The sequence below is a fragment of the Saccharicrinis aurantiacus genome (assembly GCF_947489045.1).
GTDB classification, from domain to species: domain Bacteria; phylum Bacteroidota; class Bacteroidia; order Bacteroidales; family Marinilabiliaceae; genus Saccharicrinis; species Saccharicrinis aurantiacus.
In genome coordinates this window covers 1-57671 of the sequence record NZ_CANLCN010000005.1, presented here as the reverse complement: position 1 = coordinate 57671, position 57671 = coordinate 1, and the positions used below count along the sequence as shown (strand labels likewise).

The 57671-nt window shown below is 36.2% G+C and carries 42 protein-coding genes and 1 tRNA gene (1 of these 43 running past the window's edge); 12 read left to right on the top strand and 31 right to left on the bottom strand.

Annotated features, from left to right (window positions below):
- Window positions 1-1602, top strand: partial view of a VPS10 domain-containing protein gene (locus tag QMO11_RS07470; protein ID WP_282036721.1) — the end only. Its footprint begins 2295 nt before the window's first position; 1602 of the gene's 3897 nt are visible here — the last part of the coding sequence; the start codon falls outside the window, past its left edge; it ends in the stop codon at window positions 1600-1602.
- 98 nt (window positions 1603-1700) lie between these two features.
- Here the strand turns inward: QMO11_RS07470 and QMO11_RS07465 are convergent, their stop codons facing one another.
- From QMO11_RS07465 to QMO11_RS07375, 19 genes are all read right to left on the bottom strand, one after another.
- Entirely contained in the window at window positions 1701-1955 is a 255-nt protein-coding gene (locus tag QMO11_RS07465; RefSeq protein ID WP_282036720.1) for a hypothetical protein, read from the bottom strand.
- 18 nt (window positions 1956-1973) lie between these two features.
- Window positions 1974-4004, bottom strand: a complete 2031-nt coding sequence (locus QMO11_RS07460; protein ID WP_282036719.1) for a tetratricopeptide repeat protein — start codon at window positions 4002-4004, stop codon at window positions 1974-1976.
- Window positions 4005-4937 carry a glycosyltransferase family 2 protein gene (locus tag QMO11_RS07455; protein WP_282036718.1) on the bottom strand — a complete coding sequence of 311 codons (933 nt, stop codon included), beginning with the start codon at window positions 4935-4937 and terminating at the stop codon, window positions 4005-4007. It lies immediately after the preceding gene.
- A 404-nt stretch (window positions 4938-5341) separates the two neighbouring features.
- A complete protein-coding gene (locus QMO11_RS07450) occupies window positions 5342-6475 on the bottom strand; it encodes a Gfo/Idh/MocA family protein (protein WP_282036717.1) in 1134 nt (377 codons plus the stop codon).
- Window positions 6476-6727: 252 nt separating this feature from the next.
- Window positions 6728-8050 (bottom strand): MFS transporter, encoded by a 1323-nt coding sequence (locus QMO11_RS07445; protein ID WP_282036716.1) that lies wholly within the window; start codon window positions 8048-8050, stop codon window positions 6728-6730.
- Between the two features lie 26 nt (window positions 8051-8076).
- Window positions 8077-9078 carry a sugar phosphate isomerase/epimerase family protein gene (locus QMO11_RS07440; RefSeq protein WP_282036715.1) on the bottom strand — a complete coding sequence of 334 codons (1002 nt, stop codon included), beginning with the start codon at window positions 9076-9078 and terminating at the stop codon, window positions 8077-8079.
- A gap of 92 nt (window positions 9079-9170) precedes the next feature.
- Entirely contained in the window at window positions 9171-10574 is a 1404-nt protein-coding gene (locus tag QMO11_RS07435) for a Gfo/Idh/MocA family protein (protein ID WP_282036714.1), read from the bottom strand.
- A gap of 44 nt (window positions 10575-10618) precedes the next feature.
- Window positions 10619-11299 carry a 3-keto-disaccharide hydrolase gene (locus QMO11_RS07430; protein ID WP_282036713.1) on the bottom strand — a complete coding sequence of 227 codons (681 nt, stop codon included), beginning with the start codon at window positions 11297-11299 and terminating at the stop codon, window positions 10619-10621.
- 77 nt (window positions 11300-11376) lie between these two features.
- Window positions 11377-12186 (bottom strand): sugar phosphate isomerase/epimerase family protein, encoded by an 810-nt coding sequence (locus QMO11_RS07425; protein WP_282036712.1) that lies wholly within the window; start codon window positions 12184-12186, stop codon window positions 11377-11379.
- Between the two features lie 2 nt (window positions 12187-12188).
- The gene (locus tag QMO11_RS07420; RefSeq protein WP_282036711.1) at window positions 12189-13406 is read right to left on the bottom strand and encodes a ThuA domain-containing protein; all 1218 of its coding nucleotides are present in this window, start codon (window positions 13404-13406) and stop codon (window positions 12189-12191) included.
- Between the two features lie 46 nt (window positions 13407-13452).
- On the bottom strand, window positions 13453-14799 hold the full coding sequence (locus QMO11_RS07415) for a Gfo/Idh/MocA family protein (protein WP_282036710.1): 1347 nt from the start codon (window positions 14797-14799) through the stop codon (window positions 13453-13455).
- Window positions 14800-14838: 39 nt separating this feature from the next.
- A complete protein-coding gene (locus tag QMO11_RS07410; RefSeq protein WP_075603486.1) occupies window positions 14839-16182 on the bottom strand; it encodes a Gfo/Idh/MocA family protein in 1344 nt (447 codons plus the stop codon).
- A gap of 36 nt (window positions 16183-16218) precedes the next feature.
- Entirely contained in the window at window positions 16219-17754 is a 1536-nt protein-coding gene (locus tag QMO11_RS07405; RefSeq protein ID WP_282036709.1) for an SUMF1/EgtB/PvdO family nonheme iron enzyme, read from the bottom strand.
- A gap of 341 nt (window positions 17755-18095) precedes the next feature.
- Window positions 18096-20624 carry a LamG domain-containing protein gene (locus tag QMO11_RS07400; protein WP_282036708.1) on the bottom strand — a complete coding sequence of 843 codons (2529 nt, stop codon included), beginning with the start codon at window positions 20622-20624 and terminating at the stop codon, window positions 18096-18098.
- A 175-nt stretch (window positions 20625-20799) separates the two neighbouring features.
- On the bottom strand, window positions 20800-21240 hold the full coding sequence (locus QMO11_RS07395) for a DUF4625 domain-containing protein (protein ID WP_282036707.1): 441 nt from the start codon (window positions 21238-21240) through the stop codon (window positions 20800-20802).
- Between the two features lie 5 nt (window positions 21241-21245).
- Window positions 21246-22184: a hypothetical protein gene (locus tag QMO11_RS07390; RefSeq protein ID WP_282036706.1), complete on the bottom strand. Its 939-nt coding sequence runs from the start codon at window positions 22182-22184 to the stop codon at window positions 21246-21248.
- Window positions 22185-22304: 120 nt separating this feature from the next.
- Window positions 22305-23870, bottom strand: a complete 1566-nt coding sequence (locus QMO11_RS07385; protein ID WP_282036705.1) for a RagB/SusD family nutrient uptake outer membrane protein — start codon at window positions 23868-23870, stop codon at window positions 22305-22307.
- Between the two features lie 4 nt (window positions 23871-23874).
- Window positions 23875-26982: a SusC/RagA family TonB-linked outer membrane protein gene (locus QMO11_RS07380; RefSeq protein WP_282036704.1), complete on the bottom strand. Its 3108-nt coding sequence runs from the start codon at window positions 26980-26982 to the stop codon at window positions 23875-23877.
- Window positions 26983-27081: 99 nt separating this feature from the next.
- A complete protein-coding gene (locus QMO11_RS07375) occupies window positions 27082-34839 on the bottom strand; it encodes a S8 family peptidase (RefSeq protein ID WP_282036703.1) in 7758 nt (2585 codons plus the stop codon).
- Between the two features lie 486 nt (window positions 34840-35325).
- Between QMO11_RS07375 and QMO11_RS07370 the strand changes: the two genes are divergently transcribed.
- Window positions 35326-36954: a tetratricopeptide repeat protein gene (locus QMO11_RS07370; RefSeq protein ID WP_282036702.1), complete on the top strand. Its 1629-nt coding sequence runs from the start codon at window positions 35326-35328 to the stop codon at window positions 36952-36954.
- Between the two features lie 57 nt (window positions 36955-37011).
- Here QMO11_RS07370 and QMO11_RS07365 read toward each other — a convergent pair whose 3' ends face one another.
- A complete protein-coding gene (locus QMO11_RS07365) occupies window positions 37012-37602 on the bottom strand; it encodes a T9SS type A sorting domain-containing protein (protein ID WP_282036701.1) in 591 nt (196 codons plus the stop codon).
- Window positions 37603-38458: 856 nt separating this feature from the next.
- Window positions 38459-39442, bottom strand: coding sequence for a type I phosphomannose isomerase catalytic subunit (locus QMO11_RS07360; RefSeq protein WP_282036700.1), 984 nt, complete (start codon window positions 39440-39442; stop codon window positions 38459-38461).
- A 98-nt stretch (window positions 39443-39540) separates the two neighbouring features.
- Here QMO11_RS07360 and yihA point away from each other — a divergent pair, with 98 nt between their 5' ends.
- The 6 genes from yihA to QMO11_RS07330 all read left to right on the top strand — a co-directional run bounded on the left by yihA (window position 39541) and on the right by QMO11_RS07330 (window position 43750).
- On the top strand, window positions 39541-40143 hold the full coding sequence (gene yihA, locus QMO11_RS07355; RefSeq protein ID WP_075603497.1) for a ribosome biogenesis GTP-binding protein YihA/YsxC: 603 nt from the start codon (window positions 39541-39543) through the stop codon (window positions 40141-40143).
- Window positions 40144-40337: 194 nt separating this feature from the next.
- Entirely contained in the window at window positions 40338-41276 is a 939-nt protein-coding gene (locus QMO11_RS07350) for a ribose-phosphate pyrophosphokinase (protein ID WP_075603498.1), read from the top strand.
- A gap of 172 nt (window positions 41277-41448) precedes the next feature.
- Window positions 41449-42033 carry a 50S ribosomal protein L25/general stress protein Ctc gene (locus QMO11_RS07345; RefSeq protein WP_282036699.1) on the top strand — a complete coding sequence of 195 codons (585 nt, stop codon included), beginning with the start codon at window positions 41449-41451 and terminating at the stop codon, window positions 42031-42033.
- Between the two features lie 129 nt (window positions 42034-42162).
- Complete coding sequence (gene pth / locus QMO11_RS07340) at window positions 42163-42726, top strand: aminoacyl-tRNA hydrolase (RefSeq protein ID WP_282036698.1); 564 nt, start codon at window positions 42163-42165, stop codon at window positions 42724-42726.
- Between the two features lie 13 nt (window positions 42727-42739).
- A complete protein-coding gene (locus tag QMO11_RS07335; RefSeq protein WP_075603501.1) occupies window positions 42740-43132 on the top strand; it encodes an RNA-binding S4 domain-containing protein in 393 nt (130 codons plus the stop codon).
- A gap of 60 nt (window positions 43133-43192) precedes the next feature.
- The gene (locus QMO11_RS07330) at window positions 43193-43750 is read left to right on the top strand and encodes a DUF4924 family protein (RefSeq protein WP_282036697.1); all 558 of its coding nucleotides are present in this window, start codon (window positions 43193-43195) and stop codon (window positions 43748-43750) included.
- Window positions 43751-43832: 82 nt separating this feature from the next.
- Here the strand turns inward: QMO11_RS07330 and QMO11_RS07325 are convergent, their stop codons facing one another.
- The 8 genes from QMO11_RS07325 to mbhE form a co-directional block, all read right to left on the bottom strand.
- On the bottom strand, window positions 43833-44027 hold the full coding sequence (locus QMO11_RS07325) for a YwbE family protein (protein ID WP_075603503.1): 195 nt from the start codon (window positions 44025-44027) through the stop codon (window positions 43833-43835).
- 321 nt (window positions 44028-44348) lie between these two features.
- The gene (gene mnhG, locus QMO11_RS07320) at window positions 44349-44639 is read right to left on the bottom strand and encodes a monovalent cation/H(+) antiporter subunit G (protein WP_282036694.1); all 291 of its coding nucleotides are present in this window, start codon (window positions 44637-44639) and stop codon (window positions 44349-44351) included.
- Complete coding sequence (locus tag QMO11_RS07315) at window positions 44632-44919, bottom strand: monovalent cation/H+ antiporter complex subunit F (protein ID WP_083634490.1); 288 nt, start codon at window positions 44917-44919, stop codon at window positions 44632-44634. The genes mnhG and QMO11_RS07315 overlap by 8 nt, the downstream gene beginning before the upstream one ends.
- A gap of 1 nt (window position 44920) precedes the next feature.
- The gene (locus QMO11_RS07310) at window positions 44921-45253 is read right to left on the bottom strand and encodes a Na+/H+ antiporter subunit E (protein WP_282036693.1); all 333 of its coding nucleotides are present in this window, start codon (window positions 45251-45253) and stop codon (window positions 44921-44923) included.
- Window positions 45254-45258: 5 nt separating this feature from the next.
- Entirely contained in the window at window positions 45259-46749 is a 1491-nt protein-coding gene (locus QMO11_RS07305; protein WP_282036692.1) for a proton-conducting transporter transmembrane domain-containing protein, read from the bottom strand.
- A gap of 3 nt (window positions 46750-46752) precedes the next feature.
- Window positions 46753-47097, bottom strand: a complete 345-nt coding sequence (locus QMO11_RS07300) for an NADH-quinone oxidoreductase subunit K (RefSeq protein WP_075603507.1) — start codon at window positions 47095-47097, stop codon at window positions 46753-46755.
- Window positions 47097-47513, bottom strand: coding sequence for an MnhB domain-containing protein (locus QMO11_RS07295; RefSeq protein ID WP_282036691.1), 417 nt, complete (start codon window positions 47511-47513; stop codon window positions 47097-47099). The genes QMO11_RS07300 and QMO11_RS07295 overlap by 1 nt, the downstream gene beginning before the upstream one ends.
- Window positions 47510-49813, bottom strand: a complete 2304-nt coding sequence (gene mbhE, locus QMO11_RS07290; protein WP_282036690.1) for a hydrogen gas-evolving membrane-bound hydrogenase subunit E — start codon at window positions 49811-49813, stop codon at window positions 47510-47512. Before mbhE ends, QMO11_RS07295 begins: the two co-directional genes overlap by 4 nt.
- Window positions 49814-50068: 255 nt before the next feature.
- Here mbhE and QMO11_RS07285 point away from each other — a divergent pair, with 255 nt between their 5' ends.
- Window positions 50069-50467, top strand: coding sequence for an NUDIX hydrolase (locus QMO11_RS07285; RefSeq protein WP_282036689.1), 399 nt, complete (start codon window positions 50069-50071; stop codon window positions 50465-50467).
- 426 nt (window positions 50468-50893) lie between these two features.
- Here QMO11_RS07285 and QMO11_RS07280 read toward each other — a convergent pair.
- A tRNA-Cys gene (locus QMO11_RS07280) sits at window positions 50894-50965 on the bottom strand.
- Window positions 50966-51099: 134 nt separating this feature from the next.
- Window positions 51100-51456, bottom strand: coding sequence for a dihydroneopterin aldolase (gene folB / locus QMO11_RS07275; protein WP_282036688.1), 357 nt, complete (start codon window positions 51454-51456; stop codon window positions 51100-51102).
- Between the two features lie 415 nt (window positions 51457-51871).
- On the opposite strand from folB, the gene QMO11_RS07270 reads away from it, so the two are divergent.
- The 3 genes from QMO11_RS07270 to udk all read left to right on the top strand — a co-directional run bounded on the left by QMO11_RS07270 (window position 51872) and on the right by udk (window position 57329).
- Window positions 51872-53581 (top strand): glutamine--tRNA ligase/YqeY domain fusion protein, encoded by a 1710-nt coding sequence (locus QMO11_RS07270; RefSeq protein ID WP_282036687.1) that lies wholly within the window; start codon window positions 51872-51874, stop codon window positions 53579-53581.
- Between the two features lie 399 nt (window positions 53582-53980).
- Complete coding sequence (locus QMO11_RS07265) at window positions 53981-56551, top strand: phosphoenolpyruvate carboxylase (RefSeq protein ID WP_075603513.1); 2571 nt, start codon at window positions 53981-53983, stop codon at window positions 56549-56551.
- A gap of 160 nt (window positions 56552-56711) precedes the next feature.
- A complete protein-coding gene (gene udk, locus QMO11_RS07260; protein ID WP_282036686.1) occupies window positions 56712-57329 on the top strand; it encodes a uridine kinase in 618 nt (205 codons plus the stop codon).
- The last annotated feature ends 342 nt before the right edge of the window (window positions 57330-57671 follow it).

The window sequence follows — 57671 nt, the reverse complement described above, 5'->3', positions numbered from 1 at the left end:
AAACAGGTTGATGAAACTTATACTGCATCAGGTAACATTATGGGCAATGGAAATAGTAACCTTCCGGGACAATGTTTATGGCAAGATAAACGCTTGGGCGAAGGCGTTGCTTATTTCGGATCGGGTGAGCATCACTTATGGAAATCGACCAATGATGGTGTTGATGGAAAACAAGCTGCTCAGTTTTTACCTAGTTCACACGAGAGTGTATTTTCAGTAGTAACTCACCCTTGGGATGAAAATACAGTGTATACAACTTCAATGCGTCAGCATGATTTGGATAGAATTTATAAGAGTACCGATGCCGGAGAATCGTTTGAAGATTGGGGACGTGCAACACTTGCTAGTGAATGGATGCGTACCAACATGATTCGTATCGACCCTATCAATCCTGATAACATGTATTTTGGTGTTACCGAAGTTGCAGGTTCTGGTGGCGGAAGTGGTACCGATGGCCCTGATAAAGACAAAGAAGGTGGTTTCCATAAATCAACTGATGGTGGAAAAACTTTTGACCCTAGCAATAGTGGTATGCCTGATAAAGTGTGGGTACACGATATTGAGTTTGACCCTCGCGACGATACAAGAGCTTCGCTTTTTGCAGCTGCTCCTTGGAATAAGGAAAGAAAAGAAAATGGAGGTTTATACCACTCTACAGATAGAGGTGAAACCTGGACAGAGATCGAGGTAGCTAGTAATCTTGAAGGTATCAATAGTGTAACTTTTGATTATTCTGGAAGAATGTATGTAAGTGCTGGACGCCGAGAAGCCAATGTAAATAACGGTGGATTATTCTATAGTGATGATTATGGTACAACATGGATCCAAATATTTGATGCCCCGTATGTTGAATTCTTTGATGTATCTCCATTCAACAGAAATGTACTTACATTCTCGATGGGAGAATTAACCAAAAACCCTGGTATTTTCATGAGTTTTGACCGAGGTAAAACATGGAGTAAAAACAACCATGTAATGGGTCAACCAGATAATATCATGCAAGTTGAATTCGATTTACACGATCCTAGTTTAATGTGGGTAGCTGTTATGGGTAGTGGCTTTTACCGAGGAACAGTTACAGATGGTGATGATTTAAGAAAGATTACAGCAAGTCCAGGTACAGGAACATTGAATACAGAAGAGACACTCCAAATTGATGTTACAACAACCGAAAACTTAGGAACATTACAATACATCTCTGACAACCCTTCTGTTGCTGTTGTTGATGAAGATGGATTAGTAACAGGAATTAAAAAGGGGGCTGTTAAAATATGGGTTAGCTCTGAAGACGGTATATACTCAGACTTCGTTTATTTAGTTATTGATGGCGATGAAACCTCAGTTAAGGATAAGGAGCAGAACAATGCTATTTCAATATTCCCTAACCCGGCTAAAATAGGTCGTTCTGTGCATATTGTTTCTGAGAAAGCACCAATCGACAATGTTAAAATTTACACTTTAGCAGGTCAAGTAATACTAATGCAAAATGCATATAACAAAACAACCGATATCAATACAAATCAGCTACCAACAGGAACTTATATAATTAGAGTTCAGGCTGAAAAATATATTACTTCAAAAAAGCTTATTATCACCAACTAAAGTTGTTGACCAATAAATAATAAAACACAAAGCCTCACTTACATCTTGCGTAAGTGAGGCTTTTATTTTAAGAACTATTACCGTTATTCTAATGTAGCTTATTTCTTTTTCTTTTTGGCAACAACCGCAATACCTCCAATAGCAACCACAGCAATTACAATACCTATTACTACACCGTTTGAACTTCCCTCCTCCTCATCATCATACGCACTCTCATCATATAATACTGGAGCCATATCATCAATAGAAAGCGAATCGGTAACTGCATCATGATCTTGTGCAAAAGCGCTTCCTCCGGCTAACATAAGTACACTAAAAGTGGCTAACATTAATTTTGATACTAACTTTTTCATAATCTATAATTTAATTTATTAGTTATTTATTTTTTCAATTATTTCCTTTCGTAATTCAAGTGCAGGCCTATAATTAGTATTATGAACTAAACATTCATCAAGCAGACTTAATGCCTCAATATTTTTACCTTGATGCGCATTTAATTGTGCCCACGATAAGTAGGTTTGATAGCTCTTTGGGTTATTCTTTAATATCTTTTTATAATACTTAATGGCCTTTTTTTCATTTCCTTCAACACACTCAATTTGCGCCAAATAATAATAACTCGGCTCATAATTGGGTAACACATTTAAGCACTGCCTAAAGGCATGTTTTGCCTCTGATAAACTATCTAATTTTAAATACGATTTACCTAGGTTAATCCACGCTATTTCGTTTGCCGGATTCAAATGCGTTGCATTCTGCAGAAATGCTATAGCGGCGGCATACCTTTCCGCTTCGTAATTCTGTTTGCCATAAAAATCATCCTTACTTTGGCGTTTTACGATCACACAAACAGGCACTCCTTCTGTTTTTATAGATTTTATAGTCCCCATTGGGGGCCATATTTTCAGGTTGGTTTGGGATGGATCAATGGTGGTACGGTAAAAAACACCATAATCCCAATCTTTATTGCCCCTTTTATAATAGGGTGTATATATAAAGGATTCTACCTGCTTACAATTATCAAAATAATTATGAATATCGTAGTTTGAAGCAATCTTAACCTTACCATCCTCGTTATTCTCCAAATGCAATCTCAACCAACTAGAAGCCTCTCCCACACTGTGGTAGTAATAATCAATTTCGTATTGGTTGGTTAAAGATTTATAGGGCCCTGCCAAGCTATTAAAGTAGGTATACTCCAAAGGATGGTTCCGAATCATAAACAGCACTGAAGGCAATAAACACACTACAAATACTAGAGCAATTACTCCTTTAAAAGCAGTCTTTTTTATTCTCTCTACGACATAGACTAAACCCAAAGAAGCCATTACTGCCAATAATGGATAAATAAACAAAAAGTGTCGCCATCCTCCGTAAACATTGGCATTGGTTGCAAATAAATACAACAACGGAAATACTACCGAGAACAACAACACCAGTTTAGGAAATAGTGTATCGAAGCTCTTTTGGCCTTTAATTAAGGATACAAAAAATAGCAGCAGCAATGGAAAAATGACCAATGGAATGGTAATGGCCATAAACTTTGGAATATAGTACCACGGTAATTGATCGCTCCAGAATAGCTTACCTTCAAATAACTGACGGAGAATTACCGGGTAATGCGACATCATTTTCATGGATTTTAGCACATTTGCCAATGGATTTTCGAGGGCAAAAGGCCAAAATAACAAGGCTATAAAATAGGCTGCAGCTGCAATTACAAAAACATACATCCCATAAGTGAGTAATTCTTTTGAAGTAAGGGCTCTCTTTTTATACTGATATAATAAAAGGATGCCACTAAAAAGAAAAAAGTAACAAAACACCAATAAGCCACCTGCTCTAATACTTAATATAAAAGCCATGCTTAGCACTAATCCTATAATATGCTTACGCGATGGGGAATGGATAGATCGTTTCAACTTGAACATGTAATAAATAGAAGCTATATAACCTAAGGCGAAAGGAATATCTTTTAAATTATTGTAAGAATGCCCGATAAAACGAGCCGAGGCCGCCATTAAAATTACAGCAAAAATAGCTGCATTATACCCACCCATTTCAAGAGCTAGTAAGGCCACAAATAATATGCACAAAAAACCAAGCATAGCATTGCAAATATGACGGAATACATAAATATCTTCAACGCCAAATAATTGAGCCAACAGAGTAGTGAGGTTATCAAATGACTGTCCGTAATATTTTAAGTTAGTCACAGGGGTTTGCAGTGCAGTTCTATCCTCACCAAAACTTGTGTAATAATCAATTACCGTTTCGGCTTGTTTTAAATGCACTTGCTCATCACCCGAAATACCCGCATTGGTGCTAAGTATGGGCAAAGCAATAAATAGCAACGCCAACAGGGCAAACAGTATATATTTTTTATAAGTATAGCTGCTCATTTACTTATCAACTTTGGCTTTACTATGAAACTCACGAACCAAATAAATAGGCCTATTTTGCGTTTCGCGATAAATACGGAAAACATACTCTCCCAAAACCCCGAGGAAGAGCAATTGAATGGAACCAAAAAAGAAAATACTAGTTAAGGTTGATGACCATCCCAAAGGAGATAAACCCAAGAACTTAGAAGCTAAAATATAAATACCTGCCAAAAAGGAAACTACAATACCAAGCATTCCCATTATTAAACAAAACCGAACGGGCAGTTTCGAAAAGGAGAAAATAGCATCAAAAGCCAAACTAATCAGATTCCATGTACTCATTTTAGAATCGCCCACCTCGCGCTGATCGCGCTGATAAGATATGGTTGTGGTTCTAAAGCCAATAAAATGACGTAAGCCTGGTAAATAGCGCGTTTTCTCTTTTAATGATTTTAGTGCATCGGCAGCAGCCTTATTCATCATTGAAAAATTGCCAATGTGCTCCACATCCTCAAGTTCACTCACCTTACTAAACAAACGGTGAAACAACCAGGTAGCCACGTTTCGCGATTTATTAGATGCATTCGCTTTTCTGTAGCCGCTTACCACATCAAATTCTCCCGACTGTAGCATTTGATACATCTCGGGTATTAATCGTGGCGGATCTTGCAAATCGCCATCCATCAATACCAAATAATCGCCCTGCATATAATCGATACCTGCCGTATAAGCTGCCTGATGACCAAAATTGCGTGATAAATTTATCACCTTAATTCGGTGATCTGATTTCTGATGATTCAAGAGCATACCCATACTATTGTCCTTTGAGCCATCGTTTACAAACAGCAACTCAAAATCGGAGCCTGTGGCTTCTAAAGCAGAAACCGTTTGGCTTACCAACTCACCAATTAACGACTCCTCGTTATATATGGGTATTACTACTGAGATCATATTTTTTATAGTTTGTTAGTTTCTAGTCTTAATCGACTATTAGCCTAATATCACTTTTAAATGACACTATGACTGTTCGGATGCACGGAATGATATTTTTTCATGACGGAATGACTGTTTATATGTACGTTTTTTTACTTTTTCATGACAACATGCGTGTCTAGGTATATGTTATATCACTTTTTCATGACATTATGACCTTCTCACACCTTAATAGGATGCTCTAGGCGATCACAATGCCTATAAATGAACCTATTCAGTATAATTTTCACTATACATGGTAAACTTAATAATCAAATATAAACTGCTTCATTGGCAGGTACGAAGCAATCTTAAGACATTTTTACATTTTGCATCTCGCCTTGAGATGGCCATCTACCTGGCCATGACGAGGCGCTTAGGTATTAAAGCTCCTTCCACACATTACCCTCTTTATCGGAAGCAACAACATTACTAATAAACTTCATTCCCCTTACTCCATCCAATACAGTTGGAAATTCTCCAATTACATATTCATCGCCACGAATTGATTTAGCAGCCCCCTCGTATATATTTGCAAGCGCCTCATAAATTCCCTCTGGGTGCCCCGATGGCATAACATGACTGGCCTCGGCAAAAGCACTATTATAGGCATGCGCAGGTTTATACACCTTAGTGGGTTCTGAATCACTCAACATGTAAAGAAAATTCGGGTCTTCTTGGCTCCATTTTAAGCTGGCCTCTGAACCGTAAATACCTATGCTAAGGTTATTCTCTTCGCCGGCTGCCACTTGGCTCGAGCGCAATACACCCTTTATATTATCACCCAAGTTTAATAGCACAGTGCCATCCAAATCGAGCTGCACGTGCTCTTTTACATTGTTTAAATCGGCCAATACTTTTTTCACCTCTAGGCCTGTGGTATATTCTATCATATTAAAAGCATGCACACCAATATCGCCCATGCAAGAGCTCATACCAGCATGCTCAGGCTCTAGTCGCCATACCCCTGTAATGCCCGAATCGGTACCCTGAATAATAGAATTTACCCATCCCTGATAATACTGCGCATCTACCCTATGAATGGTTCCCAAGGCGCCCGACTTTACTATTTCCTTCATCTGGCGCACCATAGGATAACCTGTATAAGTGTGTGCCAAAGCAAAGGTTAAATTGGTTTCCTCTACAATTTTCTCCAATACCACAGCCTCATCAACAGTAAAAGTCATGGGTTTTTCGCAAATCAGATGAAATCCGTTCTCAAGTAATTTTTTAGCAGCCTCAAAATGTAAAGCATTCGGAGTTACTATGGCAACAGCTTGTATTCTATCTTCCTTATTCTGGGCTAATTCTCCAGCAATAAAATCATCCACCGAAGTGTAAACTCTATTGATATCTAGGTTTTCTTCCGCCGCAAATTGTTTCGACTTTTCATAATCGGAACTAAAAGCACCTCCTATTAATTGATAAGAATTGCTAATGCGCGATGCTCGGCGATGTGCATCGCCAATAAAAGCTCCCGGACCACCGCCAATCATTCCTAGTTTTATCTTTTTCATTGTTTTCTTTTTTTTCGGTTCTTTTTGGGGCCTCTTTACAAAAAGTTTTTGTTTTAATTAAAGCTTTAGTAAGACCGAGAAGTTGAGAGCTTCGCTCGAAAATCACTCGGCCGCACTTAAGCTTTAATTAAATAAGAAAACCTTTTGTAAAGCAGCCTTGATTTTCTTTGCTTACTTTCTTTCATCAAGGAAAGAAAAGTAAGTCGGGTTTGGGGTGAAACCCCAATACGTAACTAAAATCATCAACATAACTTAGTGCTTCTTCTTATAAGTAGAATACAAAATAACAAAGCCGACTATTAAAATAATTGGTAACACACCAATACTTTGCAAAGCTACTTTCTCATTATTCTCTTGCATAATTCTACCCATTACCGGCAAAAACATAGCTACTGAAACCATACCTGCTCCGCCCATTAAGGACATGCCAAGGGCACCACTTTTGGGGATATACTCAGCCACAAAACCAATCATGGTAGGCCAAAAGTAGGTTACCCCGATGGCAAATAATACAGAGGCTACAATTATTAAAATTGGTGTGTTCACCACACTCAAAGCATAAATTCCGATTGCTGAAAAAACAGCCGATAGCAATAGTACACCCACCGGATTCAGCCGATGTACCAATCCTCCTGCAAAGAAACGTCCCACAGCCATAATGCCTGTAATCAAGGCCAACATTAACATTTGACTTACACCTGCTCCGGCTAAAAGGGCATTTACCCATTGCGTAGTCACCAATTCAGTTGACGAAGTGAGCAACATAAGTGTAAACATTATTGGAAAAATCATACTGGTTTTACGCACCACCAAGGCCTCAATTGCTGATATTACAACAATACCGCCTATCAGAGCCAAATACATCCAGCCCTCGGGCAGATGAATAATATCAATGGCCAATAATATCATTAATGTGATAGATGCAATAATGGTAGCTGGCGCTCCGGTTGCCAATAGCATTTCTTTATAGGATACGCCACTTGAAACACGTTCAGTTTCGGGAATAAGTTGCTTAAAAAACAAGAAGCCATAAATAGCCAAAGGAATAAATAGAACTCCAACATATATTTGCCATCCAATGTGCATGGTATCCATCATGAAGTAGGCTAACAAACTACCCACTACAATACCTCCAGGAAACCAAACATGAAAGCGGTTTAACATGGTGGTTTTGTTGTTGGGAAATAATGTTGTGATCAGCGGATTAAAAGCAGCCTCAACACATCCATTACCCAAACCAATAAATACATTTGCGATAAAAAGAGTTTCCTTATCGTGTGCCATAATAAAAGCAATGGCTCCTATGAGGTGCAAAAAAAACGCAGCCCATACTACGGCCTTTGTTTTAACCACATCAATTAAAAAGCCCCCTACTACCATGGCTACCGTAAATCCCCAAAAGGCAGGACCAAAAGCCCAACCAATGGATTCTTTACTTAATCCGAATATACCACCTTCGGAAACGGGGCCAAATACTTCTTCTATTTTGGCCCGCATGGCAAAGGTGAGCGAAGTAACTAGCAGTGCTAAGCAACTTCCGATAAACAAGCGTGATTTATTTATAGATTTTTCCATACTGTTGTAGATGATTTTATGGTGTATTACTGATTTTCTTTATCAAAGGCTGCATCAAATGCCAAATTGGACGGCGTAAAATCAACTTGTTTTACAAATGCACACGATTCTGTTGCACCTTGTTCGCGATCCATTGCACCATCTTCCCATTCCACGGAAAGCGGCCCTGCATAGGCCATTCTGTTTAACTCACGTATAATTTCTTCAAAATTGATTTTTCCGCGCCCCATACTTCTAAAATCCCAGTAGCGGCCTGCTTCTCCAAAATTTGTATGTCCGCCAAATACGCCAGCATCAGTTGGAGTATTGCTCCAAGTAACATCTTTCATATGCACATGCACAATTTGCGCAGAAAACTTACTAATGAACTTCACATAGTCTACACCTTGGTAACCCAAATGACTCGGATCGTAATTAAAACCAAACGCAGGGTGATTACCAATGGCTTTTAAGGCTCTTTCGGCCGATGCAATATCAAAAGCAATTTCTGTGGGATGAACCTCTAAACCAAATTTAATTCCCAAGTCATGAAAAGCATTCATTATGGGAGTCCAGCGTTCTGAGAAATCCTTAAAACCCGCATCTATCATCTCCTGTGAAGCAGGAGGAAAAGAATATAAAAGATGCCAAATAGAGCTTCCGGTAAAACCATTTACAATTTTTACCCCAAGTCGTTTAGCCGCTTCTGCCGTTTTTATTACCTCGGCAGCCGCTCTTTGTCTAACTCCTTCGGCATCGCCATCGCCCAAAACATAATCGGGCAAAATTGCCTGATGGCGTTCGTCTATTCTATCACAAACTGCTTGACCAACGAGATGTGTTGATATAGCATATACTTCTAAATTATATTTTTTGAGAATAGCTAGTTTCTCATCACAATAAGCTTGGTCGGCTTTATCCACTTCAAAGTGATTGCCCCAGCAAGCCAGCTCTAAACCGTCGTAACCAAAGGCCTGCGCTTTCTGACAGACAATTTCGAAATCTAAATCGGCCCACTGGCCCGTAAATAATGTGACTTTTCTGCTCATTCTATAAAAAGTTTAAATGCAGGAGGCCACTATTATAAGTAGCAACTCCTGCCTTATTAAAAACTAATACAAATATTTAATTCAATTATTCTCTACCACAATTCTTCGCCATAAGACCATCCTTTTCTTACGGGCTCTTTGATGTATTTATTTAATTCAGGATGATTTGTTACTTTCATATTGGCAGCATCAAACTCAATTCTTTTATTTGATCGTTGTGCCAATACACCCACTAAAGCCATCTCTGTTAAGCCTGCGCCATACTCAAATGTAGAACCGGGTTTTGGACCAACACCTCGTATGGCATTGATAAATTCTTTATACTGATTTTCTTCAGGGATACGGGAGATCGTTTGATTCCAACCCTTTTTCTGGAAGGCTTTCCAATCTTCATTAGGCATAATTATTCGGGCATTATTCGGCCTTCCTCCAGTCATAACCGACATTTTTTCGCCTACCATAATCATCCCATTATTGCCTAACTTATGTGTTAACCACTCTGGTCTATTTTCTGGCTTTTTACCACCCTCGTACCATGTTAATTTGGCAGGAGCTTTATTTCCTCTTTTTCCGAATTGAAATTCTAAAACCGATGAATCTGTAACAATATCGTTTGGCATGCCTTCGTTACGAACAGCATGTAATGGCTGTACCACCTTTGGTGAGCCCAATTCTAGTGCCCAATACGGAGCATCTAAAGTATGACAAGCCCAATCGCCTAATTCAGCATTACCCAAGTCGTACCAACTTCTCCAACGGCGCGGCACATAGCACTCATTAAATGGTCTCATTGTTTGAGGACCCATCCATAAATCCCAATCTAAACCTGCAGGTACCTGCTGTGCTTCTGGCGGATAAGTAGCAGGCTTACCAAACCAATTCCCTTGAAAGTCTGGACCATTAAACCAAGCATGTACTTCTTTTACCTCGCCAAGTAAACCTTGATCGTACCACTCTTTTATATTACGGATACCATTTGAAGCATGCCCTTGATTCCCTAGCTGATTAATTACACCATACTTTTTTGCAGCCTTTACCAATGTGCGTAATTGCCAAATATTATGTGCCAAAGGTTTTTCAACATACACATGTTTTCCCATTTCCATGGCAGCCATGGTTACGGCAAAATGCGTATGGTCTGGAGTAGATACAATAACCGCATCAATATCTTTATGCATCTCATCCAACATTACTCTAAAATCCTTGAAGGTTGGCACGTTAGGCATCAACTTACTGGTTTTTGAAAGCATCTCTTCGCTCACATCACATAGGGCAACAATACGAACCTTTGGATTTAAAACTCGTTCTTTGGTTTCTTTATTATAAGATTCGCTGATTAGTCCGTTCCAATTACCTTGTCCTCTGCCGCCGACACCTACAATAGCGATGTTAACAATATCGGTTTTTGAACAACTCACCAAACTTGGAATAATCATTGCCCCGGCAGCCATGGTACCTGATGTGCGTAAAAAGTTTCTTCTAGATATGTTTTTCATTGGTTTAATAATTATGATGTTAATATTGATGCCTACTTTTTAAATTAAAGTTCCCTTATCCAGATATTGCGATAACTCACTTCGTTTGAGTGATCTTGCAAAAACAAAGGAACTTTTGCATCGTGATATTTATAACTTGGATGCCCTATGTATTCCGTGGGTCCCTTAAGCTCTGCGTGATTTTGGACCAATACGCCATTTAAGAAAACCGTAAGGTATGCTGGGCTCTTTAAAGATTTATCAGCATTGAATTTTGGTGCCGTAAAAATGATATCATAAGCTTGCCATTTCCCTGGTGCAATAGTTGGGTTTACCAAGGGAATATGTTGTTTATAAACACTACCGGCCATTCCATTATAGTAAGTTTCGTTTTCAAATGAGTTCAACACTTGCACCTCATATCTTCCCATTAAAAAAATACCGCTGTTGCCACAACCTTGTCCTTTTTTACCGGCTTTCACATCCTTAGTAGGGCTATTCCATTCTATGTGTAGTTGGCAATCGCCAAAACTTTGCTTCGTTTCTATGGCGCCACTTTTTGGAACCACGGTAAAGCTCTTTCCTTTTACTTTCCAAGCAGCCGGAGTGTCTTTTCCCTTCTTCTGCCACTTATCAAGATTTTTACCATCAAATAGAACAATGGCATCAGAAGGTGCTTTTGATTTTTTGCCCGGAATAACAGCCTCTGGTTTTCTGCTCCAATCTTCAGTTTCTTGAGGCTTCATTTTATGTTTTTTCTGAGCCACAGCACTCAGCGTGAAAACGCACAATAAAACGGGTATTAATATTTTATGAGTCATAGCTATTTGATGGATGTATTAAAAAATGAAACATTCTTTTTTAGGTCGGGCATTGGATTTTCCCAATTGTGCTCGTGCTCTATAACCCATTTTCCACTAAACTTCTGACGATGCAATTCTGTTGTTACAGCCTTCCAATCGATAATGCCTTCGCCCCAAACTACGGCATGCCCTTTTTTATCGGTGCGGTTCACATCTTTCATATGAATTTCAAAAACTTTGCCCTCTAATTTCTTTAAACATACTGCCGCATCAAGTCCTGAGCGGGTCCAATGCCCAAGATCGGTACATGCACCCATATAAATACTTCTGCCTTCCAAAGCCTTTAGCACAATATCAGGATTCCAATACCTTGTTGGGTCAGGGTGGTTATGAATAGCCACTCGTATCTTATATTCTACACATAAGGCATCTATCATTGGTAACAACTCCTGCTTAGGCTCTGAAACAATGGTTTTAATGCCCATCTTTTTTGCAAATTCAAAAAGCTTCTTCCAATCTGCTTCCTTATTAGGAGATATAACACCATAACTCTCCACCTTAATTTTATGCGCCTTAAGCATAGCTTTTAGGTCCTCAATCTGAGAGTCGGGCATCGAAAAATGAGTAGTTCTATCATCGCTAGCAGAAAACTTTTGCTTGGGATAAAGTTCAATATACTTGATGCCTAGCTTTTGCATATCAGCAAGAGTTTCGCTTAGCATGAAGCGATTAAAAGTCCATGCCTGAGTGGCTAGTTCCCACTTTTTTGCATTTGCATTGATGGATACAATCATCATAAATACAGCTAAAATTGATACTACTTTCTTCATAATTAATTTTTAGCGCTTAAACGAGAAATTGCAAACTGAGCCATTTCATTGGTTAATACATCGTTTTCTAAGTCTTTTAAGGCTGAAATACAATTTTCAGAACCCATCCAACTTAACTCTCTACACAAGTAATTTTTAGCATCCGCTGTTGCTTGTTCATCATTTAATAATTGGATTATCTTATCCTCTATTTTTGCTAACTCACGAGGATTATCGCTATGATTTTTGATTCTTTCCGATATTAAATTGAGATACTTTACCGACTCGCCCACTTTATATTTAGATGCATTTCGGAACAAGTCGTTTATCGTAAATGCCTTATAATTTGGCAATATTAGAGGAGTAACCGAGTTTGGCATATCCTCTGGCAAAGCTTGAGTAACTTCTCCTGTGGCAGCCCATTCTGTACCTCTTAATAAAGTGTAAACAAAAAATGCACTTTTAAAGGCTACTGTATTCGAGTCTTTACCCACATGTCCAAATACATTGTGAAACACCCTACCTTTACCATAATTGATGGTAAATAATACAGGTTCGTGATAACCTGTACCTCCTGTTTTCTTAGGCGAAAAAGCAGTAGCTAATACTTCCATATTTTCAGCTGGCCCCCTTAATTTCGCGTATAACTCATCGTATGCGTGCATGCATTTTGCAGGGATACCTTTCATTATAGGATGTTCGGGCATTCGATTATCAACAACAAATTGATCTTTCTTTCCGTGCATTCCACCTTTTCCGGGAGAATTATCACGTACTATCTCCCCATTTTGCCAACGCACATAAGGGCCATCCTTTTCGTTACGTTTGCCCCATCCGCCAAGACCAATAATTTTATTATACTCTTCCCACTCAGGAAAACTATTGTCTGCAGCATGTATTACAACAACACCTCCACCATTGCTTACAAATTTTTCAAAGTTGCTTTGTGTTTCTTGTGGCCAATTATCGCCGTTATAATCGAGCAATACCACATCGTATAAAGTAAAATCAGGCTTAAACCCCGACATATCCTCTCCCTTGTTTGGAGTGATGGCTACATCAACTGTAAATAACTCCGAAGTTTCGAGTGTTTTTTGAAGTGCCACATGCGAAGCCTTCCAGTTATGATTATTTTGCCCTGTAATTATTAATACGTTCTGCTGCTTTTTGCCGCAAGAAGCTAAGCTAACGACAAGCACCAGGAATGCTAATTGTATAATGGTTTTTATAGATTGAATCATTGTTCTATTTTTTAATTCATTGAAATAAGCTTAAAATCGCAAGTCGCTATTGTGGCAATTGCCAAGGAGATCTGAACGGTCGGCTTAACAAACGATTGGCTTGTTCGCTATTGGTAAATCGCTCTGTATTGCCGTCCCACAATAATTTTTGATTGGTAAGCATGGCTATTTCTCCCAATAAACCAACACTAATAGAGTTGTGTGCCACATGTGCAGGCGTGATGGTTTCTTTACCCGATTTTACACAGTCAATAAAGTTTTCCATATGGTTACCACTAAAGTAAACCGGCTCTTTAATCAAACTTTCAGGTGTATCAAGGATATCTTGGCAACTTGCCCACAAACCACTTCGGTCAACATGTATCCAACCTTTTTCGCCATACCAAACGGTACCCATTCCTCCACGTTTATTTTTTACATCGGTGCCTTTGCCTTTGCGATTTGAATAAGCACTAGCATTAGCCACACGCATATTTACTCCAGTATCATATTTACACGTAAAATCGTATTCAACAGGTACATTGTAAATTCCTTCTATTGGGTAAACACCCTTGCCTTCAACCTCTATAGGAGATTTGTTATCGTAACCTAGTCCCCAATGTGCAATGTCAACATGATGCCCTGCCCAATCGGTTAACTGTCCTCCTGAATAATCCATTATCCAACGCCAGTTAAAATGCATTACGCCACGAAATGGCACTTTAGGAGCAGGCCCTAGCCACATATCCCAATTTACACCTTCGGGTGGAGATTGAATTGCCGGCGTACCAATAGGTTTGCGTCCATCGGGCAAGCCAACTTCTACGTGAGTAACTTCACCAATCACACCGTTTCTGACCAAATTAACTGCTGTACGGAAGTTTTTTATAGATCGCTGCCAACTACCTGTTTGCCAAATAATATTATTAGCGTTAACAGAATCAACAATGGCTCTACCTTCGCTTATTGTGCGAGCCAAAGGCTTTTCTCCATAAATATGAATGCCTTTATTGGCCACATTACATGCAATTATTGAGTGCCAATGATCAGGCAAAGCCAATATGGCAGCATCTAATTTTTCGTTATCTAATAGTTGTCTGAAATCTTCGTATTCACGAGCCTCACTTTTTCCGCGCGACTCAATAATTAGTTTTTGCGATCGCTCAATTTGTTTTTTATCAACATCGCAAAGTGCCACTAGCTCAACGGCTTTATTTCGAAGTGCATTTTTCATATTTCCGCGACCCATACCTCCAGAACCCACTAGGGCCATTTCGATACGATTACTCGGTGCTACAAAACCATTTTTACCCATGGCTGAAGCTGGAATAATAGATGGAAACACAGTAGCCCCAACTAGGGCGGCTGCACTTTTCTTTAAAAAGCTTCTTCTACTATTAGATTTTTCACTCATTAGACTGATATTTAAATAGATTTATTTCGGATAACTTAATTATGACTTAATTGCGGTTCCTGGAATTGGAACTGGAAACTCCATATCAATATCTCCCATATGATATTCTGTTGGGCCAAGACGCAATTTTGATTTACTGATTTCTTCCCAGGTAATTTTTTTCCCGGTATAAGCAGATTCACGAGCCATTATCGCCGTAAGGTTAGACATGGCAGTTTGCTCAGCTTCGTTTACATATTCGTTGGTTCGAATAGCCGTAACCAAATGAATATGCTCTTGTATGTAAGGAGATATTTTAACTACGTTAGTTGATTTACCATCTTTATCTTTAGGATACTCATAGGTCCATTTTACGCTTCCATCCGGATTATAAATGGTGTTTTTACAGTTGGTATAACCTTTAGTTCCAACAACTAGCTCTCCAGTTCCATTGGCACAATTATCTATTTGACGGCTCATACTATGGGAAAATAAACCATTGCCATAATCAAAATCGATACTAAAGAAATCGTATTGATCGCCCGTTACTCTGCGGTGTCTTCCGCCATAACCAACCGCACTAAGCGGCGTTTTACCAGTAAACCAATTTACCACATCAATATTATGCACATGGGTATCGAGGATATGATCGCCACACAGCCAACAGAAGTTATTCCAATTACGCATCATATATTGCATATCGGTCCATCCCTCTTGGCGTTTGCGAAACCATACGTGCTCTTGGTTCCAAAATGCCTTTGCACTAACAATATCACCTATAGCTCCGTTGGCTACTTGTTTGTAAGTTTCGATATAATCGCGCTGATGGCGGCGCTGTGTACCCGTTACCACATTTAATCCTTTTACTTTAGCTTTTTTTCCAGTGGCCACTACAGAACGTATCCCCACAGGATCAACAGCCACTGGTTTCTCTAGAAAACAATGTTTGTTTTTTTCTACAGCTAACTTAAAATGCTCAGGTCTGAAATGCGGAGGCGTTACCAATAAAACCACATCCACATCAGTGTCCATCAATTTTTTATAGGCATCAAAACCCACAAAGCAATTTTCATCAGGTACATTAATCTTATATTTCTTCAAGCGATCTTTACATGCTTCTACTTTATCTTCAAAAACATCTGCTAAGGCGCCTACTTCAACACCTGGCCCAGTACTTAAAAAATTAAGTAAGGCTCCGGTACCTCTATGTCCGCAACCTACCAAACCCGCTTTTAGCTTTTTACCTTTAGGTGCTCTATTTAAAAGAGGAGGTAAACCCAACTCTTCGTGTGATTTTTTATTTGCACAAGATGATAAAAGCGAACTGACACCAATTGCGCCAATAGTTGTAGCTACTGTTGATTTCTTTAAAAAACTTCTTCTTGAGACCTCTTTCTTTGCCATTGAACTATGGTTTATGTTTTTCTTTTTTTGTCTGAATTACTCTGGTAAATTATCCTCTACTTCGCAAACTACGCGGAAGCCAACATCAATACAGTCGGAATACCACCAAATACTTTTAGGCATCTGCGGATCGGTTTGCAACCACTTTTTAGTTTCTGTTGATCTGCGAGCCGCAGCACGTAAATCGCTTGCATCTGATTCAAATGAACCCCCACGTATTACATGTTCGCGCCCTTTAGCAGGACCTGTAGGATTCTCTAAAACTTTTTCTTTGTACAATCCATAAGCTTGTGGGTGGTAATAATCTGAGCAGAACTCATACACATTACCTAACATATTCTTCAATCCAAATGGATTGGCTATTACAGAAGATGGCTCATTGGTTTTGCCATTACTGTTTCCATCGAAAATAGTGTACGACGCAATTGTTGCTGTATCGGCTCCAAATATTTTATTCCATGTACTTTTCTTAGAATAATCAGATGGATCACCATCGAAGAAATAAGCTGATTGAGAACCCGCACGAGCAGCATACTCCCACTCTGCTTCAGTTGGCAATCGGTATTTTTTACCCGTTACCTGCGACAACCACTTACAGTAAACCTCTGCTGCATGAAAACTCATAGTTATAGCAGGGCGTTGACCTTTCCCCCAACCTTGATCGGGCGCACCCCATGGTGGAGTGGCTCCTGAAATAGCATCAACCTCATCTGATTTTACTTCGCTTACTTTAACCGACTCTTTGCGACCTTCAGAAGCTGTAGCGTTGAAGAAGGCTAAATATTCGTCCCACGTTACCTCAACTTTAGCCATAAAAAAACGCTTCATTTTCACTTTACGAGCAGGGCCTTCATTATCTTGTCGGTAATCTTCTTTTTTAGGACTACCCATAATAAACTCTCCTGCCGGGATGGCAACCATATCAAAAGCTACGGTGCTTCCCGGAATAGTTTCTTTATAGTTTTTGAATTTAGTGATCTCAGCTGCTGTTGTGAACACTTCCTTCTCGCTTTCATCAGCAGCAAAGTTTACATTATGTGCATGTATTGCATCAGCACTGAAGTGTCCCGTATGCATATGGCAATTTAAACAAGTAAGTTCTTCTTTATTTGACTCGTAATATAAATGAGAATCTTCGCCCTTAACCGAAAGTCCTGATGGGAATAAATTAGAATGACAGTTTAAACAAGATTCTTCGTAGGTAAATTCATTTGCTTTGGCTACAGTTCTTTTTCCTTCCCAATTAAAATCAGCTGAATCTTTAAACATGATGCCATACACATCTTTTAAACCATGCTTTGTTTTGGCCCATAACCTGCCATGTCCTTCGGGAGGTAAATGGCAATCGACACAATTTACAATTACACCAGATTCATTATTCACATGACCAGATAAGCGCCAAGATTCTTCGGCATGATCATGAACATGGCACGAAAAACAATATTCGTTAGTTGAAGTATAATCTACTACAGTCCCTCCTAAATGACGCGCTATAAAAGCAACGAGGAAACCGAAAATAAAGATGACATAATATTTCTGGAAAAAAGATTTAATCCAAGTTTTACTTTTCATTAGTGTTCAAATTTTCTGGTTGTTTAATTTGAGCACTATAATAAGCCTAGGACATTATTGAGTGATTAAAAATCTATTTTTTACGACTTAACTCCATATTAATTTCACATTAATCCACACAATAAACTTCTATTAAACTGTAACTTATGGGGAGTGTAAAAAAGTGTAATTATTTTTAATGATTATTCACACTTAGTTATATTAATACCAAATTAATATCAGGATTACAGATGCAGGATATGCCTTTGATAGGATTTCATCACACATCAAATGAGGAAATAATTAAATGAAAACTTTTAAACGATATAAAATAATTCCCGCTTAAGCGGAAATAGAAAAGATTAGGAAACTAAACTTTTATAAGATATGGGAAGGTCTTCGTTATAAACCTCAGAATAACGTTCGGAGAATGATTTGAAAAGGAAACGGGCTTCATTTACCTGATGCATCTCTAACAGCGCTTTTACTTTGTATTTTAGCGCCTCCTCATTTAGGTCGTCAACAATTAATACTCTATCGGCTATTTTTATTACCAAATCAGGATTTTGATCTAAGGTAAATTCGGATAACAAGCGCACCAATACATCAATAATTTTATTAGAATAGGCACCTTTTACTTCATCAAACAAGGCATCTTTACTATCGAATAGAAACGCGCCACGGTGCACAATACTCAAAAAACGATTAAGTTTAAGGTGATCGCTGAATAAGTTAGATTTTCTATAATTTAAACTCTCGTAATAATCACAATACACATTTTCTGACAATTCTATTCGCCATCTTTCCTGATGATTTATGATGGTGATCTCATCGAGTTGATTTAGTAAACCACGCAACTTACTAATAGAAACCCCTCTATTGTTAATCGCTTTTTTTCGATCGAACCCGGTCCAAACTTCAGCAATAAAATCTTCAGAACTCACCCCGTGTGACTCATTTTTACTCTTCAGTAATAGATAAATAAAGATTTGTTTCAAGCGAGGCGTAAAACTATTGGTGATATCCAAACCATTTTTATTTATCACTCTAAACTCGCCAAATAATGAAATTGAATTATTCTCTTGAAGTTCTTCATCAATTAATAAAAAAGAAGGCTCTGTAGACTTCTTGTTTTCAGGAGTCTTTTTTACTCGTCGTGTAATAAAAATCAATAACAAAACAACTACTAAAATACTGCCAAAAACCACTCCATACTTTTTAAGAAAAAAGGTGAAACTACTTTCTGGCATTAACGATACGCCTTGATAAAGATTCCATATTTCATTTTCTCCAAGAGCTCTATTCCAAATAATAATATCATCTAAACTTCCCTCAAACAGTTGATCTTTACTAATAGAACGTCCGATAAACAAATTAGACTTACTTACAAAAGGAGGATGATTAAGAGAAGCCCCATCTAATTCGCCATTCACGTAAATGGCTTGTTCTTGATTGTATTTATTATAGCGCCATACAATATGGTACCATCGGTTAGCACACAAATTGGTTGTTCCTGAAACATCGTTTGAGAAAAAACCAAAATAGGGTTTATTATTTCTGATTTGAAGGTGAAGTCCTCCTCTATAATAATTTTCTTTAGTACCCATTACAGAGAAATCGCGTTGCTTTTCGTCTGTATTTCTGGCCAATTTAACCCATGCACTTATGGTAAAGTCAGAATTTGATATGCCAAGCGTACTTGCCTCGGGTAAGGTAACATAGGCGTTCCCATCAAACTGAAGTACATTATTTCTCTTGTTATCGACTTTTAGCTCTGCCCCGTTATTTATTACCTTATACTTATTATTACTTTCATCTGAAATGGATTCAGTAAATGGGAAATAAGCTGCTAAACCCTCTTGAATATCTACGGGAATTGCGATAAAGTTTTGTACAATATCTTTAGATATACTTTCTACCTCTATCTTTTCAGGAACAAATCTGAATCCCATTGCACTAGGTTCAAGAACAATTTCTTCATTTTTTACGGCCGGAAAACAAAAGTTGCCATTGGTAACGGCATTGAAATTGCCTTCCCAAAAAACTCTAGTCAAAGGTTCGCGGTTGTAGGAAATCGTTCCTGTTATATTTTTTTGGTTACCAAAACGATGCTTTAAGCCCTTTATATGGCCACGGCTTCTGCTAAAGACAATGAAATTAACTTTTTTGCCGGTGTTTTTCCAGATATTAATTCCGTGCGAAACAAAAAAGGGATCTCTATTGGTATCAAGGTAATTTAACGAAGAGGTGTATTGGGTATAGTTATCAATAAATAGTAGCTTATTTTTGATATCTCCCCTACAAAACTCGCCATTAATCTTAGGCTGAATATCTGACGAATAGCAAGGCTGAACCCCATAATCCCAAAAATTTTTGAGCATAGGATTTTCTGAAATTTGATTTAAACTAAAACAAACCAACTGATTATAACCTAACAATAGAGTTTCAATAGTAGGCCATTCTTTTGATGGAAGATCCTTCCATATATAACGATAACACTCTTGCTGCTGCAAGAAATCAATTAATATTTGAGTATTAAAACTGTAATCGAAAAATATGGTAAATACAGTTTTAGAGTTCTGCTTACAAATTTGATCGAGTTGTTTACAAACAATGGAAAGATCCTTTCCGCTTCCCCCTGAATTTTGAACTTCAATTGAAGTACTATCTTCATTTAAGGCAAGTTTAAAAATAAATCCATCAGCTCCACCCTCTACTAGACTTTCAATACTCTTAAATTTATTTTGAGATCCGAACGCATAATCACAAATTAAATTAATTTGCTCATCATATCGCTTATTAACCCCATACGATTGCGCATACGAAACACTTTGTACACAAATACAAAATAGTATAACAATAGGAATACAGTATGAACGATAGGGAGACATAGATTTTTCTCAAAATTTTCACTAAAAATATATATTCCTTTCAATTAAACCAATCCTGTTGGGATTTATAATATTAAACAGTACGCCTAATATGAAAAAAGGATGATCTCCATGGAGATCATCCTAAATATATTAACATTGTCTATTGTTAAATACTGCGGACAGCATACTATTATTAGTTAATAAATACTCTTACACTATGGCGAGCCGGATTCTTTGCTAAATCATAAACATCAAATTGCAAATTATAATAACCTGATTGAATTTCAATGGGAATCTGATCTCCAAAAAGCACTAGATTAGTTACTTCTTGGTAGGTTTCTGATAATGGAATTACCATTTCAATTGGTTCCCAAGGTAAATCTATTCCTGTTGCTGATTTCAGTGTATCAGGCATTGCTTCATCAAATAAAAGATTTACTCTACACTCTTTTAATGCTTCATTATCCTGAAAGATGGCATCTAATGTTAAGTGCCCTCCTCTTAAAAACATTTGATCCTCGGTAGGAGCCATTACTTCAATATAGGGGGCTTGGTTATCTTTATTATCATCTTTTCCACAACTAACTAAAACTGCTAATATTGTGAATACAAACAAAAAATTTAAATTCTTCATAATAATTATTTTAAAATAACAGGAAGTGTAAAAGCATTATTAACAGATGCTCTTTGCGTACCCATTTTAGTTGTTTCAGTAATCTCTTCGTCTCTTTTAATTAGGTGCGTTTCGGTACAAGCCTCAAAAATTAAATATCCACTACTTGTATTAGCAAAAGCACCCCACATTTCGATTTTTATATTACCATTCTCATCATACGTCCCTTTTACAGCCTCTTCAAGGTGAATATTTATATAATCACCATCCATAGACCAACTGTAAATATACAATGGCCCATCTTGCGAACTAAAAGCTATCTCAGCAGGACTAATCTCTAAAGTTTTGTCTTCGAAATTAACTACCGCTATAATAGTGCGACCATATCCCCAAAAATTATAAATAGCTATCTGGTTATATGTACCTTCTACTTGCGATATCTCCATAGTGCCATGTGCTGCCCAATAGTTATTATCGTCGCCATCTATTACACCATCTCTAATACTATAATCGATTTGATTAAACTTCCCAAAAAGATAGGTATCCTCAAATATAGGTGACTCTGTAGTTGTAATACTACCAACATCTCCAAAAGCAAAACCATTTAAAGTATAGGTGTATGCTTTATAATAATATTGTGTATTACCCACTAATAAATCAATTTGAGCAGACATTTGGTTGTCCTTATAATCTGCTAGCCTTGATATCAATAATGAATCGGGGAAATTCTTATCTGTACAAACCAGATACCCACTTTCTAATATTTCCTCGTCTCCATTAAATTTTATTTCTGTATCTAACCAGAAACTATCAAAAGAAACACTGTCACTAACAGTGGTTAATGTTGGCACGAGTTCCGGAGAAGGCACGCTGTATTTATCAGCATCAACCTCTTCATAGCATGATGTTAATGAGAACGTAAGCCCCAATAGCAACATACAGAATCCAATTGTTTGTTGTTTCATATACTCTAATTACTTTCGTTTGCCACATGTAACGTACCCATAAATTTTAATGATGCATTGATGCTCCATCTTTACATGAAATTTATAGTTTCGTTTCATTTTAATTAAACTTATCTGCTACTATTTATTCTGCTCACTTTCGTCGATGAATTCATTATCCTGAATTTCGCGTCGTGGAACTTGGAACACCCAATTTTCAGCACCTGCTTCAATCACTAATTGAGAAGCAGCCCGGTGATTAGAACCTTCGTATGATCGATCAATACCTTTATAGAGACGTTTAATATCGAAATAAGAAAATCCTTCGCCCCATAATTCGATACGACGTTGTAGATAGATGAAATCAATATTCACATCCACGTCTACTTCAATCATTTCACTACCTTGTTCTTCAAGGTTCCAAGAAGGATTTCTATTGTCCATTAATTCCTTAATAACTTCTTCAGCTTTATCCTCTTGACCTAAACGAGCATAAGCTTCAGCCTCTATTAAAATCATTTCTGCTTTTCGCATATAAGGATAATCTTGACTCCAATCTGTTTTTTTACCAAACTTTAAACTCGCATATCCTTTCTCAATATTTGGCGCAGTTTTAATATCTGAATCATATCGTTCTTGGTTCTCTGGAGTTAATCCATCGGGGCCATTAAAAAGCTCTTTTCTAACATCTCCATCTTCAATTGTATCATACAATTGTTTATCAATTAATCGAGCTGCAATAATACCAGCATAACCAGGTGAATTATTGGAAATATGTGCAAACCAAGATAGTAAGGATGATGATGTTTCAACCGTATGGCGATATCCCCACATCCACTCACTATTGGCATCCATAAACCCACTTAATAATTCTTCTTTTCTCATTAAACTATAAGAACTATGGGCTAAATTAGCATGATCTGCAGCCTTTTGCCATTCTTGTGTTAGCAAATAATATCTGGCTAATAAACCATGTACCACATCTTTATTAATTGCTCTTACATCCTGATCTCTATTGTAGTTTTCTAATAAACTTAAAGCCTTTAATAAATCCGACTCTGCCTGAACCAGTACTTGCCTAACCGTATTTCTACCCCTAAGTTGATCTTGTTCCTCAGGTGTTAAACCTTCTAGTTCGGATAATAATATTGGTACACCTGGTGCATCCCAGTTGATTTGATCCTTTGTTACCACCTCTTGATATAGCTGAATAAGATATAAGTAAGACATCCCTCTTAAAGCGTAAGTTTGACCTAAACAAGAATCGTAAAAATCGGGACTATACTCATTAATCTCAGGGGATAGTTTGTTGGCTAAATCAAGTAAGCGATTGCCATTGCCAATTACAGTGTAAAAGGTATTCCAAATAAAAGCAGTACGAATATATGGTGCCGCCCTGTATTGGTGCATGTAATCCCACTCAAAATACGTGGACCCATCCATCGCTATATCAACACCCATCATATCCGTAGCATGAAGTGCCGCAGTATAATTAAATGAATCGTGCCCTGAGCCATCTTGATAGCTTACCATAAAATAGTATAAACCATCAACCACTGCTTTTAATTTTTCTGGATGTGTACGAATGGTAGTTTCAAGGTCATCTGCACTAATTCCTTCTGTTAATGTTGTATCTAACATATCAGAACAAGAGGCCAATGGAATTAAGGTCAATAAAAGTATGTTTCTAAAAATATTCCTTATCATAATTCTATAAGTTAAGTTTAAGACCTAATGAAATGGTACGCATGGCCGAATAGTTAAATCCAACCGCACCATAAGTTGTTTGACGAGGATCGAGTCCCTTACGAGCTGATTTTAACCACAAATTATCTCCTGTGGCGTATATTTGGCAATTATCAATATTTAAACGTTTCATCAAATTTTGTGGCAGATTGTAAGCCAATGTAACATTACGTATACTGAAATAAGATGCAGATGTATAAAAACGATCTGAGATGGCATTCATATCCTGATAATTATAGGTTAAAATAGGCACATCGGAGTTAGGATTTAAAGGCGTCCAACGCTTTAACATATCTCTATGATAATTACCTCCAACTTGACTTCCCATTAAAGCGCTATAATTTGAGTCCATTAAAGTTCCTCCAAGCTGATAAGCCGCTTGAAATGAAAAGTCGAACTGCTTGTAACTTAAGCTAGACCCCAAACCACCCACTAAATCAGGTATGGAGTTTTTTCCAGTCTTTGTTAAAGTTGCTTCAGTCACATCTTCAACCGTTGAAGGTATTTTATTACCATAATGATCGAATTCATATTTGTAATACAAGGCTTTTCCTGTCTCTGAATCAACACCAGCATATTCGTAATCATTGAAATCGAACATCGTTCCTCCCATCGATCTCCAGAAACTGCCTTCGGCATAACCATTTGGGTCTTTTTGTGAAGGTAACTGTGTAATTTCGTTTTTATAATGTGTGGCATTAAAATTAAAACTCCACCTTAAATCCTGTTTATTAATCAATTGATAGTTCATATCAATTTCGAAACCCGTATTACGAGAAGCCATATCGTTACGCCATTGATATTGCGGAAGGCCTTGGGACATTGGCAAATAATACTTAAATAACTGATCATTTGTATCTTGAATAAATAAATCAAATGTTAAACTCAATTTATTAAATAGATAAGCATCAAGGCCAACTGTAAAGTTAGTACCGGTTTCCCAAGTTAAATCAGGATTACCACGTGAACTAAATACAACACCTGGTTCTCCGCTAGTATTGACGACGTTATATTGATCTTGATAAGCATACCACGAACCAATAGCATCCTTACCTTGTGTACCATAACTGGCTCTGAACTTTAAATTATTAATAAAGTCAATATTTTTAACAAAAGTTTCTTCGCTCATGCGCCACGATGCACCTACAGACCAAAAGTTACCCCATCTGTTATCAGGATGAAAAACGGAAGAACCATCACGTCGTAAACTTCCTGATAAATAATATTTATCGGCCCAATTGTAATTTAATTGACTAAAGTAGCCTTCTAAAGCGTACTCGCCATAACTAGAAGTCAAACTTTGATACAAAGTAGCGTTAGCAAACTCAGAATTATTCGGGTCAAAATAATTAGCCATCCCACCACTCATTTGATTACTTTCGTTGTGCTTAATCTCGTGCCCTAATAACACTTTAAAATTATTCGATCCAAAAGACTTTTCGTAATTCAATATCTGATTTAGATTAATACTCGAGTAACGCGATGATGTTTTATAACCCACACCTCCAATGTCAACAGCATCTCCACCTAATGGTGAGTTATATGTTGAATAATTACTAAAATACAAATCGTAGGCACCATTAACAGTAAACGTTAAGCCCTCACTTAAATAAAAATCGGCTGATCCTCTAAAGTTTATATTATCTGCCTTTTTTTCATTAACATTTGTAGTATTATCTGCCATTGGATTTGATAAAGGCGAATATGGTCGACCATGTTCAACACCATAATCGAAAATAGGTTGCCCATTTACATCTAATTTCTGCACACCCGTTTCTATATTATATTGATAAACTGGGTAGATTGGGGCGATAGTTTGAGTAAATCTGAATAAACTATTTCCACTTTCTGCACTATTTTGTAAGGTTCCGATATAAGCTATACTTCCTGATAACTTAAGCCATTTAGTAAACTTTTGATCTAGCTGAAAACGCGTACTCAAGCGTTCAAAATCAGAACCTTGAATAATACCCTCATCAGACAAATAACCAAAAGATGCATAATAGCTCGACTGCTTAGAACCTCCACTAAAACTTAAATTATACTCCTGACGCTGACCATTATGATAAGGCTCAGTAGACCATTCATTTCCCCATTTTGTAGATGTTGCATTTGGGTTAATCTTTCCGGTGTATGGATCAACTAACTCTTGATTTGGAACATCTTTGTATACATTATATTTTAAATTTTGGTCAATTAGCACCTTCGAAGCTTCTCTACCCGCACGTTCATAACCATAAGTACCTAATAACGAATTACGTCCTGACTCCCATGCCAATTCATAATATTCGGCGGGATCAGTTACAATATCGTAGTTAGGAACGCCTCGCATATTAACCCCAATTCGACTATCGAAGTTAATTTTAACGGAACCTTCTTTACCCCTTTTTGTAGTAATAATAATAATACCATTGGCTCCTCGTGCTCCATATAATGAAGTAGCAACAGCATCTTTTTGCACACTAAAACTTTCAATATCCTGTGCAGGTATTGAGTTTAACGAACCTTCATAAGGAACTCCATCCAAAACAATAAGAGGGGCACTTGACGTTGACATAGAACCTATACCTCGAACTACAATACTTGCTCCTTCACCTGGCTGACCTGAACTTTGAGTTACTTGTACACCTGCAATCGTACCTTCTAAGGATTTAGAAAGGTTTGCTGATTGCATTGTAGCTAGTTTTTCTCCTTTAATACTTGTTGCTGCACCTGTAAACGAACTCTTTTTAGTAGTACCATATGCCACTGCAATAACCTCATCAAGGCCTATACTCTCATTTTCAATAAAAACAGTATAGTGATCTCTTTTATCGAGCTTTATAATTTGTGTTTCCATTCCGATAAAACTAACCTGAATAGATTCAGTAGTTTGATCAACCACAAGATTAAACTTCCCATCAATATCTGTAACTGTACCTACTGTAGTTCCGGGAGCAATTACAGATACTCCTGGAATACCTAGATCGGCCTCCTTTTCAATTACTAAACCAGTTATTGTTCTGTTTTGTGCATTCACAACAGAAAATACTGATATAGTTAGTATCCAAAATAATACAAATGTTTTTTTCATATAACTATTATTTGATCTTAATCACTTACAAACATGACTTTTACATCACCTCATAATGAAAAATACATGCACCCATAAAGAGTGCATGTATAATAAGATCTATTGTTTAGTAAACTTTTTAGTTATTGAGTTATTCTCTCCTAACAACTCGAGCATATAAATTCCTGTTGGGATTTTTGATGCATCGATAATTGCAGTTTTACCAGTTTTATTAATCGCTCCATTATCAACCACTTCGCCGCTCACGGATAATATTCTATATTGCAGTTTTTGATTTGCGATAACGCTTGACGAAATGTTAATTACATCAACCACAGGGTTAGGATAAATACTAATATTATCCTCCTCTAAATCCTCAACCCCTACACGTGTACTAACGGTAACTGTTGCTTCAGTTTCAAATACAGCATTATTCGGATCTGTTGCTGTGATTGTTAATATTGAAGAACCTAATGTTTTAGGATTAATGATAAGTTCGTAGTTACTAGTGAATAAGTCAATTACTTCATTATTCTTAGTCACTGTGTAAACAACATCTTCTTCATCTGGATCAGCAATATACTCTCTTAAGTCAATTGTATAAGATAAATTTCTATCGTATCGATAATTGAAATCAAAATCTTTTACTTGTTCAGGTGCGCGATTTACATTATTCACCTTTAGTATAAAAGTATAAGTGTTACTTAATCCTTTTGAATCTTCACCCTCAATTACAACACGATGTATACCTGCACTAAAGTAATTAGGAGTAAACTGAAGATTCATATTAGCACCATCAAACTCGCCACTTACAAAATCATAATCTTCGGCAAGAGTTAAAGTATAATCTAAATTACCTAAATGCGATGCATATAAAACAAAGTTTAATGTATCGTTTTCATTCATCTCGATCACAAAGTTTTGATCTATACCGTAAGTAGGTCCATTGTTTTTTATTAACTCAGCAGGGACGCGAGTAACACGAGCTGCAGGATCATTTGAGTTGATGTAGATATTTGCTTTGCTATTCGTACTAAATACACGAGAAGCATACATTGTTAAATCAACCTCTTTAGTTTCGCCAGCTGGAATCGTACCTTCTGCAATTGATGATGTTAACCATTTTGGAGAAATTTGATCTTCTTCAATGGCTTTAATCATCCAACCTGCATTACGAACGCCTAATTCTGTAACCTCTCGGTATTCAATTCCTGTCGATCCAAAGAAATTACCGTCTTCATCTTCCGTTGTAATTTCTCCTAAGGCACATGGCGAAATCATTTCTTTGGAGTATATTACTCTAATAAAGAAAGTTTCTCCGCCATGAATAAGTACTGGCGTTTCAAAATCAACAATTTCTTTGGTAACCTGATTATTATACAAAGGCGTGCTGTAACTATAATTTACTCGCTGACTATATATTAAACCTGTTTTTAAGAAATCATCATCTCCAGCAAAAACCTGAACTGTATAATACCCCTCTAAAGTATTACGATAAGTATAATAATGCTCTAATTGACTGATACAAAATCCATCCTCAGGTGCTACTAAACGTGTTACAGTATGAACATCAACCTGGTCAGATCCCCAACCAAAAGTATGTATTACATCGTCTGAAAGTAATTGTGTTAATACTTTTGACGACTTAGCTGCTTTTAGAGATTTAGATTTTACTTTGTTTGCATCTTCAACAACAGCTTTGGCACTTAAGCCATCTGCCGAGTATGGTATAAAACTATCCGTAGCATATTCGTCAGCAGCAGTTGTAATATAATTATACTCATAACTAATATTTACACTAAAGTGAAGGTCGCTTTCCCCCTTCTCATTGCTTATGGTGAGCATCTCATTTCCTACAAACGAGTCATCTATAGCATAAGCAGTTATATCAGCTTTGTCAATACCAAATGATGGTGCCGGTACAACATTAGCTTTTACCACCATTTTATGTTTATACTCATCAGCAACCTGATCTTCTGTTAAATTCCACCAAGTCATAAAGTCCATGTCCTTTACAGCTTCGTATTCTACAAAAGTAAATTCGGTAAGCAGTTCCTTCAATTCCGTAGGTTTCATACGTATCCCTATTCTTGTTTGAAGAACACCTTCTGCAGGTACAGATACATATGATCCAGGATTAATAGCTCCAGATGTATCGAACCATCCCCAACTTTGAAACAATGCGTCCCTACCTGATAATACGTAAAGCTGCATTTTGTGATCATAAACTGAAGGCGTTATAATTTTACCAATTTTTAAATCTTTACGTCCTTTATTTTCTAAATCTAAATAGTAAACATATGATTCATCTTCTGGTGTATCGAGAGATACAAATTCTGTTTCATCCTCAGCTAACTCAGTAACAAATACATTACCCATATCAACTGTTTCTGGGATATCAACATCTATATCGCCATCAACATGTAAATTAAAATCTACATTATATAATCCGTCCTTTACAGTGTTGTTAATAATAGTAACCTTTTCGGTGTACTCTCCAGCATAGATATTAGTTCCGTCCACTACAAAATTATGGGTTGCACTTTCACCAGGCGCTAGTACTTCCTTGTTATATGGATAAAATTCGATGGCAGTATTACTATCAACAAACATTGAATTAAATGCAACAATCTCACCCTCGGTACCATCTTCATTTTCAATTCCAATGGCAGAGAAAGAAGGTACTAATGACAGTTCTCTATCATTTAAATCGTAATTGTACTGAAATTTAATAGATCCATCCTTACGTAAAAATACTTGCCACGACATTGGACCGGGTGACATTCCTAAACCATCGGTGAACGATTGGTGCTGAACAACTACCATATCATCAAATTCTTGATAATAGATACCTGCATTTTTATCGTTAAACAAGTCGTTATAATTAAAGCCAAACATCGGTGCTATAATGTTATTAGGCCCTTCCTCTGAAGGTACTCTAATACCACCACGGGCATATGCTTCGGTTTGCTCAGTAAATGATAATACACCACAATAACCAACATATAAAGTACTATACTCTTTACCATAATAAGTGAAATACCAAGGTAATTCTACCTCATTCCAGAAATTATCGTAGTTAGTAAGATCCATGGACTCAAGCTTGGTTCCCGTTTCCGAAATATCTAACCATTCGTAATGAATACTAGGATTCATTTTCTTTGTAAACGCTTGATATTGGAAATCTTTTAATTCGGAACCCGATTTAAGAGTAGTATGATCTTCATACACAACAGCAGTTCCTTTGATACCATATTCTAAATTACTATCGCCACTATTGGTTACCGTAATATTTGCAGCATCTTTATTACCCGACCAGAATGAGACATCGACACTAGAATTATCTAAACTTAACAACGGAGCTTTAACTACATTACTATTAAGGTCTATAAGAGTTTCGCCTGAATCTTCGATCGTTACCTTTAATCGCCCTCTAAAAGCACCAATAGTTTCTGTTTTTGCTTTTATAGTGAAAAACTCTATTGTTTTAGGTGTTATCTCAAAAGGAAATGTAAAGTCCGTAACTATCTCGAAAGCATCTGCGTTTGATCCGGTTAACTCCATGTTAGTGATTACACCAGGTGCACGACCATCATTTCTTATTTGTAATTCTTCAGTTACAAATGCGTGATGATATACATCGCCAAAATCAAATGCTTCGTTTACAATAGTAATATCTGTTTCTCCACCATCGGTAACGTTAAGCGTTGCCTTAAAATTAATAAATGGATTTGCTGGTTCGTTAGTTAATATTGGCAGATACTCAACATATGTTTGTTCATTTAAATCAACGGTTTCCATTGTATAATCTAACTGTACAGATTCTCCAGACATGATAATACCTGATGGATTTGTAATTGAATTATATAAACCTAAACCTGGATTTATGAACTTCACGTTATTTCCTTGCGCAATTTCAAGATCAGCACCTTCAAGAAAATAATTACCGATAATAGCATCTTCTTGCTCTAAATCATGTGCCCATAAAGACCAAAATGTTGTATTCGTAAATCCATCTAAATCGTGGTAACGAACTTCCATATGCCCTTCCTTATAAAGCACCATTTGGAAGGTAATTTGATGCTGAATGAACTTTCCTGTTTCCTCATCGAGACTACCCATTGGAAAATCCTGAAACTGTACCACAAAATAATCGCGGAAATCTTGATAAAAGATTTTACTTGGAATGTTAGGATCAAATGCAAAAGGCTCACCAATGGCAGAAAATGCACGTGATGGACTAGAGTCTTTAAGCGGTGCCATTGGATAACTATTGTAAGTACCATCTTCGGTAAATGCAATAACACCAAAAGGTGTGATATAAGCTTTACGCTCTACTTTTCCGAAGAATGGGAAACCAAAACTCAATTCAACTTCGTGTAACCAATGAACGGATGTTCTATTAAGAATATCAGGAACTTCAGAACCTGTTTCGGAAATATCCTCCCATGGTCCTGTTTGGTTTTTCTCGAAGAAATAACCAAAATCATTTACTTTTATACCATTATCTTCAAAATCAACTGGTTTATTAGCGAACTTAGGTACATAATAATGTAAAGGATAATCGCCATCATTTTGTAATGTAAAACTTCCGCTCAATTCATTTCCAATACTGACACTCTCAAATGTAACCTCTTCTGGTTCCATATTACAAACCGGAGGATTTACCGCATAACCAGTTACTTTTATAATATACTCTTCATCACCATTTGAGTTATAAAAACGTATATAATCATTAAATGGGCCTTCGGTTTTAGGGCTATATCCTAATTCGAAAAATGACGACGTTAAAGCGGAAACTGTATTAGGAGATCTATATGTACTTGTACTACCGCTAATTAGTATTTCTTTACTTGCTAATCCAGTTTCATTTCTATTTAAATAAAAGTTAGCAAGTCCATCGTTGGTAATAAAAGCCTGAACATGCTTCTCTGTGCCAATTACTACCCTACCAAAGTCTACTAAATTAGTACCTGAAATAACTGGCTCATGTCCTTCAACATTTGCTTGCATACGATAACTAAGTAAATCGTTATCGTGATCGTTAGTATATGTATTAACATCGAAATGATAAGTACCATTTATAATTTTAGATACATCGAGATCGTAAGTAACTATTTCTTCTTGCCCAGCATAAATACGGCCTTCAGAATTCGACATGGTAACAAAATGATTCCCTTGAGAATAATAGCTTATGGCCTCAACCATAAAGGCATAACCCTCCATGTAAACATCGGCTAAAGATTGCCACGATGCACCATAATTGCTACTGTAAAAACAGTTAGATTTACCATATCCTGTTTCGCTTTCGAAAGCAATCCCTAAAGGATATTTATAACCTGTTGGCGGATGTAAAACAATCCAAAAATAAGCCCCTGGCTCAAAATGAATATTTGCTCTAAGCTCGTGTATATGAGTCTGATTTAAAGTATTCTTATTTAGCAATTGACGATGACGTAAGCCTGCTGTTGTGATATCCGAACCTTCAAAAACTTCGAGCATTATTGTTTCACCAGGTTCCAATTCAACATTTAACCTAGCAGCAATATGCGTCATGTTAAAACCTTCAGAACCAACACCATCAATTTCCGGAGCAACTCTATAACGAGTGGCTGATGAACTTGGATTGTCAGCATGCGCCTCTCCAATGAAATAAAATGAAGATGCATTTAAATAACCCTTATACAAGGCAGTATCAGGATGTTGATTATATTCTGTTAATGTTTGATATGGTGATGCAGCATATGATTGTACAATAGATGCAGAAGATACTTGAGCCTGTGTTGGTGATGGAATTGGCTCGAACCACATTTTCTTATCTGTATAATCAATATTGGTTTTCCAGTTTAATATACCTTCCCCTTCATTACCTAAAGTAAACTCACCGCTTACATTTGGACTAGTTTTTACATCAATGTTGTGAATAACATATTCATATGGTTCTGTTCCGTTTGATATATCTGTATAATTAACCTCTAAACTAGCAACTGGTCCTGCAGTTGTTGTTTCACTAACTAAATTTGATAAAAGTGACTTATTACCCCACTTATCAAAAGCAACTACACCAACATGATATTTAGTTAAAGGTTTTAAGTTAATAATATCACAATTCATTACTTCGCCAGCATTAACACCAGCAGCTCCATCAATTTTTTGGTATGGTAATGAGCTTAAGTCTTTTTCAGCAAACTCTGATTCTGAGTAATATAGATAATAATATTCAGCTTCTCTATTATAACCTGTTACAGGAACAGTAAAAGCAAGTTCAAATAAATCTTGACTAAAAGCCTTAATCTCTAGGTTAGTTATTGTAGTTGGTCTTACTGCTGTTTTTTCATCTAAGGCATATAAAGCATTAATAAGCCCCTTACCTAGTTTGCCATAATATTTATGATCGGTAGGATTTTCACCATAAACGTTATCAACTGATCCTTCTAGAATAGAAAACAATTCGGTATTGGTTAAATTTTTGTCTTTTAAATGAGATACAACTAAAGCAGCCACACCAGTAACATGAGGAGTAGCCATACTTGTTCCTTCTAACCAACCGTAACCATCATTTTGAACGGTACTAAAAATACCATGATGTAATGGAATATCTGTTTCATCCTCAGTTAGTTCTTCATCAAAATCTAAATCACCACCGGGAGCACTTATATTAACCCAACTACCATAATTAGAATAGCTAGCCTTAGTGTTATTTTCGTGTATAGATGCAACAGTAAAAACCTCAGGCAAATACCCTGGATATAATTCATCATCTTGATTGGCATTTCCTGCCGCAAAAATTACAATACCCCCTTGTAAAGGACTTCCTGCATAATTCCCTGCCTCTTCTATAAAATATTTGATTCCTGCCTCTACAGATTCCTCGAATGTACCAGGCGTGGGATACCCCCAACTGTTTTGTGAGATTACAGCACCGTTATCAGCTGCATAAACAAATGAATTTCCTATTCCGCCTTGACTAGAACCATCGAAAATTTGACAACTCATTATACGCACACCATCACCGTTTCCTGTACCACCAGCGATACCTGAACAGCCATATGCATTATTATTTACTGCCGCGATTGTACCTGAAACGTGCGTTCCATGAATATCTGGAGCAATAGCACCTTTACCAGAAGCAAAGTTATAACCATATTTATCGCCTACATATCCATTATTATCATTATCAGCCGCATCGTCTCCATCAATTTCTGCTTGATTAGTCCACATATTAGCTGCAAGATCTGGGTGATCGTATTGAACACCTTGATCGTGCACTGATACAATAACAGAATTATCTCCAGCACATTTTTCCCATGCCTCAAACAAATTAATATGCGCTAAATTAAATCGATCTAGAGCTCCCGTAGGGGCATAATGATATTGTTGATATAAAAACTCATCATTAAAGTAAAATTCCTTATCAAGTAAGTCGCTATCCGAGATAGATTTTAGATTTCCCTCATATGGGATAAACTTAGTGGCATGAACCGCTTTTTCGCGTATTCCTTCTGATTTTTCTATTAACGGTAAATTAGAAAAGGAAGAAACAACAGTATTCAATTCATCTCCTGAAGAATAGTTTATTTCATACCACAAGTGTAAATCATGTTTTCTGTGTCGCTCTTCAAATTTTGCGCTATACGGAAAAACGCGTTTTAGATTGGTAGCTCTAATGTGCAGAAGTGCATCGTCTAATTCAACTACCCCAATTTGTGTTTGACTGTTTGATGCTGATTTTAACATCATACTTTCTACTTCGGGCTTAACCTTTACCCGAAATACCCCTTGTTGATAACCATCTTTAAATATCTGTTGTGCATTTACAGCAAAACTAGATACAAATAGCAATAGTACCAACAAGAAATAATTCTGTTTCCTGTCCATTTTTAATGATTTTGGTTTAATAATTGCATTCAAAATTATAGGAGCAGTCAAATACCTTATTATCACAAACAACGACTAATTGATCAAAATTCAACTAATAAAAAAATTCTTTAGAGAATGAATCTTTTATTACTTGAATTATGAACCAATTTACAAACGCCTTACTCAGATAATGAGGACTACTTACCCACATTTAACAATTCACAAATGAGCCTATATAATTTTTGAGAGACTAAGTTTATACCCTAATATAAACTCAAATTGGATGCAATAAAACCTCAACAGGGAACACTTCTTACCAGATATCACCTCTCATTACAACAACCTAAATGCTCACTTACAGAACCATAACACCTCACAAACACTACTAAACTTGCTTTAAAAGGAATATGTTACTTGAGGAAGATCTACTCCTTATTTTCGATGATATTAGGTATTTTTAGACATTGATTACAACTAACTAAATACACGAATCTATAATTAGCCATGTGCACACAAAAATTATCATTTTACTTTTTAGCAAGTATATTAATTTTTTATTCTCAATGGGTAGATGCAAGCAATAGTAGAAGGGAAGATAGTCTGGTATACAAACTCAACAACATTACTGAAAAAGAGAAAAGTTTTACGCTTTTATCTGAACTTATAGAGCATACAAGAACTTACGACCCTAAAAAGGCCATTATTTTTGCAACTCAAGGTGAAATATTGGCAAAAAACAAAAAAGACAACAACTGGCTTGCCAAATTTCAACTTGAACATGGCAACTTATACTATGTATTATCGACTTACGATAAGGCGATTGCAAAATACTTTGAGGCTAGTGATAATTTTAAAAAATCAAAAAACAACACAAATTTAATTCAGTGCTACAATAACATTGCAATGATTTATGATAGGATTGGTGAGTTTAACAATGCCATAGATAACTACCAACATGCAATATACCAATTCCATGTCCTTTCTGATAAAGACAAAAAGAAACTGAATCATTTTAAACCAAAACTTTATAATAATATTGCAAGCGCCTACAATAAATCTAATGAATCAATAAAAGCAAAAGAATACTATAACAAGGCTTTAGAAGAAGCTTATGTGATTAAAGACAATAGTATTATTGGCTCAATTTATAATAACTTAGGTATAATAGAACTTAACGAAAATAACTTCATTAAAGCTAAAGACTATTTTATGGCAGCAATAGAAGTTAGGGGTAAGGATACTATATCTGAAAGTCTATCCGCCACCTACAACTATTTGGCAAATTACTATATATTGATTAATCATTTCGACAGTGCTGAATGGGCAACCCATAAATCCTTATCAATTTCTGAACCTCAGAAATTACAGGAGTTACAAAAAGCATCACATTATTCATTGTTTAATATTTACAATGCAAAGCACATGTACAAAGAAGCTCTTGCAGAACACATCACATATAAACAATTAAGTGACAGCATTATTAACACACAAAAATTAGCACGCATATCTCAACTGAAAGTTGCACATGAATTAGAACAAATTGAAGAATCAAACAAGGTAGATAAAACCCGAATTAGATATAGATATACTATATTAATTATATTACTTACTGCATTATTACTAATTAGTATACTTATAGTACGATTAACCAAAGCAAAACAGAAAATATTAAATGAAAAGTACAATAAACTAGAGCAAGATGTAGAAAGTAAGAACAGAGAACTAACTACCAATGTAATGCTGCTTATTCAAAAAAATCAAGTTATATCAGATGTTCTTAAAGATTTAAAAGCGTTAAAAGGTGATACTCGAAAAAATAACAAAGTAACTATAGAAAGTATTGTTCTAAATTTACAATCACATAGTAATAAAGAAATCTGGACTGAGTTTGAATTACGATTTATGCAAGTTCATAGTAACTTTTACAAAAACTTACTTAATGCACACCCAGACATAACACCCACTGAAAAACGCTTATGTGCATTACTTAAACTAAACATGACATCAAAGGAAATTGCCTCTATTACAAACCAATCATTACGAAGTGTTGAAGTTGCACGCAGCCGCTTACGTAAACGCCTTGGAATTACTCGCCAAGATGAAAGCTTAGTTAAATATGTTGAGTCTTTTTAAATACAATTGAAAGGGGTGCCAAATATTCAGCACCCCAGTGAGATAGGATATCAATTATTACTTTTTATTGATTTTTATTAAAGCCGTCTCATTATTACTATCAGTTACTTTTAATACATATAAGCCATTTGATAAATTTGAAATATCAAAACCAGTTAAAGCAGGACCATTAACCACTTTTACTAAGCTGCCGCTTACATTGTAAACTTCTACTTTTTCTACTTCAGTAGAGATATTTACTAACCCAGTTGTAGGATTAGGGTAAACTGAAATAGAAGGTATTTTAGTTTCATGTATATTAGTTGCAAGTGGTTCTAGATAGAACACATTATCATTTCCTACATTTTCATTAACTGCTAATACTGATGTGTATGGCTTATAACCATCAGCAGTAACTGTTACATTATAACTGCCATACGGAACACCCCAAAATATAGTTGACGGAGTAGCAAATCCACCGTCCTCTACAGTTACACTGTGGGTATTGGAAGAATTATCAACCTCCTCTAAAAGAATAACAGCTCCAAAAACATTACTATCCCAACCAATGGAACTATCCCAAACTTTAACCATAAAATCAGCACTTTGAGCAAAAACACTTCCAACAGATAGCATAGCTACCATCATAATCATTGTAAAATTTTTCATGTAATAAAATTTAAATTAATAATTAGGGGAATAGTATATGAACAGAAAAAAGCATCATTAGCTACTAAAGCTTTTCCCTTTTCATAAACCATTACCATTAAGTATATTGTAATTCTAGAATTCTGATTTGAGTAAAAACACAGTGAGCTGCATATTATACTTGATAAACGCGCAATACATAAGCAATAACCGATTAGAATATGATTGAAGAAATATCAGCAGCTATGTTTTACTTTATACTTCACAAAGTAGCTTGATATAAGGTAGTAATTCAAATTAGTTACCTTAATAAAAACTCAAAAGTCTGTTAATATAACCTCACATTTTAAACACGGCACAACTTACAAACTATACACATACGAGAAATCACCCTTACAATTCAATACTTTACAGAACAAAAAACTTACAATTTTACAATCGGGCAGATTTGGTTAGGCCATGCAAATAGAAATAGAATAAACAAATTTTGAGAAACCCATTTTTATTAAAACGTTTTAATAATATTTGATGAATTTCAGATATTGAAGCCAGAGAATTCACGTAAGATACCATACAAAGGATATTCTGCATTGGATAATATTCATATTAACTACACATCAAACTCAGATCAAACTCACGTAAACGTGAGTTTGATCTGAGTTTGATGTGAATTTTATTAGGATTAAATATGACTTTAAGCCCTGTTTATTATCAGTATAATAACTTTCAGAATTGTATCACTCCCCAGCAAACTGAAAATTGGAACCAATAATATATTATCATCCATCTTTATAATGAAACAGATGTAGACAATAATACAAACAAAAAAGCCCCAAGTTCAATACTTGAGGCTATATAATCTATTAGTTATTTAGTACTACTTCTTGATATAAACCTCAAGCAACTTAGCACCTTTTTTTGAATGAATAGAAATATCTCCCAGGCTTGCTGGTATCAAAACAGTTTCACCTTTTACAAGCGCTTCAGTTTTGTCTTCATCGTAAATGATGGTTGCTTCACCATCAACACACATATAAACCGCAAAAGAATTTAATAAATAAACATCCCTTTCGTAACTATCTTTTACATCAATTATATTAGTAATAAAATAAGGACACTCTGCTAGGTTAACGGCTTCGTCAACTTTTAATTCATATGCAACCTTGTCATTACTACTTTTATAATCGTTTGCTTCTAGAGCTAAATCCGTATGTAACTCTCTTAAATTACCCTCACTATCTTTTCTGTCGTAATCATAAATACGATAGGTTACATCGCTAGTTTGCTGTATTTCTGCCAGTAAAACACCTGCGCCAATTGCATGAATATTACCTGCAGGTATAAAAAAAACATCGCCAGAATTTACCGAATGTGATTTTAATAAGCTGAGTAATTGACCGGATTTAAGAGCTTCTAGGTACTCTTCTTTATTCGATTCTTTATTAAAACCTGAAATTAATTGACTATTTGCATCTGCATCAAGCACATACCACATTTCTGTTTTACCGTATGCATTATGCCTTTCGGCAGACAATTCGTCGTTAGGATGCACCTGAATAGATAAATCTTGTGTGGCGTCAATAAATTTAAATAATAATGGAAACTCAGTTCCAAACTTATTATACACCTCATCGCCTACAACATCGCCCATATAAATTTCAATAAGTTCATCAAGGCTATTCCCTTTTAAAAAGCCATTTGAAACTACCGAAACATCACCTTCAACACCAGATAATTCCCATGATTCTCCTAAACTCTCACCTTTTCCATTTTTAGATAAAACTGACATTAATTTATTACCACCCCATATTTTATCTTTTAATATAGGGGTAAATTTAAGGGGATATAATTGCGTGCTCATATAATAATTGTGTTTTAGTTTACCGGGTAACAAATGTAATTACATTGTAATTGAATCTAAATTAATTAATAAAGTTATCTTTGCAAAAAATTATCCAAATGGAAATTAAGTCAGCAGAATTTCATAAATCAAGTGCAAAAGCCAATCAATGTCCTGAGCCTAAAAAGCCCGAATACGCATTTATAGGCCGCTCTAATGTTGGTAAATCATCATTAATAAACATGCTATGCGATAAAAAAGCTTTAGCAAAAACCTCATCTACACCTGGTAAAACACAGTTGGTTAACCACTTTGACATTAACGAAGAATGGTTTTTGGTTGATTTACCCGGTTATGGTTACGCAAAAGTTAGTAAGACGGAGCGTAAAGCTTTTCAAGGACTGATAGATGGATATTTAAGACACAGAGCAAATTTAATGTGCCTTTTTGTTTTAATAGATATTCGCCATAAGCCTCAGAAGGTTGATTTAGATTTTATGGAGAAGATTGGCAATTGGGGTATTCCGTTTGTTATTGTATTTACCAAAGCTGATAAATTGCGCGACGAGCAAATTCAGGAATCAGTGCACGATTACCAAGCTGCATTGCTCGAAACTTGGGAAGAAACACCTCCTTATTTTATTTCATCTGCCACAAAAAGCTTAGGAAAAGATGAAATATTAACCTTTATTGAAGAGGTTAACCAGAGTTGGGAAAAATAATTTCTCAGATCTACTGCTTAATTAATAATAAAAAGTTAACATTCCGCTCCTAGCCCAATAAGCTAAATGCTAGCAGATTAATAATACAAAAAAGATATAATGATTATAAATAAGACCTAGTTTTATTAACAAATCATGAAATTTATATCTTTGCGATATATTTCTGAATAATAACTGATAAACAATTAAGTACAATGCCACCAAAAGCTCCCATTAAGATTTTTACGGGTACTTCATCAAAATACCTAAGTGAAAAAATTAGCCATTATTCCGGAAGGGATTTAGGGAACATCAAAAAATTAGATTTTAGCGACGGAGAATTTGCTGTTGCTTTTCAAGAAACGATTCGTGGTTCACACGTATTCTTGATTCAATCTACATTTCCACCAGCGGATAATTTGTTGGAATTGTTAATGATGATTGACGCTGCCAAAAGAGCTTCGGCTTACAAGGTAGTTGCAGTTATTCCTTACTTTGGATTAGCTCGTCAGGATAGAAAAGATCAACCGCGCGTATCTATTGGTGCTAAATTAGCTGCCGATATGCTTACTGCCGCAGGGATTGACCGACTAATCACAATGGACTTACATGCCGATCAAATTCAAGGTTTCTTTAACCTTCCGGTTGATCACTTATATGCAAGTTCAATCTTTTTACCACACATCAAAAGCTTAAACTTAGATAACTTAGTTATAGCTTCTCCTGATGCAGGTGGTTCTAAAAGAGCTAATACTTATGCAAAATTCTTAGATGTGCCAATGGTTATTTGTCACAAATCAAGAGCTAAAGCAAATGTTGTCAGCGAAATGCGCGTTATTGGAGACGTAAAAGGGAAAAATGTAATTATTGTAGATGACATGATTGACACTGCAGGTACTTTATCAAAGGCTGCTGATGTTATGAAAAGTGAAGGTGCATTAAGCGTAAGAGCTATGGCTACTCACCCAGTTTTATCTGGAGCTGCATATGATAACATTAATAACTCTGCCTTGGAAGAAGTATTTGTTACTGACTCTATTCCATTAACTCAGAATATTGATAAAATTAAGGTTTTATCGGTAGCTGAGCTTATTGCCGATACAATTGAAAAGGTGTATTACTACAAATCAATTAGTAATCAGTTTTTAATATAAAATATAAGGGAGCTTTAAAAGCTCCCTTTTTTTATATCCAATAATTGTATTGAACTAGGTAGATTACAAACTTTTATCTATCTTTGCGCCGCCTTAAGGCAAAAACGTGTGATGGGAAATAAACAAACTCATAATCAATCGTTTATTTTGAGTAGCACAAAAAAATAAGAAAATGCAAAAAATTGAATTAAAAGGCTCTAAAAGAGACGTTATTGGCAAAAAAGCTGCCAAAGCTATTCGTGCTGAAGACAAAGTACCTGCTGTATTATATGGTGGTAAAGAAGTTGCTCACTTTGCAATTGATGAAAAGCAAGTGAACAAATTAATCTATACTCCAAATGTATACCTTGTAAGCCTTGATCTTGATGGAGAGAAAGTTGATGCTGTTATGCAAGACGTTCAATTCCACCCAGTATCAGATAAAGTATTACACGCTGACTTCTTACAAATTTCTAACGACAAGCCTGTTGTTATTGAAATCCCTGTTACATTAGAAGGTTTTGCAGAAGGTGTTAAACAAGGGGGTAGATTATCTCTTGAGCAACGTAAACTTAAAGTAAAAGCTTTACCTGCTAACTTACCTGATACATTAAACATCAAAATTGACCACCTTACTTTAGGTACGTCAGTACAAGTTGGTGAATTATCTTTTGAGAACTTGGAGTTATTAAATGCTAAAAACTCTGTAGTTGCTGCTGTTAAGTTAACACGTGCTGCACGTGCTGCTCAACAAGCTGGTGGCGAAGAAGAAGCATAATTGTAACAACAATTATAAAATCAAAAAGCCTTCATATTTTATATGGAGGCTTTTCTTATTTTGATACATAGCTAACAAGCGTTACTTTTGCATCATCTTAAAAAATCACAGAACATCGATTAATTAATAATGAAATACTTAGTTGTAGGATTAGGAAATATCGGTAGCGAATACGAAAATACACGCCATAACATTGGTTTTGATGTGCTTGATGTACTTGCTAAAGAAGCCAAATTGGAGTTTGAGAACCTAAGGTATGGCGCCGTAGCAACTTATAAATATAAAGGCAAATCAATTATATTACTAAAGCCAAGCACTTATATGAATTTAAGTGGGAAAGCTGTGAGATATTGGATGCAACAAGAAAAAATTAGCCAAGAGAATGTATTGGTTGTTGTTGATGATTTAGCACTTCCGTTTGCTTCGGTTCGTATGCGCCAAAAAGGTAGTGATGCCGGACATAACGGACTAAAAAACATTCAAGAAATCCTAGGCAATGCCAATTACTCACGCATCCGTTTTGGCATTGGCGATAATTATTCTCGTGGTAAACAAATAGATTACGTTTTGGGTAAATGGACTAAGGACGAAGAACCTGCCTTACACGAACCTATTGATATTGCTATTAAAATGATTCAGGGTTTTGCTACCATTGGCCCAGCCAGAACAATGAATGCTTATAATAAAAAATAAAGGTCTCTGCGCTATGGAAGATTCAGGAATTAGAATAGATAAATATTTATGGGCCATTAGAGTTTTTAAAACACGTAGTGTGGCTGCTGAAGCCATAAAAAAAGGACGTGTTTTAATTGGCGGACTTCCTGTTAAAAACTCTAGAATTGTTAAAGTTGGACTAGTTATTGATGTAAAGTTTCCTCCCATTACTCGATCCTTTAAGGTGTTAGCCTTAAGTGGAAAAAGAATGGGTGCCAAGTTAGTTCCTGATTTCATGAAAGAAGTAACTACGGATGAGCAATTAGAAATTATGGAAATGACGCGACTAACCAATGCCATGGGCAGACGCAAAGGATTAGGTAGACCTACGAAAAAAGACCGCAGAGATATTGATAAAATGGAAGTTGATGATTGGGATTTTTAATGTATCACTCAACACAGTTAATTCCTCAGTATTAGTTAAAGTATTAAAAGACCAGTTATTATGATAGTTGCAAGAGAAAAAAAAGAAACCAATATAGTTGAGTACATCTTATATATGTGGCAAGTTGAAGATTTAATACGTGCCTACGAATTAAATATAGAAGCCATCAAAGAAAATATTATACCGCAATACAATATAAGTGGAGATGAGTTAAACGAAACTATTGAGTGGTACGATAACCTAATTGAAATGCTCAAAGTGGAGCAAAAGATAGAAAAAGGTCACATACAAGCAATTATTAACACTGTGAATGACCTTAACCGTTTGCATCTAGAGTTACTTAAGGATACTAAAGAAATTGCGTACCGCCATATTTACAATGCTACTCTTCCTTTTATTACTGAGTTTGATGAGAAAACAGGTAAAAAGCTAAGTAATGAAATAGAATGTTGCCTAACTGCAATCTACAGTCAGTTTTTATTAAAACTACAAGGTAAAGAAGTATCTAAAGGAACAGCAGAAGCTGTTAAATCATTCAGCAACTTTTTAGCATTTTTAAGTGGAAAATACCACGATGAGCAAAAGGCTGAGAAGGAATATGATCCGGAAGCAAACTAATTGAAATAATAAAATTCCATAAATACAAAAACGGCGCTAAGACTTAATCTTAGCGCCGTTTTTATTAGGAGAAAATTTGTGATTAAAGCTTAATAACTCTTACTCTACCCACTTGACCTGTTTTCAGTTTAACTTCGATTCCTTTTAAATGAAACGACTCTTCAGTTAAAACTTCTTTAACAACTCCTGTGGTTAGTCCACCATTCTTCTCATCTTGCTTCATCAAGATTGATACCTTACTTCCCGCTTTAAGGTTCTTTCTTTCTCTAAAATCCATAAAAAGTGATCTATAATAAAATTAATTTATAAGCTTTTTCCACTCAATATATTCTCGAAAACAATTTTCGAGCCATATAATTCATTCTCTTAAAAATATCAATCTAACAATTCAACATAGCGCAGTATAAGTTCGAAGATATTGCACCTTCTCACCTTTCATACTAATACATACAATGGAAAGTATATAATTGTTCGATGTGTTAAAATTGGGGTGCAAATATATTAATTATATGTAAACACAATCCGAAATTAATATTTTTAAACATCTAAATAGGTAAGAAAACATCAGACATAGCGTTATAACTGCATTGAAGCACTATTAAGTTCCTTTAAAACCCGAATTATCCCTAAACGATTTGGCAATAGAATGGGCTGCCAAAGGTGATGTTAGGTAAATAAATAAAATAATAAGTATCGATTTTAGTCGTACATCCCAATAATCGAAATAAAAAATAACCCCCAATGTAATAAGTAAAACGCCCAATGATGTTGCCTTAGTAGCCGCATGTACACGGCTATATAAATCATTGAATCGTAACAAACCAATGGCTGCAATTAATATCCACAAGGATCCCAACACTATAAATACTGAAATAATAATATCATTCATGATTCTTGTTTTTATGTTTTAAAAAAGTTGAGATAGCAACTGTACCTATAAATGATATCAGTGAAATTATAATAGCTATATCAACATACATTCCTTTATTAATAGCGATACTATAAATTAATACAAACCCCATGGTTATTGATGCCATAAAATCCATTGCAACAATACGATCGTGCATAGTTGGTCCCTTTATTAACCTTATAAAGGCTAATAAAAGAGCTGCTAACAAAAATACAAACCCTATTAGCTGAGCAATATTTAAAATTTCAGTACCTACCATACTATACTGTTAGTTTTAGTATTTTATCCTGCATCTGTTCAATCTCATTCACAACCGCCTCCCTATCTTCATTATATAGGCAATGAACAAGCAAAGTATTCTGATCCGAATTAATATCAACGCTTAGAGTTCCTGGAGTCATTGATAATAAGTTTGTAAATAGTAATATATCTCTATTTGAGCTCACGCGAAGTAATACCTCGATAAAACCCGGGCTAGTATTCATTTTAGGACTTAAAATATCAAAAGCTATTGATAAGTTAGCTTGCAACATTTTGAATATATAATACAACAGAAACATTACGATACGATATGACTTTATAAAGATCTTCATAATAATTATTTTACATCTGCACCTAATACTGCATTAATATACTCACTAGGTTCCATTAACTGCCTAGCAGCCTCCATTGTTAAATCAAAAAATGATGCTGCAAATACTCCCAATAAAACACTACCCAAAGCCAACATTATAGAGGGTATAAAAACTGTAAAGCCTATTGGCTCATTATTGGGTATTGTGATAGCATCAGGCTGTTTTTTCAAAAAGGCTTCACTCCATATTTTTATCATAGAATATAATGTGAGTAACGAAGTTAGCACTGCTATTGCTATAATAACATAGTGCCCATCTTCAATACCCGATTTAATTAGTATAAACTTGGCAAAGAAGCCAGATAGCGGAGGAATGCCAGCTAGTGCAAAAGCTGGAATTATGAACAACACCGCTAACAAGGGCTGTTCTTTTAATAATGAACCCATACTCTTAAGGTCAAAAGTACCTTTAAGCTTATTCATAATGCCTGATACCAAAAAGGTGTTGGTTTTAGCTATCATATTGTGAACCGTAAAAAAGATTGCCCCTGCAATAGCCAATGGCGTATAGATACCTAAGCCCATAATCATATAGCCAATTTGACTAATTATATGATAGGATAATATGCGACGAACATCATACTGAATAGATGCCGCCATACCTCCAATAACCATGGTAAAACCGGCACATATTAACAATAAGTTATGCCAGAAGTAAGCATCTTGCACAAAAAACAAAGTGAAAAATCGTATGAAAGCGTAAACACCAACCTTAGTTAATATACCTGCAAAAAGAGAGGTTACAGTAATATTAGCCGTATGATATGAGGCAGGCAGCCAAAAGAACAAAGGAAAGATAGCTGCCTTAATTCCCAAAGCAATAAAGAATAACATGGCCGAAGTATTCATAAAGAGGGACTGCTGATCGTTGGTTAGTATTTTGGCCAAGTGAGCCATATTCAGCGTTCCGGTTTTACCATACAGTAGTCCTATACCAGCTAAAAAGAATAAAGATGCAATAAGGTTTAAGGCCATATATTTGATACCGCCCTCAAGTTGCTTCTTCTCCGACCCCATGGTTATCAACACAAAAGAAGACAGCATTATTACCTCTAACCAAACATAAAAATTAAATATATCGCCGGTTACAAAAGTTCCATTTACACCCATAATTAAGGCAAAGAAAAAGAGAAAGAACCTAGAGAATTGCTTGTTGTTTTTTATAAAATGATATGCATAAATAGAAATAGAAAGCACCAAAAATGAAGTAACTACTAACATTATACCACTAAGCATATCTACTACCAGAGTAATCCCATACGGAGCTTTCCACCCGCCCACATACAAAACCAAAACTCCATTATTAAGGGTATTGATAAATATATAGATGGCTACAATAGCTATTAGAGCACTCCCTATTATTCCAATCCATTTGGCATAGTTTACCTTTCTTATAAATACAAGAAGTATTATAAGGGCAAATGGCAACAATATGGGCAATACTATTTCTGTCATATTTTAAATATCTGTTTCCTTTATTTCATCTGAATCGTCTTTATCAGTTACACTGTAAAATTTTGATTTTAAGGCTAGGGTAAAAATTACAATGCCAAAACCAATTACTATTGCGGTTAGTACCAAGGCCTGAGGTAAAGGATCAGCCATGCTACTTGGGTCTGCATCTCCACCTGTTACGAATGCCGGCTTGCCATGAACTATTCCTGCCGAAATAAATACTAGTAAGTTGGTGGCATTACTTAAAAAAATAATACCTATAATAAATTTCAGAAGACTCCTCCTCAGAATAAGATAAACCCCACCTGCGTATAATAATCCGATTAATGCTACTAGTAGTATTTCCATCACTTATGAGTTGAAAGAGTGAATAAAAACATTAGCGTAACCCCCATCACTGCAATAAAAACCCCTAAATCGAATAATAATGGAGTACCTAACTTTATTACTTCAAAATCGGAAATAGAATAAGAAACCCATACACCTTGCATTAACGGAGCTCCTGATAGTACAGAAGGAAGAAAGCTCAATAACACACATAAGAGCCCAACACCCATATAAACCTCAGGACTAACTTTCAAGCGATCTTTAATTTGCTTACTTGTAAATGCCAAAGTGTTGAATACAATATAAAGCGCAGCCAACAAACCTCCAATAAATCCACCTCCTGGTTGATTGTGCCCTCTTAACAAGGCGATAGTAGCGAACATTAAAAACAATATCCGCAGGTACTTTGATGCTATTTGTAGAATAACTGAATTCATTTTCTTACTTTTTTAACATTCAACAAAGTAAAAACGCCCAAGGCAGCAATCACCAACACTGTGACTTCACCCAGAGTATCTAAAGCCCTAAAATCAACTAATATCACATTTACCACATTCTTTCCATGTGCTTTTGTATAACTATTCTCCACCAAGAAATCGGCTATAGAAGGATGGATATCCACATTAAGTGCCTTCAGAGCAAGCATGGCCATTATTAGTCCGAAAGTCAAGGCTATAATGCCATCTCTAATTTTAGTGGCTCTGCTTGACACAACTATAAACTTTGGCAACTTTCGTAGTACAAGTACAAACATTACCACCATTAAAGTTTCTACAATAATTTGGGTAATTGCCAAATCAACAGCACTATAGTATAAATAAATTAAGGAGATTCCATATCCGGTTACGGCCATTGCAGTAATTGTAAAAAGCCCATCTTTAGAAAAAACGCTAATCAGCGATGAAAACGTTATAATACAAACCACACCAGATATGTAATAAGGCTGTAAACTAAAATTGGTATTTATTTCCCATCCTCTGGTTATATATAATTGAAATAAGAGAAGCAGAGAACTAAAAACAATAATGGTAGTGAGGTAATATCGGGTATAACCGTGCTGAATAAAATGGGTATTCTTTGCCGAAATTTTTATAAATGAACTCAATCCTTTTGAAAACGATCTGTTAAAGTTTATACTAAACAACCTCACATTCATGCGTTGCCACCCCTTAATTAACCTTTTGTTTTTATAAGTAAGTGCAAACAAAAAGATTCCCAAAAGCATAGTTAAAGCACTTAGCAATAATATGGTATTAAAGCCATGCCATAATTTTAGTTTAATAACTGCTTCGCCAGAGTATATATATGATAGTGCAGGTTCAATAATTCCACTAAGTGTATCTGGGAATAAACCTAGCCCAAGACTTAAAGCGGCCAGTATACCAGGACTAACTAATAACAACTTATACTTTTTAGTGGCTGCACCTAAATCAAATTTAGCCTCACCTAAATACAACTTAAAGAGAACTAACAATGACACCGCCACCATTAGAACATTGGTTAAAATACCCAGAATTAATAACAATGATGATAACCAAGGCGCCTCAAATTTAGCCTCGTAAATTAACTCCTTACCAATAAAACCAAACATAGGCGGAATGCCAGCCATTGATAATAGGGCAACAGCTACAATAATAAGTCCCAATGGATTCTTTTTTAATATCCCTTCATAACTATTGATGATTCTCGATCCTGTTAATTTCACAAAATAACCCGCTAGCATAAATAAGGATGCTTTATAAAAAGCATGAACAAATAAAAATACAAAGGCTGCCTTAATAGATAATTCAGTACTTATACCAAATAACACCACCAATATACCAAGTGCACTTATTGTGGTATAGGCAAATATTTGTTTTATATCTATTTGGGTAATGGCTAAATAAGCACCTATAAGCATAGTAATGGCTCCAACGGGAGTGATAATATTAATCCACTCTTGCGTTCCGCCTAATATTGGATACAAGCGAGCCAATAAAAATATACCCGCTTTTACCATAGTAGCTGAATGAAGATATGCACTAACTGGTGTGGGTGCTTGCATGGCTCCTAGCAACCAAAAATGAAAAGGAAATTGTGCTGATTTGGTAAACACTCCGGCAAGCACTAATAATAATATGGGTAAGTATTTCCCATCATTTTTTATTAGTTCAGCCTTATCTATCCAATCAGTTAATGAATAACTACCCACTATACTTCCTATAAGTATTATTGCTACCAACAAGCACAAACCACCTAAGCCCGTAACAAATAAGGATTGGAATGCCGCTTTACGCGCTTGTTCATTCTCATTAAAAAAGCTGATCAGTAAAAAGGATAAAATACTAGTTAGCTCCCAAAAAATAAACATTTGAATAAAGTTTGAAGAGAGTACCAACCCTAGCATGGAGGCACTAAACAGAAGTAAGTAGAAATAAAAACGAGTAGTTCCTTGGTAAGAACTCATGTAAGTTTTAGCATATATAAAAACCAAAAAACCAATAAAGGTTATCAGTAACACAAATACCATACTCAAGCCATCCAATGTAAACTCAAGGTTTAAACCCAAGCGAGGCATCCATTCAACAAGCGATCGAATCGTTTTTCCGTTTTGTATATCGGGTAAGAAACTCAAAAACATTCCGAATACCAATAATTGTACAAGAGCAATAAAAACAGGAGTATATTTCGATACCTTTTTAGGTATCAAAAACAAAGCAAAAGCCAACAACAAATATAGAATAAGTACTAAAATCATAATCCACAATTTATTACCACTCCTATTTCAACAATAAAGCAAAGTATCCTGTGGCAGGATGTTGAGGTTCTATACAATAATGTTTTTATCTTGTCGGTTCTCTCTAATTTAAGACTAAAAATTATTTAAATCATCTAATTCAGTACTTTTTTGAGCGCTAAACACGGCCCAAAAACACATTATTGACAACAGACTTAATATCTTATATTAGTGCCCTTTAACGCACGACTAAACACCAATTAAAAAATACACTCAATGAAAGAAATTGATAAAATAGCACTCATCGAAATCAAAAACCGACAAATACTTCACGTAAGATCCAAAGGAAAACTAAAATTCTATTTACCCGGCGGAAAAAGAGAAGCCAGCGAAACAGACGAACAAACCCTCACCAGAGAGTTACACGAAGAGCTGAGCATAAATATTAACACAAATACCATTAAATACCTCGGTACCTTTAAGGCCCCCGCCGATGGAAAAGCAGATGGTGTTTTGGTAAAAATTACTTGTTACACCGCCGAATATACGGGTAACTTAAAACCAGCCAACGAAATTGAAGAGCTCCGATGGTTAAATAATTCCAATCTCGATATCATCTCCGAAGCCAGCAAAAAGATATTCGAATTCCTAAAACAAAAAGGAGAAATAGATTAATAACTATAAATGAATATTTGGGGCTTCCCCTGCGGGTCGCACTTTCCGCTATATCTTTACTCGCCATAATGGGCTCGCAAAGGATGCCGCTCCAATTGCTAAGCCAAGCCTGCATAAGCCATAAGTCCGCCACAAAAACTCCTTGCCTACGGAAGAAATATTCCATAGGTACGCAATAAAAATTCCTTACCTATGGAAAATAAATTGCATAGGTAAGGAAAAATTACGCCATACCTATGCAATTTCTAAGGCCTTTAAATCTACCCTTAAGTCATTCCAAAAAACCAAAAAATCGCAATCCGAAATTCTTAAGCAAAGCAATAAAAACATTTGATATTAAAGCACTCCTCCGCAGGCGCGGATTTTGCTACACTTAATTGCATAAAAAAAGGCCTGAAGTAATAACTTCAAGCCTTTAAACTTTTGAGGTTCCTGGCGGATTCGAACCGCCGTAACTGGTTTTGCAGACCAGTGCCTAAGCCACTCGGCCAAGGAACCCTGTTTGTTTCGGTTGGCAAAATAAGTAAATATTTATGCCACTACCAAACAATATATTCACTTTTTAAAAGCAGAACTCCGAACCCATTCTGAATCAGCACCTATTTAGACAAAAAAAGTTCTAGCCGTGTGAATTATCGCTCTAAAGTAACACTAACCGCCTTCATTTGCCCACCCATCGGAGGGTTCATTTTTGAAACTTTTACACGCAACCAATCAATATAATCGAACTTTGCTTTAATTGCAGTTACAATCCTATCGGTTAAATGCTCCAATAAATGCGAGTTCTGTTTAATTTGTTCTTTTGTTATCTCGTAAACCTCAACATAATTCAGCGCATCATAAATACTATCACTTTTCATGGCCTTAGTTACATCCACTGAAATTGCCATATTAACAATAAAACGATTACCTACCACTTGCTCTTCTTTAAAGCAACCATGGTATGCATAAAACTCCATCTCCTCAAGCTCAATTATTCCCTTTTGCATATTTGTTTTTTTATTTCTTCACAAAGTTATTTAAAATATTTACGCATTCACAAATCAACTTCCACGAAGTCGTTTAAGGTTGTAGGGGAATAACGAGAGTGACAGATTGGTTATCAGTGGCAAAACTCAATTTTTTATTGCATAGCAGTAGCTACGGAATAAAAATTAGCTGAAGTCAATGAAATCAAGATGTTACTCGCAGATTTTCGATACAACTTTAAACAACTTCTACAATAAAAAAGCCTAGAATCATAAATAAATGACTTATTAGCTATGTAATTAATATTATTTAGGTAAAAAATCATCCCATTATAATGGCAAAAGCTTTATTTTTGCAAGTCAACAAAAGAGCTAACATATATTAAGCTCTGATGTTTCATTTTAATTTAGATTATAAACACACGATATAGCACCTATGAACAAAGAGCAAGTAGACGCCTCATCGGAAACAGTAAAAACAAATTTTATCCATCAAGAGATAGATAAAGACTTGACCGAGAATAAAAACGGAGGAGCAGTTTTAACTAGATTCCCTCCTGAACCAAATGGATATTTACACATTGGACATGCAAAATCTATTTGTCTTAACTTTAGTTTAGGTCAGCAGTTTGGTGGCGCTTGTAACTTGCGTTTCGACGATACAAATCCGGTTAAGGAAGATGTGGAGTATGTAGATAGCATTAAAGAAGATGTGCAATGGTTAGGTTTTGATTGGCCTGGCGAAGCTAAATTTGCTTCTGACTATTTCGATCAGTTATACGCGTGGGCTGTTGCCTTAATTAAAAATGGCAAAGCATATGTTGATGACCAATCGGCAGAAACTATCGCTAGCCAAAAAGGAACACCAACAACACCGGGTACCGAAAGTCCGTTTAGAAATCGTTCAGTAGAAGAAAATATCGACTTGTTTGAACGCATGAAAAATGGTGAGTTCAAAGCAGGAGAAAAAGTATTGCGTGCTAAAATTGATATGACATCGCCAAATATGCACATGCGCGATCCTTTAATGTACCGTATCATTCATAGCGATCATCACCGTACTGGCAATAAGTGGTGTGTATACCCTATGTACGATTTTGCGCACGGACAAGAAGATTTTATCGAAGGCATTACGCACTCTATCTGTACGCTAGAGTTTGAAGTGCACAGACCACTTTACGATTGGTTTTTAACACAAATTATTGAGGCTGACGCAAGCCTAAAAGATAGAGTAAGACCACGACAAATAGAATTTGCGCGCTTAAACCTTAACTATACAGTTATGAGTAAGCGTAAGTTACTAGAGCTAGTGGAAAAAAATATTGTATCAGGATGGGATGACCCACGTATGCCTACCGTTTCTGGCTTACGCCGAAGAGGATATACACCTGAATCAATCCGTACTTTTGCTGATAAAGTTGGTGTAGCTCGTAGAGATGGCGTTATTGATGTTGCCCTACTAGAAAGCTGTATTCGCGAAGACTTAAATAAAAAAGCAGCACGTGTAAACGCTGTGGTTGATCCTATTAAATTAATCATCACCAACTACCCAGAAGGACAAGAAGAGTATGTTGATATTATCAACAACCCTGAAGATGAGTCGATGGGATCGCGTAAGCTACCATTCTCACGTGAGGTATATATTGAACGTGATGATTTTATGGAAGATGCACCTAAAAAGTTCTTCCGTTTAACTGTTGGTAAAGAGTTGCGCTTAAAAGCAGCTTATGCAATTACCTGCACAGGCTTAAAAAAGGATGAGAACGGAAATATAGAAGAGCTATATGCTACTTACGATCCTGAAACTAAGAGTGGAGCAACAACAGTAGATCGTAAAATTAAAGGAGTTATCCACTGGGTTTCTGCCGCTCATGCAGTTGATGCTGAGGTTAGAGTTTACGATCGTTTATATAATCACGAAGCTCCGGCAGCACAAAAGGATGCCGATCACTTAGATTTTATCAATAAAGATTCGTTAAAAACCATCACAGCTAAGGTTGAGCCTTCGTTAACAGAAGCAAAACCATTGGATCAATTCCAATTTCAGCGTGTAGGTTATTTCTGTGTTGATAAAGATTCAACAAGCGACAAATTGATTTTTAACAGAACCGTTGCCTTAAAAGACGGTTGGGCTAAAAAGAAGTAAAGAATAAAACACCATATTTTACAACAAGGCTAGCGTTTCGCTGGCCTTGTTTCGTTTATACCCACAAAATCACAACACCTGCCGAAAGTCAGCAAAGAAACAATCACTAAATATTATCATTGCGGAAATTTATAAAAGCCTCCCATTAAACTAGTAAGCGGTTTATTTGTTAAGGTAGGTAGCAGATGTTATTTATAGCAAAAACACCATCAAATGATTGATATTATTAATGAAGAATATTAACAATTCGTTCAAATATTTAACCTATTTGATAAACAATAGCATTGCATTACAAAAACATAGTATTTAGATTTGTACATAGCTCTTTTAGCATGAAAAGCTAATTGAGTATATAATACCAAAAAACAGTATTTCATTTGAAATAAAAACAATTACCACATGAGCACTCAAATTGAAAAATCCTATCAAGAAGAGATTGAACTGAAATATCAACTGTACAACAGTTTATTTCTTTCGCTTGAACTTGAAGCAGTAGAAAAGGCAGGGAACTTAATCCCGCTAATGTATAAAGATTGCGTTAAAGGTTTAAAAGAAGGTGTTGACCCGGTTAGCATCATCGATAAATTCTTTAAAGATCACAAAGCAATATATAACGAAGACGAAAAGAACGACTTCCTATTTAAGGTAATCCAATATATAGAGCGTCAGATTGTATTAATTGATGCACTTGAAGATGCTGCGTATAACAAAATTCACCGTATTAACGGCGAAAACTCATACGCTACCATGTCGGATAGAGTTAAAAAAGCCGGTTTAACCGACGAGTTAGCAGAGGCTATTAAAGAGTTTGGTGTACGCATAGTACTTACGGCGCATCCTACGCAATTTTACCCTTCGCAAGTATTGGCCATTATTACCGATTTAATGGAAGCCATTAAAGCAGGCGAAGTAGGTTTAATAAGAGACCTTTTACAACAGTTGGGTAAAACACCATTCTTCCAAAAAATTAAGCCTACTCCACTCGACGAGGCAAACCGTTTGGCATTTTACCTGAAAGATACTTTTTACCCTGCCATTGGCGAGTTACTGGATAAAACAGCGGAGGATTACCAAGATGCCCTTGCTGCAAATAACCAATTTATTCAATTAGGCTTTTGGCCTGGTGGCGATAGAGATGGTAACCCATTTGTAACTGTAGACACAACCAAAGAAGTTGCCTACAAACTGCGCAATACAGCCACACAATGTTATTATAACGATGTACGCGAATTAAAACGCAGAATTACTTTTGCTGGTGTACACGATAAAATTGTTGAACTTGAAGAAATGCTTAAGGCAGAATTAGGCAATGCCGATGGTAAAAACAATGTTTGTTACGATGATTTAATGGCTAAGATTGAGGTGATAGAAACTGCTATCATCGAAGAACACCAAGGGCTATTTGTAGAAAAATTACAATCGTTTAAACGCAAAGTACAGCAGTTCGGTTTCCATATGGCTAGTATCGATATTCGTCAGGATAGCCGTATTATTGCCAATGCACTTAAGGAGGTTATTAAGAAATATCCTGATATTCTTCCGGCCAATATTTTTGACTTGGACGAGAAAGAGCAAATACAATTGCTCATGAACGCCAAGGGTGCTGTTGATGCCACCGTATTTGAAGATGACATTGTTAAAGATACCGTAGCATCGTTTGGGGTTATCAAAGAAATTCAGAAAACAAACGGACAAATGGGTGCGCACCGTTACATTATTAGTAACTGTCGTGGACCAATTGATGTGGCCCGCGTGTTGGCACTATTGCGCATTTGCGGATGGGGCTACCAAGCACTTAACGTAGATATCGTTCCGCTTTTCGAAACCATCGACGACCTTAAATTTGCCGGCGACGCCATGCAAATATTATATTCTAACCCTACCTACAAAAAGCACCTACAGGAGCGCAACAACAAGCAAACTGTAATGCTAGGTTTCTCTGATGGAACTAAAGATGGTGGATACCTAATGGCCAACTGGGCTATTTTCTCGGCCAAAGAAAGCATCACAGCCACATCGCGTAATAACGATGTTGAAGTAATGTTCTTCGACGGACGTGGTGGACCTCCTGCTCGTGGTGGTGGTAATGCACACCGTTTTTATGCCGCCATGGGTAAAAACATCGAAAGCAGCCAAATTCAATTAACCATTCAAGGGCAAACCATTAGTTCGCACTATGGTATTAAAGAAGCTGCGGCACATAACTTAGGTTATCTGATTTCGGCCGGATTAAGCAATAAATTATACAGCAAGCCTCAAAACCAAGTAGACGATACACAACATCAGTTTATCGAAGAAATGGCAGAGGCGAGTTACAAAAAATACATTTCGCTTAAAGAGAACGAGCTATTCCTACCTTATCTTGAAGAGGTGAGTACACTTACCCACTACGGAAAAGCCAACATTGGTAGTAGACCAAGTAAGCGTGGTGGCGGCGGTAAAATTACGCTCGACGATTTACGTGCCATTCCATTCGTGGGTGCTTGGAGTCAGTTAAAACAAAACGTACCAGGCTTCTTCGGATTAGGAACTGCCCTTAAAGAGCAAGAAGAAAAAGGAAATCTCGACGAGGTTAAAAAGCTATACAACGATTCGGTATTCTTTAAAACACTACTTGCCAACAGCATGCAGAGTATGAAGAAAACAAGCTTTGAGCTAACCAGTTATTTGGCCAACAACAAGGTATATGGCGAATTCTGGAAATCGCTACTAGCTGAATTTGAGCTTACCAAAGAAATGGTATTAAAAGTTTCTGAAATGCCTGAGCTGCTCGACGATAACAAGCGTAGCCAAATGAGTATTCAGTTGCGCGAGCGCGTTGTATTACCACTTTTAATTATACAACAATACGCCCTAATGAAAATTCAGGAAGCCAAAAATGGCAACGAAGAAATTCCATTGGAAGCATTCGAGAAAATGGTTATTCGCGCCATGTTTGGTAACATTAATGCCAGTAGAAATTCAGCGTAAACAATAAGTTTTTAAAATACAAAAGCGGAGTTACAAACAAGTAGCTCCGCTTTTTTTTACCCAAAGCAAACCGCAATTTAATTTCCTTAACAAAGAACTGTAGGCTAGTATCATTGCTTTTAGTATTTTTGCGACTTTAAATCAAAACAATAGAATTTGCATGTTAGTAGTAGGGATAGCAGGAGGAACTGGAAGTGGAAAAACAACGGTGGTAAAAAAGATTATTGAACAATTGCCGCAAGCGCAAATAACCGTTATACCGCAAGATTCCTATTATAGAGATAGTAGTCATATTCCGATGGAGGAACGAAAGCAGATTAATTTTGATCATCCTGATAGTATCGAATTTGATTTAATTGTGGATCAACTAAAGGCGCTAAAGAATGGAAATCCGGTTTTGCAACCCACCTACTCCTACCTTACCTGTACGCGTCAGGCCGAAGTTATTGAGGTACAACCTTGTAAAGTGATCATACTAGAGGGTATTCTTATTCTTAATCATAAACCTCTGAGAGATTTAATGGATCTGAAAATATTTGTAGATGCCGATGCCGATGATCGCTTATCGCGAGTTATTTCACGCGATATTGTAGAGCGCGGTCGTGATGTTGAGGCGGTATTATCGCGCTACAAAAGAACGGTAAAGCCTAGTCATAACCAGTTTATTGAGCCCACAAAACGCTATGCTGATATTATAGTGCCACAAGGCGGAAATAATACTGTAGCCATAAATATGCTGAAGGAGTACTTACAGCAGAATATTGAAAAGTATTCTTAGTATACTACTTATCATTATAAGTGTTAGAAGATAGTTACAAAGCCCTCTGCACTTCTTACATCTTATTGTGTAAGTTTTGCAAAGGGATACGCACTACTTACAAGCCATTTCGTAGTGCTTACAAGGCGTTCTACATTGAATGCAAAGCATTCCGCAATGCATACAAGACCTTCTACATCCCATACAAAAGCATCTTACCTTAACCGGAGTACCATTTACATTGGCGCAACTCGCTTCTGCAGTTAAGCATTGGGCTGCTCACATTAGTAAAAGATCCCCACCCAAAGGATGGGGCATTGAAATAACCCCTAGAAGGGGATAAATTGCCCTACGCCTCCACAG

Excerpts from the sequence above, each read along its gene's own strand:
- QMO11_RS07410 (WP_075603486.1), bottom strand. The coding sequence starts at position 16,182 with ATGGCAAAGAAAGAGGTCTCAAGAAGAAGTTTTTTAAAGAAATCAACA.
- QMO11_RS07345 (WP_282036699.1), top strand. The coding sequence starts at position 41,449 with ATGCAAAAAATTGAATTAAAAGGCTCTAAAAGAGACGTTATTGGCAAA.
- QMO11_RS07390 (WP_282036706.1), bottom strand. The coding sequence starts at position 22,184 with ATGAAACAACAAACAATTGGATTCTGTATGTTGCTATTGGGGCTTACG.
- QMO11_RS07460 (WP_282036719.1), bottom strand. The coding sequence starts at position 4,004 with ATGAGCAGCTATACTTATAAAAAATATATACTGTTTGCCCTGTTGGCG.
- QMO11_RS07445 (WP_282036716.1), bottom strand. The coding sequence starts at position 8,050 with ATGGAAAAATCTATAAATAAATCACGCTTGTTTATCGGAAGTTGCTTA.
- mbhE (WP_282036690.1), bottom strand. The coding sequence starts at position 49,813 with ATGATTTTAGTACTTATTCTATATTTGTTGTTGGCTTTTGCTTTGTTT.
- QMO11_RS07425 (WP_282036712.1), bottom strand. The coding sequence starts at position 12,186 with ATGAAGAAAGTAGTATCAATTTTAGCTGTATTTATGATGATTGTATCC.
- QMO11_RS07465 (WP_282036720.1), bottom strand. The coding sequence starts at position 1,955 with ATGAAAAAGTTAGTATCAAAATTAATGTTAGCCACTTTTAGTGTACTT.
- folB (WP_282036688.1), bottom strand. The coding sequence starts at position 51,456 with ATGCAAAAGGGAATAATTGAGCTTGAGGAGATGGAGTTTTATGCATAC.
- QMO11_RS07285 (WP_282036689.1), top strand. The coding sequence starts at position 50,069 with ATGAAAGAAATTGATAAAATAGCACTCATCGAAATCAAAAACCGACAA.
- QMO11_RS07400 (WP_282036708.1), bottom strand. The coding sequence starts at position 20,624 with ATGTCTCCCTATCGTTCATACTGTATTCCTATTGTTATACTATTTTGT.
- yihA (WP_075603497.1), top strand. The coding sequence starts at position 39,541 with ATGGAAATTAAGTCAGCAGAATTTCATAAATCAAGTGCAAAAGCCAAT.
- QMO11_RS07310 (WP_282036693.1), bottom strand. The coding sequence starts at position 45,253 with ATGAAGATCTTTATAAAGTCATATCGTATCGTAATGTTTCTGTTGTAT.
- QMO11_RS07430 (WP_282036713.1), bottom strand. The coding sequence starts at position 11,299 with ATGAAGCCTCAAGAAACTGAAGATTGGAGCAGAAAACCAGAGGCTGTT.
- QMO11_RS07330 (WP_282036697.1), top strand. The coding sequence starts at position 43,193 with ATGATAGTTGCAAGAGAAAAAAAAGAAACCAATATAGTTGAGTACATC.
- udk (WP_282036686.1), top strand. The coding sequence starts at position 56,712 with ATGTTAGTAGTAGGGATAGCAGGAGGAACTGGAAGTGGAAAAACAACG.
- QMO11_RS07380 (WP_282036704.1), bottom strand. The coding sequence starts at position 26,982 with ATGAAAAAAACATTTGTATTATTTTGGATACTAACTATATCAGTATTT.
- QMO11_RS07360 (WP_282036700.1), bottom strand. The coding sequence starts at position 39,442 with ATGAGCACGCAATTATATCCCCTTAAATTTACCCCTATATTAAAAGAT.
- QMO11_RS07335 (WP_075603501.1), top strand. The coding sequence starts at position 42,740 with ATGGAAGATTCAGGAATTAGAATAGATAAATATTTATGGGCCATTAGA.
- QMO11_RS07440 (WP_282036715.1), bottom strand. The coding sequence starts at position 9,078 with ATGAGCAGAAAAGTCACATTATTTACGGGCCAGTGGGCCGATTTAGAT.
- QMO11_RS07265 (WP_075603513.1), top strand. The coding sequence starts at position 53,981 with ATGAGCACTCAAATTGAAAAATCCTATCAAGAAGAGATTGAACTGAAA.
- QMO11_RS07270 (WP_282036687.1), top strand. The coding sequence starts at position 51,872 with ATGAACAAAGAGCAAGTAGACGCCTCATCGGAAACAGTAAAAACAAAT.
- QMO11_RS07435 (WP_282036714.1), bottom strand. The coding sequence starts at position 10,574 with ATGAAAAACATATCTAGAAGAAACTTTTTACGCACATCAGGTACCATG.
- pth (WP_282036698.1), top strand. The coding sequence starts at position 42,163 with ATGAAATACTTAGTTGTAGGATTAGGAAATATCGGTAGCGAATACGAA.
- QMO11_RS07450 (WP_282036717.1), bottom strand. The coding sequence starts at position 6,475 with ATGAAAAAGATAAAACTAGGAATGATTGGCGGTGGTCCGGGAGCTTTT.
- QMO11_RS07350 (WP_075603498.1), top strand. The coding sequence starts at position 40,338 with ATGCCACCAAAAGCTCCCATTAAGATTTTTACGGGTACTTCATCAAAA.
- QMO11_RS07415 (WP_282036710.1), bottom strand. The coding sequence starts at position 14,799 with ATGAGTGAAAAATCTAATAGTAGAAGAAGCTTTTTAAAGAAAAGTGCA.
- QMO11_RS07365 (WP_282036701.1), bottom strand. The coding sequence starts at position 37,602 with ATGAAAAATTTTACAATGATTATGATGGTAGCTATGCTATCTGTTGGA.
- QMO11_RS07385 (WP_282036705.1), bottom strand. The coding sequence starts at position 23,870 with ATGATAAGGAATATTTTTAGAAACATACTTTTATTGACCTTAATTCCA.
- QMO11_RS07295 (WP_282036691.1), bottom strand. The coding sequence starts at position 47,513 with ATGAATTCAGTTATTCTACAAATAGCATCAAAGTACCTGCGGATATTG.
- QMO11_RS07370 (WP_282036702.1), top strand. The coding sequence starts at position 35,326 with ATGTGCACACAAAAATTATCATTTTACTTTTTAGCAAGTATATTAATT.
- QMO11_RS07315 (WP_083634490.1), bottom strand. The coding sequence starts at position 44,919 with ATGGTAGGTACTGAAATTTTAAATATTGCTCAGCTAATAGGGTTTGTA.
- QMO11_RS07305 (WP_282036692.1), bottom strand. The coding sequence starts at position 46,749 with ATGACAGAAATAGTATTGCCCATATTGTTGCCATTTGCCCTTATAATA.
- QMO11_RS07455 (WP_282036718.1), bottom strand. The coding sequence starts at position 4,937 with ATGATCTCAGTAGTAATACCCATATATAACGAGGAGTCGTTAATTGGT.
- QMO11_RS07300 (WP_075603507.1), bottom strand. The coding sequence starts at position 47,097 with ATGGAAATACTACTAGTAGCATTAATCGGATTATTATACGCAGGTGGG.
- QMO11_RS07325 (WP_075603503.1), bottom strand. The coding sequence starts at position 44,027 with ATGGATTTTAGAGAAAGAAAGAACCTTAAAGCGGGAAGTAAGGTATCA.
- QMO11_RS07420 (WP_282036711.1), bottom strand. The coding sequence starts at position 13,406 with ATGATTCAATCTATAAAAACCATTATACAATTAGCATTCCTGGTGCTT.
- mnhG (WP_282036694.1), bottom strand. The coding sequence starts at position 44,639 with ATGAATGATATTATTATTTCAGTATTTATAGTGTTGGGATCCTTGTGG.
- QMO11_RS07375 (WP_282036703.1), bottom strand. The coding sequence starts at position 34,839 with ATGGACAGGAAACAGAATTATTTCTTGTTGGTACTATTGCTATTTGTA.
- QMO11_RS07395 (WP_282036707.1), bottom strand. The coding sequence starts at position 21,240 with ATGAAGAATTTAAATTTTTTGTTTGTATTCACAATATTAGCAGTTTTA.
- QMO11_RS07405 (WP_282036709.1), bottom strand. The coding sequence starts at position 17,754 with ATGAAAAGTAAAACTTGGATTAAATCTTTTTTCCAGAAATATTATGTC.